Annotated in this window: 53 protein-coding genes (1 of these 53 only partly in view); 22 read left to right on the top strand and 31 right to left on the bottom strand. The window is 68.1% G+C overall.

The features are described 5' to 3' along the window. The 5 genes from recG to ubiA all read left to right on the top strand — a co-directional run. Positions 1-2,181, top strand: partial view of an ATP-dependent DNA helicase RecG gene (gene recG, locus ACEI37_RS24250; RefSeq protein WP_373378479.1) — the 3' portion only. The gene continues 3 nt to the left of window position 1, outside the view; only the last 2,181 of its 2,184 coding nucleotides appear in the window; its start codon lies off the left edge, out of view; the stop codon is at positions 2,179-2,181. Positions 2,182-2,382: 201 nt separating this feature from the next. Then, entirely contained in the window at positions 2,383-3,333 is a 951-nt protein-coding gene (locus ACEI37_RS24245; RefSeq protein WP_062801683.1) for a LysR substrate-binding domain-containing protein, read from the top strand. A 406-nt stretch (positions 3,334-3,739) separates the two neighbouring features. Then, the gene (locus ACEI37_RS24240) at positions 3,740-5,182 is read left to right on the top strand and encodes a catalase (protein WP_373378478.1); all 1,443 of its coding nucleotides are present in this window, start codon (positions 3,740-3,742) and stop codon (positions 5,180-5,182) included. A 157-nt stretch (positions 5,183-5,339) separates the two neighbouring features. Next, a complete protein-coding gene (locus ACEI37_RS24235) occupies positions 5,340-5,825 on the top strand; it encodes a Dps family protein (RefSeq protein WP_092306463.1) in 486 nt (161 codons plus the stop codon). A gap of 141 nt (positions 5,826-5,966) precedes the next feature. Continuing rightward, the gene (gene ubiA, locus ACEI37_RS24230; protein ID WP_373378477.1) at positions 5,967-6,824 is read left to right on the top strand and encodes a 4-hydroxybenzoate octaprenyltransferase; all 858 of its coding nucleotides are present in this window, start codon (positions 5,967-5,969) and stop codon (positions 6,822-6,824) included. An 89-nt stretch (positions 6,825-6,913) separates the two neighbouring features. On the opposite strand, the gene proC is transcribed toward ubiA, so the two are convergent. Next, a complete protein-coding gene (gene proC / locus ACEI37_RS24225; protein ID WP_373378476.1) occupies positions 6,914-7,750 on the bottom strand; it encodes a pyrroline-5-carboxylate reductase in 837 nt (278 codons plus the stop codon). Positions 7,751-7,793: 43 nt separating this feature from the next. Then, the gene (locus ACEI37_RS24220; RefSeq protein WP_373380309.1) at positions 7,794-8,483 is read right to left on the bottom strand and encodes a YggS family pyridoxal phosphate-dependent enzyme; all 690 of its coding nucleotides are present in this window, start codon (positions 8,481-8,483) and stop codon (positions 7,794-7,796) included. Positions 8,484-8,549: 66 nt separating this feature from the next. Here ACEI37_RS24220 and ACEI37_RS24215 point away from each other — a divergent pair, with 66 nt between their 5' ends. Genes ACEI37_RS24215 through ACEI37_RS24205 form a run of 3 tightly spaced genes read left to right on the top strand, consistent with a single transcriptional unit; the run spans position 8,550 to position 11,318 of the window. Then, on the top strand, positions 8,550-9,593 hold the full coding sequence (locus tag ACEI37_RS24215) for a type IV pilus twitching motility protein PilT (protein WP_025583874.1): 1,044 nt from the start codon (positions 8,550-8,552) through the stop codon (positions 9,591-9,593). Between the two features lie 36 nt (positions 9,594-9,629). Next, complete coding sequence (locus ACEI37_RS24210) at positions 9,630-10,769, top strand: PilT/PilU family type 4a pilus ATPase (RefSeq protein ID WP_373378475.1); 1,140 nt, start codon at positions 9,630-9,632, stop codon at positions 10,767-10,769. A gap of 54 nt (positions 10,770-10,823) precedes the next feature. Beyond that, positions 10,824-11,318: a glutathione peroxidase gene (locus tag ACEI37_RS24205; RefSeq protein ID WP_111519207.1), complete on the top strand. Its 495-nt coding sequence runs from the start codon at positions 10,824-10,826 to the stop codon at positions 11,316-11,318. Between the two features lie 3 nt (positions 11,319-11,321). Here the strand turns inward: ACEI37_RS24205 and ACEI37_RS24200 are convergent, their stop codons facing one another. From ACEI37_RS24200 to ACEI37_RS24150, 11 genes are all read right to left on the bottom strand, one after another. After that, the gene (locus ACEI37_RS24200) at positions 11,322-12,020 is read right to left on the bottom strand and encodes a helix-turn-helix transcriptional regulator (RefSeq protein WP_373378474.1); all 699 of its coding nucleotides are present in this window, start codon (positions 12,018-12,020) and stop codon (positions 11,322-11,324) included. Positions 12,021-12,042: 22 nt separating this feature from the next. Then, positions 12,043-12,414 carry a VOC family protein gene (locus tag ACEI37_RS24195; RefSeq protein ID WP_181461224.1) on the bottom strand — a complete coding sequence of 124 codons (372 nt, stop codon included), beginning with the start codon at positions 12,412-12,414 and terminating at the stop codon, positions 12,043-12,045. Between the two features lie 98 nt (positions 12,415-12,512). Beyond that, positions 12,513-13,238, bottom strand: a complete 726-nt coding sequence (locus ACEI37_RS24190; RefSeq protein WP_115681079.1) for an LrgB family protein — start codon at positions 13,236-13,238, stop codon at positions 12,513-12,515. After that, a complete protein-coding gene (locus ACEI37_RS24185) occupies positions 13,235-13,621 on the bottom strand; it encodes a CidA/LrgA family protein (protein WP_062801674.1) in 387 nt (128 codons plus the stop codon). The genes ACEI37_RS24190 and ACEI37_RS24185 overlap by 4 nt, the downstream gene beginning before the upstream one ends. Before the next feature lie 83 nt (positions 13,622-13,704). Next, positions 13,705-14,958, bottom strand: coding sequence for a glycolate oxidase subunit GlcF (glcF, locus tag ACEI37_RS24180; RefSeq protein ID WP_062801673.1), 1,254 nt, complete (start codon positions 14,956-14,958; stop codon positions 13,705-13,707). Between the two features lie 40 nt (positions 14,959-14,998). Continuing rightward, positions 14,999-16,102: a glycolate oxidase subunit GlcE gene (gene glcE, locus ACEI37_RS24175; RefSeq protein WP_373378473.1), complete on the bottom strand. Its 1,104-nt coding sequence runs from the start codon at positions 16,100-16,102 to the stop codon at positions 14,999-15,001. Between the two features lie 40 nt (positions 16,103-16,142). Continuing rightward, positions 16,143-17,066 (bottom strand): ion transporter, encoded by a 924-nt coding sequence (locus ACEI37_RS24170; protein ID WP_373378472.1) that lies wholly within the window; start codon positions 17,064-17,066, stop codon positions 16,143-16,145. 8 nt (positions 17,067-17,074) lie between these two features. Continuing rightward, positions 17,075-18,607: an FAD-linked oxidase C-terminal domain-containing protein gene (locus ACEI37_RS24165; RefSeq protein ID WP_373378471.1), complete on the bottom strand. Its 1,533-nt coding sequence runs from the start codon at positions 18,605-18,607 to the stop codon at positions 17,075-17,077. A gap of 278 nt (positions 18,608-18,885) precedes the next feature. Beyond that, positions 18,886-19,422 (bottom strand): N-acetyltransferase family protein, encoded by a 537-nt coding sequence (locus tag ACEI37_RS24160; protein ID WP_373378470.1) that lies wholly within the window; start codon positions 19,420-19,422, stop codon positions 18,886-18,888. A gap of 12 nt (positions 19,423-19,434) precedes the next feature. After that, positions 19,435-20,325, bottom strand: a complete 891-nt coding sequence (locus tag ACEI37_RS24155) for a LysR substrate-binding domain-containing protein (protein ID WP_171515853.1) — start codon at positions 20,323-20,325, stop codon at positions 19,435-19,437. A 24-nt stretch (positions 20,326-20,349) separates the two neighbouring features. Further along, positions 20,350-21,780 (bottom strand): FAD-binding oxidoreductase, encoded by a 1,431-nt coding sequence (locus ACEI37_RS24150; RefSeq protein ID WP_373378469.1) that lies wholly within the window; start codon positions 21,778-21,780, stop codon positions 20,350-20,352. Between the two features lie 308 nt (positions 21,781-22,088). Between ACEI37_RS24150 and ACEI37_RS24145 the strand changes: the two genes are divergently transcribed. The 4 genes from ACEI37_RS24145 to pabB all read left to right on the top strand — a co-directional run bounded on the left by ACEI37_RS24145 (position 22,089) and on the right by pabB (position 28,256). Beyond that, a complete protein-coding gene (locus tag ACEI37_RS24145) occupies positions 22,089-22,649 on the top strand; it encodes a cob(I)yrinic acid a,c-diamide adenosyltransferase (RefSeq protein WP_373378468.1) in 561 nt (186 codons plus the stop codon). 196 nt (positions 22,650-22,845) lie between these two features. Next, positions 22,846-24,792 carry a molecular chaperone DnaK gene (dnaK, locus tag ACEI37_RS24140; RefSeq protein ID WP_373378467.1) on the top strand — a complete coding sequence of 649 codons (1,947 nt, stop codon included), beginning with the start codon at positions 22,846-22,848 and terminating at the stop codon, positions 24,790-24,792. 171 nt (positions 24,793-24,963) lie between these two features. Beyond that, entirely contained in the window at positions 24,964-26,100 is a 1,137-nt protein-coding gene (dnaJ, locus tag ACEI37_RS24135; protein WP_111519215.1) for a molecular chaperone DnaJ, read from the top strand. A 434-nt stretch (positions 26,101-26,534) separates the two neighbouring features. Continuing rightward, a complete protein-coding gene (gene pabB, locus ACEI37_RS24130; RefSeq protein WP_373378466.1) occupies positions 26,535-28,256 on the top strand; it encodes an aminodeoxychorismate synthase component I in 1,722 nt (573 codons plus the stop codon). Between the two features lie 7 nt (positions 28,257-28,263). Here the strand turns inward: pabB and ACEI37_RS24125 are convergent, their stop codons facing one another. From ACEI37_RS24125 to ACEI37_RS24085, 9 genes are all read right to left on the bottom strand, one after another. Then, complete coding sequence (locus ACEI37_RS24125) at positions 28,264-28,962, bottom strand: ATP-binding cassette domain-containing protein (protein WP_373378465.1); 699 nt, start codon at positions 28,960-28,962, stop codon at positions 28,264-28,266. After that, positions 28,959-29,657, bottom strand: a complete 699-nt coding sequence (locus ACEI37_RS24120) for an ABC transporter permease (RefSeq protein ID WP_111519219.1) — start codon at positions 29,655-29,657, stop codon at positions 28,959-28,961. Before ACEI37_RS24120 ends, ACEI37_RS24125 begins: the two co-directional genes overlap by 4 nt. Before the next feature lie 4 nt (positions 29,658-29,661). Further along, positions 29,662-30,483 carry a 3-methyl-2-oxobutanoate hydroxymethyltransferase gene (gene panB / locus ACEI37_RS24115; RefSeq protein ID WP_062801660.1) on the bottom strand — a complete coding sequence of 274 codons (822 nt, stop codon included), beginning with the start codon at positions 30,481-30,483 and terminating at the stop codon, positions 29,662-29,664. Between the two features lie 102 nt (positions 30,484-30,585). After that, entirely contained in the window at positions 30,586-31,227 is a 642-nt protein-coding gene (locus tag ACEI37_RS24110) for a deoxynucleoside kinase (protein WP_116296039.1), read from the bottom strand. A gap of 56 nt (positions 31,228-31,283) precedes the next feature. Further along, entirely contained in the window at positions 31,284-31,832 is a 549-nt protein-coding gene (gene folK / locus ACEI37_RS24105) for a 2-amino-4-hydroxy-6-hydroxymethyldihydropteridine diphosphokinase (protein WP_373378464.1), read from the bottom strand. After that, entirely contained in the window at positions 31,833-33,374 is a 1,542-nt protein-coding gene (gene pcnB, locus ACEI37_RS24100) for a polynucleotide adenylyltransferase PcnB (RefSeq protein WP_373378463.1), read from the bottom strand. Between the two features lies 1 nt (position 33,375). After that, positions 33,376-34,050 carry an HAD family hydrolase gene (locus tag ACEI37_RS24095; protein ID WP_373378462.1) on the bottom strand — a complete coding sequence of 225 codons (675 nt, stop codon included), beginning with the start codon at positions 34,048-34,050 and terminating at the stop codon, positions 33,376-33,378. 73 nt (positions 34,051-34,123) lie between these two features. Beyond that, positions 34,124-34,831, bottom strand: coding sequence for a DnaA regulatory inactivator Hda (gene hda / locus ACEI37_RS24090; protein WP_012353781.1), 708 nt, complete (start codon positions 34,829-34,831; stop codon positions 34,124-34,126). Positions 34,832-34,889: 58 nt separating this feature from the next. Beyond that, positions 34,890-35,960 carry an AI-2E family transporter gene (locus ACEI37_RS24085; protein ID WP_116296037.1) on the bottom strand — a complete coding sequence of 357 codons (1,071 nt, stop codon included), beginning with the start codon at positions 35,958-35,960 and terminating at the stop codon, positions 34,890-34,892. A 191-nt stretch (positions 35,961-36,151) separates the two neighbouring features. Here ACEI37_RS24085 and purM point away from each other — a divergent pair, with 191 nt between their 5' ends. The 5 genes from purM (at position 36,152) to ACEI37_RS24060 (ending at position 42,499) form a co-directional block, all read left to right on the top strand. Beyond that, the gene (purM, locus tag ACEI37_RS24080; RefSeq protein WP_373378461.1) at positions 36,152-37,204 is read left to right on the top strand and encodes a phosphoribosylformylglycinamidine cyclo-ligase; all 1,053 of its coding nucleotides are present in this window, start codon (positions 36,152-36,154) and stop codon (positions 37,202-37,204) included. Positions 37,205-37,509: 305 nt separating this feature from the next. After that, a complete protein-coding gene (locus tag ACEI37_RS24075) occupies positions 37,510-38,838 on the top strand; it encodes an MFS transporter (RefSeq protein ID WP_373378460.1) in 1,329 nt (442 codons plus the stop codon). A gap of 38 nt (positions 38,839-38,876) precedes the next feature. Next, positions 38,877-40,313 (top strand): dihydropyrimidinase, encoded by a 1,437-nt coding sequence (gene hydA, locus ACEI37_RS24070; protein WP_373378459.1) that lies wholly within the window; start codon positions 38,877-38,879, stop codon positions 40,311-40,313. 42 nt (positions 40,314-40,355) lie between these two features. Further along, positions 40,356-41,747 carry an amidase gene (locus ACEI37_RS24065; RefSeq protein ID WP_373378458.1) on the top strand — a complete coding sequence of 464 codons (1,392 nt, stop codon included), beginning with the start codon at positions 40,356-40,358 and terminating at the stop codon, positions 41,745-41,747. An 8-nt stretch (positions 41,748-41,755) separates the two neighbouring features. Beyond that, positions 41,756-42,499, top strand: coding sequence for an aspartate/glutamate racemase family protein (locus ACEI37_RS24060; RefSeq protein ID WP_115661260.1), 744 nt, complete (start codon positions 41,756-41,758; stop codon positions 42,497-42,499). A gap of 37 nt (positions 42,500-42,536) precedes the next feature. Here the strand turns inward: ACEI37_RS24060 and ACEI37_RS24055 are convergent, their stop codons facing one another. From ACEI37_RS24055 to mutL, 4 genes are all read right to left on the bottom strand, one after another. Then, a complete protein-coding gene (locus ACEI37_RS24055) occupies positions 42,537-43,280 on the bottom strand; it encodes a GntR family transcriptional regulator (RefSeq protein ID WP_373378457.1) in 744 nt (247 codons plus the stop codon). A 95-nt stretch (positions 43,281-43,375) separates the two neighbouring features. Next, on the bottom strand, positions 43,376-43,888 hold the full coding sequence (locus tag ACEI37_RS24050; protein WP_373378456.1) for an N-acetyltransferase family protein: 513 nt from the start codon (positions 43,886-43,888) through the stop codon (positions 43,376-43,378). 79 nt (positions 43,889-43,967) lie between these two features. Continuing rightward, on the bottom strand, positions 43,968-44,936 hold the full coding sequence (gene miaA / locus ACEI37_RS24045) for a tRNA (adenosine(37)-N6)-dimethylallyltransferase MiaA (RefSeq protein ID WP_373378455.1): 969 nt from the start codon (positions 44,934-44,936) through the stop codon (positions 43,968-43,970). A gap of 31 nt (positions 44,937-44,967) precedes the next feature. Further along, a complete protein-coding gene (mutL, locus tag ACEI37_RS24040) occupies positions 44,968-46,947 on the bottom strand; it encodes a DNA mismatch repair endonuclease MutL (protein WP_373378454.1) in 1,980 nt (659 codons plus the stop codon). A 165-nt stretch (positions 46,948-47,112) separates the two neighbouring features. Here mutL and ACEI37_RS24035 point away from each other — a divergent pair, with 165 nt between their 5' ends. Then, positions 47,113-47,766: a VTT domain-containing protein gene (locus tag ACEI37_RS24035; protein ID WP_373378453.1), complete on the top strand. Its 654-nt coding sequence runs from the start codon at positions 47,113-47,115 to the stop codon at positions 47,764-47,766. A 20-nt stretch (positions 47,767-47,786) separates the two neighbouring features. On the opposite strand, the gene ACEI37_RS24030 is transcribed toward ACEI37_RS24035, so the two are convergent. Continuing rightward, entirely contained in the window at positions 47,787-48,635 is an 849-nt protein-coding gene (locus ACEI37_RS24030; protein WP_373378452.1) for a SirB1 family protein, read from the bottom strand. Positions 48,636-48,726: 91 nt separating this feature from the next. After that, positions 48,727-50,277, bottom strand: a complete 1,551-nt coding sequence (gene murJ, locus ACEI37_RS24025; protein ID WP_373378451.1) for a murein biosynthesis integral membrane protein MurJ — start codon at positions 50,275-50,277, stop codon at positions 48,727-48,729. A gap of 320 nt (positions 50,278-50,597) precedes the next feature. Here murJ and rpsT point away from each other — a divergent pair, with 320 nt between their 5' ends. Continuing rightward, entirely contained in the window at positions 50,598-50,864 is a 267-nt protein-coding gene (gene rpsT, locus ACEI37_RS24020) for a 30S ribosomal protein S20 (protein WP_006579059.1), read from the top strand. A gap of 111 nt (positions 50,865-50,975) precedes the next feature. On the opposite strand, the gene ACEI37_RS24015 is transcribed toward rpsT, so the two are convergent. Further along, on the bottom strand, positions 50,976-51,275 hold the full coding sequence (locus ACEI37_RS24015) for a DUF3579 domain-containing protein (RefSeq protein ID WP_012353767.1): 300 nt from the start codon (positions 51,273-51,275) through the stop codon (positions 50,976-50,978). Positions 51,276-51,717: 442 nt separating this feature from the next. Between ACEI37_RS24015 and argF the strand changes: the two genes are divergently transcribed. Together argF and ACEI37_RS24005 are read left to right on the top strand one after the other, a co-directional pair. Next, positions 51,718-52,641 carry an ornithine carbamoyltransferase gene (gene argF / locus ACEI37_RS24010; protein ID WP_373378450.1) on the top strand — a complete coding sequence of 308 codons (924 nt, stop codon included), beginning with the start codon at positions 51,718-51,720 and terminating at the stop codon, positions 52,639-52,641. A 79-nt stretch (positions 52,642-52,720) separates the two neighbouring features. Then, positions 52,721-53,032, top strand: coding sequence for a pyrimidine/purine nucleoside phosphorylase (locus ACEI37_RS24005; RefSeq protein WP_062801641.1), 312 nt, complete (start codon positions 52,721-52,723; stop codon positions 53,030-53,032). A 36-nt stretch (positions 53,033-53,068) separates the two neighbouring features. Here the strand turns inward: ACEI37_RS24005 and murB are convergent, their stop codons facing one another. Beyond that, on the bottom strand, positions 53,069-54,088 hold the full coding sequence (murB, locus tag ACEI37_RS24000; RefSeq protein ID WP_373378449.1) for a UDP-N-acetylmuramate dehydrogenase: 1,020 nt from the start codon (positions 54,086-54,088) through the stop codon (positions 53,069-53,071). Between the two features lie 123 nt (positions 54,089-54,211). Between murB and ACEI37_RS23995 the strand changes: the two genes are divergently transcribed. Next, complete coding sequence (locus tag ACEI37_RS23995) at positions 54,212-54,697, top strand: YajQ family cyclic di-GMP-binding protein (protein ID WP_012353763.1); 486 nt, start codon at positions 54,212-54,214, stop codon at positions 54,695-54,697. A gap of 47 nt (positions 54,698-54,744) precedes the next feature. On the opposite strand, the gene ACEI37_RS23990 is transcribed toward ACEI37_RS23995, so the two are convergent. Next, positions 54,745-55,197 (bottom strand): DUF192 domain-containing protein, encoded by a 453-nt coding sequence (locus tag ACEI37_RS23990; RefSeq protein ID WP_373378448.1) that lies wholly within the window; start codon positions 55,195-55,197, stop codon positions 54,745-54,747. Positions 55,198-55,328: the final 131 nt, after the last annotated feature.

Raw genomic sequence — 55,328 nt, 5'->3', positions numbered from 1 at the left:
CCAGGAACCGCCGCCGAACCGATCCAGGATCCTGCCGACGCCAATGACGCGGCGGCGCCCGCGCGCGGCAAGGCCGGCTCGGCCAAGGGCAAGGCCGCGGGCTCGGGCGCATCCACCGCTGCCGCCCGCCTGGCCAAGCTGGGCCTGCGCCGCCCGGTCGACCTGGTGCTGCACCTGCCGATGCGCTACGAGGACGAGACCACGGTGATGCCGATCGCCGAGGCCATCCACCGTGCCGGGCTGGGGCTGCCAGCGCAGGTGGAAGGCGAAGTCGTCTCCAACGAGGTCACGTTCCGGCCACGCCGCCAGCTGGTGGTGAAGCTTGCCGACGACAGCGGCGAACTGACCCTGCGCTTCCTGAACTTCTACGGCAGCCAGACCAAGCAGATGGCCGAAGGCGTGCGCCTGCGCGTGCGCGGCGAGGTGCGCGGCGGCTTCTTCGGCGCCGAGATGGTCCATCCGACGGTGCGGCCGGTGCTGGCCGGCGAGGCGCTGCCGGACCGCCTGACGCCGGTGTACCCGTCCACCGCCGGCATCCCGCAGGCCTATTTGCGCAAGGCCATCGGCGGCGCGCTGGCGCGCACGCCCCTGCCCGAGACGCTGCCGCAGCCGGTGCTGAAGGGGCCGCTGGCGCGCCTGCAGCTGCGTCCGCTGGCCGACTGCCTGCGGCTGCTGCACGCGCCGCCGCCGCAGGAAAGCGAGGCCGCGCTGGCCGACCGCTCGCACCCGGCCTGGCAGCGCGTCAAGTTCGACGAATTGCTGGCGCAGCAGATCTCGCTGCGGCGCGCGCACGCGGCGCGCCGCGACAAGACCGCGCCGACCATGCCGCGCCGCGACGGCGGGCTGCTGACGCGCTTCCTGGCGGCCTTGCCGTTCCGGCTGACCGGCGCGCAGCAGCGCGTGGTCGGCGAAATCGCCGCCGACATGAGCCTGCCGCACCCGATGCACCGGCTGCTGCAGGGCGACGTCGGCAGTGGCAAGACCATCGTCGCCGCGCTGGCCGCGTGCCAGGCTATCGATGCCGGTTTCCAGGCGGCGCTGATGGCGCCGACCGAGATCCTGGCCGAGCAGCATTTCCGCAAGCTGTCGGCGTGGCTGGAGCCGCTGGGCGTGCCGGTGGCGTGGCTGGCCGGCAGCCAGAAAGCGCGCGACAAGCGCGCCGCGGTGGCGCGTGTGGAATCGGGGGAGGCGCAGCTGGTGATCGGCACCCATGCGCTGATCCAGGACACCGTGCGTTTTGCAAAGTTGGGGCTGTCGGTGGTCGACGAGCAGCACCGCTTCGGCGTGGCGCAGCGCCTGGCGCTGCGCGGCAAGGCCGGCGCGGCCGAGGCGCCTGCTGCCATCAGCGCGGCCGAAACCGTGCCGCACCAGTTGATGATGTCGGCCACGCCGATCCCGCGCACGCTGGCCATGACCTACTACGCCGACCTCGACGTCTCGGTGATCGATGAACTGCCGCCGGGGCGCACGCCCATCGTCACGCGCCTGGTCAACGACGAGCGCCGCGACGAGGTAATCGGGCGCATCCACCACGCCGCGGCCGAAGGCCGCCAGGTCTACTGGGTGTGCCCGCTGATCGAGGAAAGCGAGGCGCTGCAGCTGCAGACCGCGGTCGAGACCTATGAGACCCTTGTGGCCGCGCTGCCCGACCTGCGCGTGGGCCTGGTGCACGGCCGCCTGCCGCCGGCGGAGAAAGCCGCGGTGATGGATGACTTCAGCGCCAACCGGCTGCAGGTGCTGGTGGCCACCACCGTGATCGAGGTGGGCGTCGATGTGCCCAATGCCTCGCTGATGGTGATCGAGCATGCCGAGCGCTTCGGCCTGGCGCAGCTGCACCAGTTGCGCGGCCGGGTCGGGCGCGGCAGCGCCGAGTCGGTCTGCCTGCTGATGTACCAGGCGCCGCTGTCGCCCACCGCCCGCGAGCGCCTGGCGACCATGCGCGAGACCACCGACGGCTTCGAGATCGCGCGGCGCGACCTGGAGATCCGCGGCCCGGGCGAATTCCTCGGCGCGCGCCAGTCCGGCGAAGCGATGTTGCGCTTTGCCGACCTGCAGACCGATGCCTGGCTGGTGGAGTACGCCCAGGCGGCGGCCGAGCTGATGCTGGAGCACTATCCGGAAGCGGTCGAAGCGCACCTGTTGCGCTGGCTGGGTGGACGCGAGCACTACCTGAAGGCGTGAGTTTCCCGCTTGTCGTTCCCGCGAAGGCGGGAACCTAGTGACTTTCAAAGACGCTGGATTCCCGCCTTCGCGGGAATGACAGGATTGAAGGGGAATCGCTGAGGTCTTACGGAAGTGGCCAATAAAGCGCGCGCGGACTGGCACTCTGACAGATCCGACAATCGAAGGTAAAATCTATCGCCAATCCGGATTTGATAAGTCATGACGCTCACCGAACTCAAGTACATCGTCGCCGTGGCGCGCGAGCGCCATTTCGGCCGGGCCGCCGAAGCCTGCTTCGTGTCGCAACCGACGCTGTCGGTCGCCATCAAGAAGCTGGAAGACGAACTCAACGTCCAGATCTTCGAGCGCGGCACCTCCGAGGTGTCGGTGACGTCGGTCGGCGAGCAGATCGTGGCGCAGGCCCAGCGTGTGCTGGAGCAGACCATGGCCATCCGCGAGATCGCCAAGCAGGGCAAGGATCCCCTGGCGGGGCCGCTGCGCGTGGGCGTGATCTACACCATCGGGCCGTACCTGCTGCCGTCACTGGTCAAGCAGATGATCGACACCGTCCCGCAGATGCCGCTGATGCTGCAGGAGAACTACACCCACAAGCTGATCGAGCTGCTCAAGCAGGGCGAGATCGATTGCGCGGTGATGGCCGAGCCGTTCCCCGATTCCGGCCTGACGGTGCGCCCGCTCTATGACGAACCCTTTGTCGTGGCCGTGCCGCGCGGCCACCAGCTGGCGCAGGCGCATGCGGTCGACCCGGAGGAACTGAAGCAGCAGACCATGCTGCTGCTGGGCAGTGGCCACTGCTTCCGCGACCACGTGCTGGGCGTGTGCCCGGAGCTGTCGCGCTTTTCGCAGGCGGCCGACGGCATCCAGAAGACCTTCGAGGGCTCGTCGCTCGAAACCATCCGCCATATGGTGGCCAGCGGAGTCGGCATCACCGTGCTGCCGCGCACCTCGGTGCCCGACCTGAAAGCCAAGGGCGACATGCTGTCGTACGTGCCGTTTGCCGACCCGGTGCCCGACCGGCGCGTGGTGCTGGCCTGGCGCAAGAGCTTCACCCGCCTGCCGGCGATGGAAGCGCTGGCCAACGCCGTTGCCGCGTGCGACCTGCCCGGCGTGCGCAAGCTCGACGCCAAGGAACTGGCCGAAGCCGCCTGAGCGTCGTTTCGAAGGACTGGCCATGCAACGGCCGCAGCGGAGACTCCGCTGCGGCCGTTGTCATTTCTGCTCCCCTGATCGGATATTTCGCCGCGCTGTCTTGGGGTGGTCACCTGCCGCTGGCATAAGTTTCACTAACCCCGGATAGATTTGACCTAATACATAGGTATAAATAATTAAATTCTCAACCTAATAGATAATTTGTAGACTGGCTCCTGTCGATGCGGATGGCGTCGACGCAAGACAGGAACCGATGATGAGCACCAGCGCCCAGTCACTGACAACGACACCGACTCAGCCCCGTTTTTCCCTCCGCATGGGGCGCTGCCTGCTCGATTGCCTTGCCTGCTATGCCGCCGCGCACTGACGCGGCATTCCCTTGCAGCCCACCCACAAAGAGGAAAAGATGAGCAAGAAGGACACTCTTACCACTGCCGCCGGCGCACCGGTTGCCGATAACCAGAACTCGCAGACCGCCGGCCCGCGCGGCCCGATGCTGCTGCAGGATGTCTGGTTCCTCGAAAAGCTGGCTCACTTCGACCGCGAAGTCATCCCCGAGCGCCGCGTCCACGCCAAGGGCTCCGGTGCTTACGGCACGCTGCGCATCACCCACGACATCACGAAGTACACCAAGGCCTCGGTGTTTGCCGAGATTGGCAAGGAAACGCCGCTGTTCATTCGCTTCTCCACCGTCGCCGGCGAACGCGGCGCGGCCGATGCCGAGCGCGATGTGCGCGGCTTCTCGATCAAGTTCTATACCGACGAAGGCAACTGGGACCTGGTCGGCAACAACACGCCGGTGTTCTTCGTGCGCGACCCGCTCAAGTTCCCCGACTTCATCCACACGCAGAAGCGCAACCCGCGCACCAACCTGCGCGACCCGATCGCGGTGTGGGACTTCTGGTCGCGCCATCCGGAATCGCTGCACCAGGTCACCATCCTGATGAGCGACCGCGGCCTGCCGCAGAACTACCGGCAGATGCATGGCTTCGGCTCGCACACGTATTCGTTCATCAACGCCAATAACGAGCGCTTCTACGTCAAGTTCCACTTCAAGTCGCAGCAGGGCGTGGAGAACTGGACCAATGAGGAAGCCGCCAAAGTGGTGGCCAACGACCGCGAGAGCGCCCAGCGCGACCTGTTCGACAATATCGAGCGCGGCAACTTCCCGCGCTGGGACCTGCGCGTGCAGGTCATGCCGGAGGCCGAGGCGGCCAAATATCACATCAACCCATTCGACCTGACCAAGGTTTGGCCGCACAAGGACTACCCGCTGATCGACGTGGGCGTGGTCGAGCTCAACCGCAACCCGGACAACTATTTTGCCGAGGTCGAGCAGGTGGCGATGAACCCGGCCAATATCGTGCCCGGCATCGGCTTCTCGCCCGACAAGATGCTGCAGGGGCGGCTGTTCTCGTATGGCGACACGCAGCGCTACCGGCTGGGCATCAACCACGCGCAGATCCCGGTCAATGCGCCGAAATGCCCGTTCCACAACAGCTTCCACCGTGACGGCGCGATGCGCGTGGACGGCAACCAGGGCGGCAAGCTCAACTACGAGCCCAACCGCGAAAGCGCCTACGCCGCCAGCGAGCGCGCGATCGAGCCGCCGCTGGCGCTCGACGGCGCCGCCGACCGCTGGGACCACCGCGTCGACACCGACTACTACAGCCAGCCCGGCGCGCTGTTCCGCCTGTTCGACGAAGGCCAGCGTCAGCGCCTGTTCGCCAATATCGCCGCGGCGATGCAGGGCGTGCCGGAGGCCATCGTGCGCGTGCAGCTGGAGCACTTCAGCAAGGCCGACCCGGCCTACGGCGAAGGCGTGAAGCGGGCGCTGAACCTTCAATAAGCGCCTGCCCGGCAACGGCCAACCGGCGCGGGGTTTGGCCGGGACCGTTGCCCGGTGCAATAATGCGGGGTACCGCGCCGCCCGGCCCCCGATTCGCCACGAATCGGCAAGCCCGGCGGCGCGCCTCGTGGCTATACCTGAACGGAGCGTATCTACCATGGCAAAGAAGAACGAGATGAGCGTGAATATCGGTATTTCCGACAAGGACCGCAAGAAGATCGCGGAAGGGCTGTCCAAGCTGCTGGCTGACACCTATACCCTTTATCTCAAGACCCACAACTTCCACTGGAACGTGACGGGTCCGATGTTCAATACGCTGCATCTGATGTTCGAGACCCAGTACAACGAGCTGGCGCTGGCCGTGGACTCGATCGCCGAGCGTATCCGCGCGCTGGGCTACCCGGCCCCGGGTACCTACAAGGAGTACGCGCGCCTGTCGTCGATCGCCGAGGAAGAGGGCGTGCCCGAGGCCACCGACATGATCCGCAAGCTGGTCGAAGGCCAGGAAGCCGTGGTACGCACCGCGCGCTCGATCTTCCCGGTGATCGATGCCGCCGGCGACGAGCCCTCGGCCGACCTGCTGACCCAGCGCATGCAGACGCATGAAAAGACCGCGTGGATGCTGCGCTCGATGCTGGCCTGAGGCTGGCCCGCTCTCCTGGCTGCCGCGCCCGCGGCGGCCGGCACTGCGCGTCGCAGCCGTCCGGGCTGCGGCGCGTTTTCATTGAATCGCCCGCCCCGGATCCACGCCGTGCAGACCCTCTCGCCGTTGCCCCCGACCCCCATGCTTGAACGCCTTGCCCTCTACGCGCGCCTGGTGCGCATCGACAAGCCCATCGGCACGCTGCTGCTGCTGTGGCCGACGCTGTGGGCCATGTGGATGGCGGCGGACGGGCCGCCGCGCTGGGGCCTGTTCTGGATCTTCGTCGCGGGTACCTTCCTGATGCGCTCGGCCGGGTGTGCCATCAATGACTGGGCCGACCGCGATTTCGACAAGCACGTCAAGCGCACCCGCGAGCGTCCGCTGACCGCCGGCAAGATCGCCGCGTGGGAAGCGCTGGCGGTGGCCGCCGTGCTGGCGCTGGTGGCCTTCATGCTGGTGTTGCCGCTGAACGCGCTGACCAAGTGGCTGGCGGTCGTGGCGGCGGTGGTGGCGGGCACGTACCCGTTCTTCAAGCGCTTCTTTGCGATTCCGCAGGCTTACCTGGGAATCGCGTTCGGCTTCGGCATCCCGATGGCGTTCGCCGCGATTCAGGACCAGGTGCCGCCGGTGGCGTGGCTGATGCTGCTGGCCAATGTGTTCTGGGCGGTGGCGTATGACACCGCCTATGCCATGGTCGATCGCGACGACGACCTGCTGATCGGCATGAAGACCTCGGCCATCACCTTCGGGCGCTTCGACGTGGCGGCGATCATGCTGTGCTACGCCGCGTTCTTTGCGCTGATGGCCTGGGCGGGCGCGCTGCTCGGCCTGGGCTGGCCGTACTGGGTGGGGCTGGTTGCCGCGATCGGCTGTGCCGGCTACCACTACACGCTGATCCGCGAGCGCGACCGGATGCGGTGCTTTGCGGCATTCCGGCACAACAACTGGCTGGGGGCTTGCGTGTTTGCGGGGACGGCGCTGGCGTATGCGGTGCGGTGATTGCTATCGGTGATTGCTACGCTGACTGAGGGTTTGCTCCCCTCTCCCATTAATGGGAGAGGGGAGCTTGCTGCTGGCGTTGCAGTACTTCAATCCTTCCCGAACTCCGCCCCCATCTCCTTGCCGCGCGCCGCGGCCGCGTGCATCGCGCGCACGAAGGCATCGGCGATGCCGGAGGCCTCCATCGAGGTCAGCGCCGCGTAGGTGGTGCCACCCTTCGACGTCACGCGCTCGCGCAGCGTCGCCACCGGTTCGGGCGACTGTCCCGCCAGCGTGGCCGCGCCGCGGAAGGTTTCCACCGCGAGTTCGCGGCCCTGCTCGGCGCTCAGCCCCAGCTCGGTGGCCGCGCGCTGCATGGCCTCGATGAAATAGAACACATAGGCCGGGCCGCTGCCGGAAATCGCGGTGACGGCGTCGATCTGGTCATCGCCATCGACCCACACGCACTTGCCGACGGCCTCGGCCACGGCGCTGGCAATCGCGCGGTCCTCGGCCGACAGCGCGGCCGGTGCGGCCAGTCCCGTCATGCCCATGCCCGACAGCGCCGGCGTATTCGGCATCGCGCGCACCACGCGGGTGCGTCCGCCCAGCCAGCGCTGCATGTCCTGCAGCCGGATGCCGGCGGCCACGCTGATCACCAGGTTGCCCGGGCCATCGGCCGGCAGGTGCGGCAGCAGCTGCGCCGCGGCGTCGCGGAACTGCTGCGGCTTGACCGCCAGCACCAGCACATCGCTGGCGCCGAAGGCGGCGTCCGGCGCCCCGGCCGCATGTACGCCAAGGTCGCGCGCCAGGCGCTGCTGCGCTTCCGGGAACGGGTCGACCACGCGGATCGCGCCGGCGGGCACGCCGCGCGCGATCAGGCCGCCGATCAGTGCGGAAGCCATGTTGCCGCCGCCAAGAAAACCGAAGGTGAGGGTGTCGAGCATGAAGGTCTCTGGGGTCTGAAAGATTCCGGTCGGGGCGCGGACGTCAGCCGCGCGCACCGAAGATGGCGGTGCCGATCCGCACCAGGGTGGCGCCCTCGGCGATGGCGGCCTCCATGTCGCCCGACATGCCCATCGACAGCGTGTCGAGCTGCAAGCCGTCGGCGCGCAGCGCCTGCAGCATGGCGCGCATGGCGGCGAACGGGCGGCGTTGCGCGGCGGGATCGTGGGCGGGTTCGGGAATCGCCATCAGCCCGCGCAGTTGCAGGCCGGGCAGGGCCGCGACCGCATGCGCCAGCGCGGGCACCTCGGCCGGGGCGACGCCGCTCTTGCTGGCTTCGCCGCTGATATTGACCTGGATGCAGACCTGCAGCGCCGGCATGCCGGCCGGACGCTGGGCCGACAGCCGCTCGGCGATTTTGAGCCGGTCGATGGTGTGGACCCAGTCGAAATGTTCCGCCACCGGCCGCGTCTTGTTGCTTTGCAACGGGCCGATGAAATGCCATTGCAGGTGATCGCGCAGGTCGGCCAGCGCGGCGATCTTGTCGATGCCTTCCTGGACGTAGTTCTCGCCGAATTCGCGCTGTCCGGCGGCGTATGCGGCCCTTATGCGGTCGGGGGAAACGGTCTTGGAAACGGCCAGCAGGGCGATGTCCGCGGGTTGCCTGCCGGCCTGTTGTGCTGCCGCCGCAATGCCCTGGCGCACGGCTTGCAAGTTGGCGGCAATCACAGACATAATCCGGCGAACATATATATAAGGTACGTCAAGTACCGATAACAAATCAGGGTGGGGTCATTATAGATGGACATCGCGCAGCTATTGGCTTTCGCCGTCAAGAACAAGGCGTCCGATCTTCATCTGTCCGCGGACATGCCGCCGATGGTGCGGATCCACGGCGACATGCGGCGCATCAACGTCGCCTCGATGACGCACAAGGATGTCCACGCCATGGTGTACGACATCATGAGCGACACCCAGCGCAAGGCCTACGAGGAACGCCTCGAAATCGATTTCTCGTTCGAGATCGCGGGCCTGTCGCGCTTCCGCGTCAATGCCTATAACACCCAGCGCGGCGCCGCCGCGGTGTTCCGTACCATTCCGTCCAAGGTGCTGACGCTGGAAGAGCTGCGCGCGCCGGCGGTGTTTGCCGACCTGTGCATGAAGCCGCGCGGGCTGGTGCTGGTGACGGGCCCGACCGGCTCGGGCAAGTCCACCACGCTGGCGGCGATGGTAGACCATCGCAATGAAAACGACATGGGCCACATCCTCACGGTGGAGGACCCGATCGAATTCGTGCACAGCTCCAAGAAGAGTCTTATCAACCAGCGCGAGCTGGGGCCGCATACGCATTCGTTTGCCAACGCGCTGCGCTCGGCGCTGCGCGAAGACCCGGACGTGATCCTGGTGGGCGAACTGCGCGACCTGGAGACCATCCGCCTGGCGCTGACCGCGGCCGAAACCGGCCACCTGGTCTTCGGTACGCTGCACACCAGCTCGGCGGCCAAGACCATCGACCGCGTGGTCGACGTGTTTCCGCCCGAAGAGAAGGACATGGTGCGCACCATGCTGTCGGAATCGCTCGAGGCGGTGATCTCGCAGACGCTGCTGAAGACCCGCGACGGCAACGGCCGCACCGCCGCGCACGAGATCATGATCGCCACGCCCGCGATCCGCCACCTGATCCGCGAGAACAAGATCGCGCAGATGTACTCGATGATGCAGACCAGCAGCGGGCTGGGCATGCAGACGCTGGACCAGTGCCTGTCGGACCTGATCAAGCGCAGCGTCATCAGCTACAACGACGCGCGCGCGATTGCCAAGAACCCGGACGCGTTCATGGGCTGAGGCCCGCCTGCGCCCTTCCTCCAGCAAGACACCGCCATGCTCGACCGCGAATCCGCCGCCAAGTACATCAACGACCTGCTCGAGCTGATGGTCAGCAACCGCGGCTCGGACCTGTTCATCACTTCGGACTTCCCGCCGGCGATCAAGGTCGACGGCAAGATCACGCCGGTGTCGCAGCAGCCGCTGAACCCGACCCAGGCGCTGGGGCTGGTGCGCTCGGTGATGAACGAGCGCCAGGTGCAGGACTTCGACACCAGCCGCGAATGCAACTTTGCCATCAGCGTGCCCAAGGCCGGGCGCTTCCGCGTCTCGGCCTTTATCCAGCAGGGCAAGGCCGGCATGGTGGTGCGTACCATCAATACGCGCATCCCGTCGGTGGCCGACCTGGACCTGCCGCAGACGCTGCATGACGTGGTCATGGCCAAGCGCGGGCTGGTGATCGTCACCGGTGCAACCGGCTCGGGCAAGTCGACCACGCTGGCGGCGATGCTGGACCACCGCAACGCGCACTCCTACGGCCACATCATCACCATCGAGGATCCGATCGAGTACGTGCACGCGCACCAGAACTGCATCGTCACGCAGCGTGAGGTCGGCATCGATACCGAGTCGTGGCACGTGGCGCTGAAGAACACGCTGCGCCAGGCCCCCGACGTGATCCTGATCGGCGAGATCCGCGATCGCGAGACCATGGAGTACGCGATGCAGTACGCCGAGACCGGCCACCTGTGCCTGGCCACGCTGCACGCCAACAACGCCAACCAGGCGATCGACCGCGTGGTCAACTTCTTCCCCGAGGAAAAGCGCCAGCAACTGCTGATCGACCTGTCGCTGAACCTGAAGGCGATGATCTCGCAGCGCCTGCTGCCGCGCGCCGGCCGCAAGGGCCGGGTGCCGGCGGTGGAGATCATGATCGGCACGCCGCTGGTGGCCGATCTGATCTTCAAGGGCGAGATCCACGAGCTCAAGGAAGTCATCAAGAAGTCGCGCGAGCAGGGCATGATCTCGTTCGACCAGGCGTTGTTCGACCTGTACGAGCAGGGCAAGATCACCTACGAGGACGCGCTGCGCAATGCCGACTCGCTCAACGACCTGCGCCTGATGATCAAGCTGCACAGCACCCATGCGAAGGACTCGGACCTGGGTGCCGGCACCGAGCATCTCAACGTCATCTGAGGGCTGCACATTGACCCGCATGGCGCTATGCTTGGCTATCTACAGGAGTCTGCCATGAGCAATGTCTACCAGTTCGAAGCCAACTCGCTCGCCGGCCAGCCGGTGCCGCTGTCGCAGTTCCAGGGCAAGGTGATGCTGGTGGTCAATACCGCCAGCGAATGCGGCTTTACCCCGCAGTACGAGGGCCTGCAGAAGCTCTATGACGAGTACCACGGGCGCGGCCTGGAGGTGCTGGGCTTTCCATGCAACCAGTTCGGCAAGCAGGAGCCGGGCGATGCGCAGCAGATCGGCCAGTTCTGCGAGACGCGCTTTGCGGTGCGCTTCCCCATGTTCGCCAAGATCGACGTCAACGGCCCCAACGCCCATCCGCTGTACCAGTGGCTGACCACCGAAAAGCGTGGCGTGCTCGGTACCCAGGGCATCAAGTGGAATTTCACCAAGTTCCTGCTGCGCCGCGACGGCACCGTGTTCAAGCGCTATGCGCCGACCACCAAGCCGGAAGAGCTGCGCGCCGATATCGAGCGGCTGCTGTCCGACCCCGCCGCCTGAGCCTCAGCTGCTGCTCGCTGGCACGGCGCGCACCGCGCGCAGGAAGCCGTTGAGCGAGCGTTCCGGGGTTTCGTGGAAATGGTCGTCGAGCATGCGGATGGCGCGGCAGCGGTCGAGCCGGAAGCTGCGGTAGTCCTCGCGCGTGGTGCACCACGTCGCCAGCAGCCAGGCATTGCCCCAGAAGAACAGCCCCAGCGGCATCACCACGCGTTCGGTGATGCGCTGCTGCACGTCGCAGTAGTCGAGCTGCAGCAGCTTGTGCGCGCCCAGCGCGCCATGCACCACGTCGAAGGCCTCGCGCACATGCGCCTGGTTGACGTACTCCGGCGCGAACACGCGGCTTTGCTGCGCCGCCAGGCGGCGCGGCGGCGGCAGCGCCGCCATCAGCTTCTCCAGCGCGGGATCGGCCGCGGCGGCGAGCGCGCCGCCGCCCCAGGCCTTCAGCAGCCGCAGGCCGGCGACCAGCGCTTCCACTTCCATGGCGGTGAACATCAGCGGCGGGACGTCGAAGTCGGCGCGCAGCCGGTAGCCGATGCCGGCCTCGCCTTCGACCGGCACGCCCGACAGCGACAGCGCCTGGATATCACGGTAGACGGTGCGTTCCGAGACCCCGAGCCGCTGCGCCAGCAGCGCCGCCGTGGTCAGGCGGCGGCCGCGCAGCACCTGCACGATCTGGAACAGGCGATCGGCGCGGCGGCTCATCGGTCAGCGGGATCCATGGCGGTCATCCGGCCACCGGCTCGTGCAGGCCGATGCGGTTGCCCTCGCTGTCGGTGATATGCGCGATGCGGCCGATCTCGCCCGGCAGGCGCAGCGGCCCGAACACGGTCTTGCCGCCGGCGCGCGCGGCGCGTGCCAGCAGCGCGTCGAGTTCCGGCGCGTGCAGGTATGGCACTGTGCCGTAGTAGTTGCTGGGCCGGTAGCCTTCGCCGGCGACCAGCGTGCCGCCGGGATCGGGATGCGGGAACACGGCCATGTCGACCTGGCTCATGGTTTCGCGGCGCAGCCGGACCTCGAAGACCTGCTCGTAGAAGCCGATGGCGCGGGGCATGTCGACGACGGGGATTTCCAGCCAGTTGATCAGACGTTGGCTCATGATGGGCTCCTGGGTTCCAGAGGTAGGGGAGTGAGGAGCTCGCATCATGCGCGGGGGCTGCTGACAGCGTGCTGTCAGGAGGATGGCAGTGGGGGAGTTCAGTGCGGCATCCACGCCGCCATCACCGGCACCAGGATCGCGGTCAGCACGCCGTTCAGGCCCATGCCGAGCGCGGCGAAGGCGCCGGCTTCCTGGTTGACCTGGAACGCGCGCGCGGTGCCGATGCCGTGCGCCGCCACGCCGGTGGCGAAGCCGCGCACGCTGTAGTCGCGGATGCGCAGCAGGTTCAGCAGCATGGTCGCGCTGACCGCGCCGATGATGCCGGTGCCCATCACCAGCACCGCTGTCAGCGACGGCAGCCCGCCGATCTTCTCGGCCACGCCCATGGCGATCGGGATCGTCACCGACTTGGGCGCGAGCGAGCGTACCGTTTCGGGGGAGGCGCCGAGCAGCCAGGCAATGCCCACCGCCGCCACCACCGCCACCACCGAGCCCGCCACCAGTCCCGCCAGCAGCGGGAACACATGGGTGCGCAGCTTGGGCAGCTGCAGGTACAGCGGCACCGCCAGCGCCACCGTCGCCGGTCCCAGCAGGAAGTGCACGAACTGCGCGCCATCGAAGTAGGTCTTGTAGGGCGTGCCGGTGACGGTCAGCACCGTGACCAGCAGCGCCACCGCGATCATCACCGGGTTGGCCAGCGGCGAGAAGCGCGATTTCTCGTAGATGCGGAAGGCGAATACATAGGCCAGCAGCGTCGCGGTCAGGCCCACCAGCGGGCTGGCGGCAAGGTAGACCCAGATCTCGTTCAGGCGCGGCGTCATCATGCCTGTTCCCCCTTGGCGTCGGCAGGCGGCGCGTCGGGCGTGCCGGAACGCTTGCGCATCAGCATGCGCGTGACCACGGCGGTGGTGGCGATGGCCAGCCACGTTGATACCACCAGCGCGACCAGGATCGGCATCCACTCGCCCTCGATGCGGTTGGCGTGGACCATGATGCCGACGCCGGCGGGCACGAACAGAAGCGACAGATGCTTGAGCAGCTCGGTGGTGGTGCCCTGGATCACGGGCAGCAGCCGGTCGTCGAAGACGAGCCAGCCGAACAGCAGGATCATGCCGAGCACGGGGCCGGGCACGGGCAGGGTCAGCGCGTAGCTGATCACCTCGCCGACGGACTGGAAAACCAACAGGATGGCAAAGGTCTGGAGCATGGGGGCGGTCGTGGTTGTGCATTGCCCCTCTCCCGCAAGCGGGAGAGGGGAGACAACCACAGGGCCTTGCTCCGGTCGGGAACTTATCCCAGCATCCGGTCGACCAGTTCGATCCAGTGCATGACCGGCGTATCGGTGCCGCCCTGCAGGTGCGAGATGCATCCGATATTGGCCGAGACGATGGCTTCGGGCTGCGTCGCCTGCAGTTTGGCGAGCTTGTCGTCGCGCAGGCGCTGGGACAGTTCCGGCTGCAGCACCGAGTAAGTGCCCGCCGAGCCGCAGCACAGGTGGCTGTCAGCGCAGAGTTTGACTTCCACGCCGAGGCCGGTCAAGAGCGCCTCGACTTTGCCGCGGATCTGCTGGCCGTGCTGCAGCGTGCACGGCGGGTGGTAGGCCACGCGCCGCCCGTCGCGCGGCACCGCGCCGGCGGCGGCGTGCAGGTCGTCGGCAAAGTCCGGCAGGACCTCGGACAGGTCGCGCGTCAGCGCCGAGATGCGGCGCGCGCGCTCGGCATAGGCGGGGTCGTTGCGCAGCAGGTGGCCGTAGTCCTTGACCATCGCGCCGCAGCCCGACGCGGTCATCACGATGGCTTCGGCGCCGGCTTCGACATGCGGCCACCAGGCGTCGATATTGCGGCGCATATTGTCGAGGCCGCCATCGTGGTCGCCGGTGTGGAAGCGGATCGCGCCGCAGCAGCCGGCTTCGCGCGCTACCACCAGTTGTACGCCGACACGATCGAACACGCGCGCGGTGGCGGCATTGATGTTGGGCGACATCGCCGGCTGCACGCAGCCGTCGAGCAACAGCATCTTGCGCGCATGCGTGTTGCGCGGCCACGCGCCAGGCGCGGCGCTGGCCGACAGCGGCGGCACCTTGGCGCGCAGCGTGCCCGGCAGCAACGGGCGCACCATCTGGCCCAGGCGCAGCGCCGTGCCGAACAGCGCCGGCCGCGTCAGCCCCTCGCGCAGCACCCAGCGTGCGATGCGCTGGCTGGCGGGACGCCGCACGCCTTCGGCCTCGAGCTTGTCGTCGACCAGTTGCCGGCCGATGTCGACCAGGCGTCCGTAGCGCACGCCGGAGGGGCAGGTCGATTCGCAGTTGCGGCAGGTCAGGCAGCGGTCCAGGTGCAGGCGCGTGCTTTCGGTGATGGCATGGCCTTCGAGCACCTGCTTCATCAGGTAGATGCGCCCGCGCGGGCCGTCCAGTTCATCGCCGAGCAGCTGGTAGGTGGGGCAGGTGGCGGTGCAGAAGCCGCAATGCACGCATTTGCCAACGATGGATTTGGCTTCCTCGCCTTCGGGCGTGTCGCGGAGAAAATCTGCCAGGGTCGTTTGCATGATGTGGGGTGTAGTGCCTGGAGTATCTTGGCCCGCGGGCTCAGAGCCCGGGGTACATGCGCTGCGGATTGAAGATGCCGGCGGGGTCGAAGGTCTCCTTCAGGCGGCGATGGATCGCGGCCAGCGGCGACGCCAGCGGCGTGAACACGCCCATCGACTTGTCGCCATGGCGAAACAGCGTGGCATGGCCGCCGGCGGCCTGCGCCACCGCGCGCACGCTTTCGGCGTCGGCCTTGGGCGAGCCCTCTTCGGGCAGCCACCAGCGCTGGCCGCCGCCCCATTCGACCAGCTGCTCGCCCGGCAGCGCCAGCGGCGCGGCCACGGTGGGCACCGCCAGCCGCCACAGCGCGCGGCCGGCGTGCGCGGGGGCGAAGAACGGGTGGGTCTGCTCGCGCAGCGATTGCCACAGCGCGGCCGCGGGTGCCGCGTCCACACGCTCGCCGCCGAGCCGGGCGCAGGCCGCGCGCACCGCGGCGCCCGCGCCGGACAGGCGCACGTGCAGCACGCCCGCATGCCACACCGAAGACGCCAGCGGCAGCGGCTGGCCGCCCCACTGGTTCAGTTGCCGGATGGCTTCGGCCTGCGCCATCTCGAAGCGCAGCGTGGCCTCGTCGAACGGCGCCGGCAGCACCTTGACCGAAACCTGCAGGATCAGCCCCAGCGTGCCGAGCGATCCCGTCAGCAGCCTCGACACGTCGTAGCCCGCCACGTTCTTCATCACCTGGCCGCCGAAGTCCATCACCTCGCCGCGGCCGTCCATCAGCTGCGCGCCCAGCACGAAGTCGCGCAGCGCGCCCACCGACTGCCGCCGCGGGCCCGACAACCCGGCGGCGACGGCACCGCCCAGCGTCGCCACGCTGGGCTGGCCGGGCAGCGCGAAGTGGGGCGGCTCGAATGCCAGGATCTGGCGCTTTTCCGCCAGCGCGGCTTCGATCTCGGCCAGCGGGGTGCCGCAGCGCGCGGTGATCACCAGTTCGGCCGGGTCGTAGTCGACGATGCCGGTGTAGGCGCGCGTGTCCAGCAGGTTGCCTTGCGGCGGCTGGCCGTAGAAGTCCTTGCTGCCGCCGCCGCGCAGCCGCAGCGCGGTGCGGGTCTCGGTGGCTTGCCTGACGGCGTCGCGGAAGGCGTCGAGGGTGGCTTGCATAGTCGTGCGAGTAGGGAGGAGTTTCTGGCGCCGCTCTGGGTCAGGTTGCACCGTCGCGGCCGCCCGGTACTTCAGGCCGGTCGTTCTGATAGGCCGGCAGCTGGCTGCCGCAGTGCTTGCAATACTGCGCGTCGGGTTCGTGCCCCTCGGTCAGGCAATGGGTGCAGGTGCGCGTGGTCAGCGGCCGCTTCATGATGCTGGCGGCCAGCTCGGCGCCGACGATGCCGGTGGGAAAGGCGATGATGCCGTAGCCCAGCAGGATCGTCAGCGAGGTGATGAACTGCCCCAGCGCCGTCTTCGGCACCATGTCGCCGAAGCCGGTGGTGGTCAGCGTCACCACCGCCCAGTACATGCTGACCGGGATGCTGTGGAAGCCGTGCTCCGGCCCCTCGACCACGTACATCACGGTGCCCAGGATCACGGTGATGATGAATACCGCGGCCAGGAACACGAAGATCTTGCGGCGGCTGTTGACCAGCGCGCGGTACAGGATCTCGGCTTCCTCGAAGTACACGGTCAGCTTCAGGATCCGGAACACGCGCAGCAGCCGCAGCAGGCGCACGTCGATCAGGAAATGCAGTTCCGGCACGAAGAACGCCAGCCAGGTCGGCATGATCGAGATGAAGTCGATGATGCCGTAGAAGCTCAGCGCATAGCGCCACGGCCGCCGCACCACCAGCAGGCGCATGGCGTACTCCGCCGTGAACAGCAGCGTGAACATCCATTCCAGCGCCGTGAATACCCCGCCCAGGCGCCGGTTCAGCGCGGGCAGGCTGTCGAGCATCACGATCATCACGCTGGCGACGATGGCGATCAGCAGCGCGACATCGAAGATGCGCCCTTCGCGCGTATCGGCCTCGAAGATGATGGTGTACCAGCGCTGGCGCCAGCCGGCCTCGGGCTGGCCCAGGCGCTGGCGCACCACGGCTTCCTGGTGCTGGCGCCGGCGGGGATTTTCTCGCATGGCTTGGCTCAGAAGCGCGGCAGTTCGGGATGCGGCAGCAAGCCCTTCTTCACGTGCATCTTGCCGTATTCGGCGCAGCGCGCCAGCGTGGGGATGGCCTTGTCAGGGTTCAGCAGCCGCGCGGGATCGAAGGCGGCCTTGACGCCGAAGAAGGCGTCGCGCTCCGCGGTCGAGAACTGCACGCACATGGAGTTGAGCTTTTCCACGCCGACGCCGTGCTCGCCGGTGACGGTGCCGCCCAGCTCGACGCAGGTTTCCAGGATGTCGGCGCCGAACAGCTCGGCGCGGTGCCATTCGTCCTGGTCGCCGCCGTCGAACAGCACCAGCGGGTGCATGTTGCCGTCGCCGGCATGGAACACGTTGATGCAGCGCAGGCCGTACTTCACCTCCATGGCCTCGATGCGCTTGAGCAGCGTGCCGATGTGCTTGCGCGGGATGGTGCCGTCCATGCAGTAATAGTCCGGCGAAATCCGGCCCGCCGCCGGGAAGGCGTTCTTGCGGCCGCTCCAGAAGCGCAGCCGTTCGGCCTCGTTCTGCGAGACCACGATGCGGGTGCAGCCCGATGCCGTCAGCACCGCGCTCATGCGCTCGATCTCCTCGGCCACTTCCTCGGGGGTGCCGTCGGACTCGCACAGCAGGATCGCGGCGGCATCGAGGTCATAGCCCGCATGCACGAACTGCTCGACCGCGGCGGTGGCGGGCTTGTCCATCATCTCCAGCCCGGCCGGGATGATGCCCGCGGCGATCACGTCGGCGACCGCGTTGCCGCCTTTCTCGACATCGTCGAAGCAGGCCATGATCACCTGCGCCAGCTGCGGCTTGGGGATCAGGCGCACGGTGACCTCGGTGACCACGGCCAGCATGCCCTCGGAGCCGATCAGCACGGCCAGCAGGTCCAGCCCGGGCGCGTCGGGCGCCTCGGAGCCGAACACCACTACCTCGCCCGACATCGTCACCGCGCGCACGCGCAGCACGTTGTGCACGGTCAGGCCGTACTTCAGGCAGTGCACGCCGCCGGAATTCTCGCTGACGTTGCCGCCGATGGTGCAGGCGATCTGCGACGACGGGTCGGGCGCATAGTACAGGTTGTGCGGCGCGGCGGCGTCCGAGATGGCCAGGTTGCGCACGCCGGGCTGGACCACCGCGGTGCGCGCATACGGGTCGACCGACAGGATGCGCTTGAACTTGGCCAGCGACAGCACCAGGCCCTCGGCGATCGGCATGGCGCCGCCCGACAGGCTGGTGCCGGCGCCGCGCGGCACCACCGGCACGCCCAGCTGGTGGCACAGCCTCAGGATGGCGCAGACCTGCTCCTCGGTGTCGGGCAGGGCCACCGCCATCGGCACCTGCCGGTACGCGGCCAGGCCGTCGCACTCATAGGGCACGGTGTCTTCCGGCTTCCACAGCACCGCGGCATCGGGCAGGATCTGCGCCAGGCCGGCCAGCAGCGCGTCCCGGCGGCCGTCGGCGGCCGCAGCGGCCGTGGCCGGACTTTCGGCGGCGCCGGGAGCGAGGGTTTGGGCTTCGTGCGGGGCATTCATGAACGACTCCTGTGGGGTCTCCTGGACGGCGGCCTGTGGTGATCGTTTGCGGGCCTGCCGGCCGCGGCGGTGCAGTGCCAGCCGCGGGGGACGGGTGACTATAGCGCAGGCCACCTGGCGCGGGCACCACGCCGGACGTGAATTCGGCATGCCGGGCCGATCAAAAATGCTCATCATGCCCGGCGGGCACGGGCGCCGGTTTCAGCGTAGCACCGGCGGCCGGCCAGCGGTAAGGCGGGACACGCGGGGCCGGCTCCAGAACTCCGGCCGCGCTGCCCTCAGTAGTCCGGCTGCGCCGGGGCGGTTGGCAGCCGCAGCACCATGTCGAGCTTGTCGTGGAAGTGCGGCGCGACGTACAACGCATCGGGCTCCAGCCCGAAGCGCTCGAAGCCGAGCGATTCGTACAAGCGCACCGCGCCCGCGCTGCCGGCATTGACGCACAGCGTGACCTGGCGCACGCCCGGCATGGCGGCGGCCTGCTGCAGCGCACGCAGCATCAGCGCACGGCCGAGCTTGCGCGCGCGCCAGGCCGGTGCCACGTACATGCCGAAGATCGAGGCCTTGTGCCAGTGCTTGCGCCGGGGCTCGCGCATCACGCCGACCATGCCGGCCAGCGCGCCGGCCGGACCGGCCTCGAAGGCGCCGAAGATGGCCTTGTCCGCGCTCGGCGCAAGGCGTTGCGCCACCGCCTCCGGCGCCAGGTCCTGTTCTTCCTCGAGGCTGGCGGCAAAGGCTTCCGGGGTTTCAGCCAGTCCCTGCAGCCGCAGCGCGTGGAAGGCCGCGGCATCGTCGGGAATCAGCAGGCGGATTTCCATTGGCGCAGTCTCCTACCAGTCCAGGCTCAGCAGCCAGTCGACGAAATAGCGCGCCTCGGGCTTGAGCGGCGCCTGTTCACGCTCGACGATGTAGTAGCCATGCGGCGATACCGATTCCACATCGAGCAGCCGCACCATCTGCCCCAGCGACAGCCAGTGCCGCGCCATCCGCTGGCGCACCAGCGCCACGCCCTGGTTGGAGGCGATCGCTTCCAGCATCAGCCCGATGTCGTTGAACTGCGGGCCGGTCTGGGGCTCGGGCCAGTCCAGCCCGGCGGTCTCGAACCACGGCTTCCACGGCTCCAGCGGGCTGCGCAGCAGCACCAGGCCGTGCAGGTGCTCGGGCCGGGTGATGGCGCGGCCGTTGACGCGCTCGTAGTATTCGCGCCCGCACGCCGGGAACACCGGTTCCACCAGCAGCCTGGTGGTCTTCAGGTCGGGGTAGCGGCCGGTGCCGTAGCGGATCTCGACATCGGTGTCCTCGGCCTTGACGTCGAGGAACGGGATCGCCAGGTGCAGCTCGAGGTCGATATGCGGATAGAGCGCGCCGAACTCCGGCAGGCGCGGCACCAGGTGCTGGCGCCCGAAGGTGGGCGGGATCGCCACGCGCAGCCGCGTGCGCAGCTTGTTGTACTCGGGCCGGGCCAGTTCGTTGAGCGACTTGAGCGCGTCCTGCACGTTGCGCAGGTAGCGCGTGCCGGCGGCGGTCAGCCGCAGCGCGGCGTTGGCGCGCACGAACAGGTCTTCGCCCCACAGTTCCTCGAGGTTCTTGATCCGGTGCGAGACCGCGCTGGGCGTCACCGACAGCTCCTCGGCCGCGCGCGCGAAGCTGCCCAGGCGCGCGGCGGCTTCGAACGCGATCAGCAGGTGCAGCGGCGGGACGCGGTTGAACATGGAGGCCATCCCTGCGTTTGCCTGTCGTGCGCCTTACTGCGTGCCGGCGCGCGCGGCGCTGAAGATCTTGCCGGGGTTGAGGATGTGGTTGGGATCGAGCGCGTCCTTGATTGCGCGCATCAGGTCCAGCGCGTCTTCGCCGTGCTCCGCGACCAGGAAGCGCTGCTTGTGCAGGCCGACGCCGTGCTCGCCGGTGCAGGTGCCGCCCATCGCCAGCGCGCGTTCGACGATGCGCTGGTTGATGGCTTCGGCCTCCGCCATTTCCTCTGGCTTGTCCGGGTCGACCAGGATTGCCACGTGGAAGTTGCCGTCGCCGACATGGCCGACGATGGGGCAGGGCAACGCCGAGGCATTCAGGTCCTTCTCGGTCTCGGTGACGCAGTCGGCCAGGCGCGAGATCGGCACGCACACGTCGGTGGTGACCGACTTGCAGCCCGGCTTGAGCTGCAGCATCGCAAAGTACGCGGTATGGCGCGCATTCCACAGCCGGCTGCGGTCTTCCGGGCGCGTGGCCCACTCGAAGCCCTGGCCGCCGAAGTCGGCGGTGATCTGCTGCACGGTCTCGGCCTGCTCGCGCACGCCGGCCTCGGTGCCGTGGAATTCGAAGAACAGGTGCGGTGTCTCGGGCAGGGTCAGGTTGTCGTGGCGGTTGATGGCGCGGATCGCCAGCGCATCGACGAATTCCACGCGCGCCACCGGCACGCCCAGCTGGATGGTCTGGATCACGGCCTGCACCGCGCTGCCCATGCTGGGGAAGGCGCACACCGCGGCCGAGATCGCCTCGGGCTGCGGGTAGAGCCGCACCGTGACCTCGGTGATGATGCCGAGCGTGCCTTCGCTGCCGATGAACAGGCGGGTCAGGTCATAACCGGCCGACGACTTGCGCGCCTGCGTGCCGGTGCGGATCACGCGGCCGTCGGCGGTCACCACCGTCAGCGCCAGCACGTTCTCGCGCATGGTGCCGTAGCGCACCGCGTTGGTCCCCGACGCGCGCGTGGCGCACATGCCGCCCAGCGACGCGTCGGCGCCCGGGTCGATCGGGAAGAACAGGCCGGTGTCCTTGATCTCCTGGTTCAGCTGCTTGCGCGTGACGCCGGGCTGCACGGTCACGGTCAGGTCCTCGGGCTGCACCGCCAGCACCCGGTTCATCTGCGACAGGTCCAGGCTGATGCCCCCGGCCACCGCCAGCAGGTGGCCTTCCAGCGACGAGCCCGCGCCGTACGGGATCAGCGGCACGCCGTGCTGGTTGCACAGGCGCGCGACCTCGGCCACTTCCTCGGTGCTGTGGGCAAACACCACCGCATCCGGCAGCGCCGGCGGAAACGGGGATTCGTCGCGGCCGTGGTGCTCGCGCACGCCGGCGGAAGTGGTGAAGCGCTCGCCGAAGCGTGCCGCGAGTGCGTCAGCGATGGCGGGCGGCAGCGGACGGCGGGCGAGGGAGGCGGACGGCGTGGGGTGGTTCATGCGGGGTCTCCGGCGGGTCGGTGCGGCCTCATGGACCGAGAGGCCGCCGGCGAGGCGGCCGGCGGGTGGCCGCCGAGGGTGCCGGCGGCAGGCTGGGGCGCGACCCGGATATCGAATGGACGAATAACTGCATTCTACGCCGCGCGGCGGCTGGTGCACCTTCCGGCGGCGTGCGCGCGGCCGATAGCCGCACAAGCGGATGGCCGCGCAAGCTGCAGCCGGCGGTTGCGCCGCGCATGGCTAAGTCACCGGCTCTGGCGCGATAATGCGCCATTTCCCAACGACCAACTGCTGACAAGGAGACCGGCATGGGCAACCGCCTGTCGAAGATCGCCACCCGCACCGGCGACGCCGGCACCACCGGCCTGGGCGACGGCAGCCGCACCGGCAAGGACAGCCTGCGCATCGCCGCGATCGGCGACGTCGATGAACTGAACTGCCACGTCGGCGTGCTGCTGACCGAAGACCTGCCCGCCGACGTGCGCGCCGCACTGCTGCATATCCAGCACGACCTGTTCGACCTGGGCGGCGAGCTTTCCATCCCGGGCTACACGCTGCTCAAGCCCGAGCAGGTGGCACAGCTCGATACCTGGCTGGCCGACTACAACGCCAACCTGCCGCGCCTGGCCGAGTTCATCCTGCCCGGCGGCAGCCGCGCCGCGGCGCAGGCCCACGTCTGCCGCACCGTGTGCCGGCGCGCCGAGCGCGCGCTGGTGGCGCTGGGCGCGGCCGAGGCGCTCAACGAGGCGCCGCGCCAGTACCTGAACCGGCTCTCGGACCTGATGTTCGTGCTGGCGCGAGTGCTGAACCGGGCGGGCGGCGGCTCGGACGTGCTCTGGCAGCGCGATCGTGACGCCGGAAAGAAGTAATTCAGGGGCCACATAACCCGGCCTGTCCGCACTGCAGGCTCAAGCTGGGGCAGCGGCTGCCGTTGAATGGGGGCAGAAACCGAGAAAATTACTCGGATTTGCCGGTTCTGCCCTTGAAAAGCCCCCGGGCGGCCACATTTCGGCCTCAGGTTGAATTGCAGCCGCGCGGATAGCGCTGGCTCAAGAGGAGAGAATAATGGGTAAGATCATCGGTATCGACCTCGGTACCACCAACAGCTGCGTCGCGATCCTGGAAGGCAACACGCCCAAGGTCATCGAGAATTCCGAGGGTGCCCGCACCACCCCGTCGATCATCGCCTACATGGAAGACGGCGAGATCCTGGTCGGCGCGCCGGCCAAGCGCCAGGCCGTGACCAACCCGCGCAACACCCTGTACGCGGTCAAGCGCCTGATCGGCCGCAAGTTCGAAGAGAAGGAAGTCCAGAAGGACATCGGCCTGATGCCGTACGCCATCGTCAAGGCCGACAACGGCGACGCCTGGGTGTCGGTGCGCGACCAGAAGCTGGCGCCGCCGCAGGTCTCGGCCGAAGTGCTGCGCAAGATGAAGAAGACCGCCGAGGACTACCTCGGCGAGCCGGTGACCGAAGCCGTGATCACCGTGCCGGCCTACTTCAACGACTCGCAGCGCCAGGCGACCAAGGACGCCGGCCGCATCGCCGGCCTGGACGTCAAGCGCATCATCAACGAGCCGACCGCGGCCGCGCTGGCCTTCGGCATGGACAAGAACGAGAAGGGCGACCGCAAGATCGCCGTCTATGACCTCGGCGGCGGCACCTTCGACATCTCGATCATCGAGATCGCGGATGTCGACGGCGAAAAGCAGTTCGAAGTGCTGTCGACCAACGGCGACACCTTCCTGGGCGGCGAAGACTTCGACCAGCGCATCATCGACTACATCATCGCCGAGTTCAAGAAGGACCAGGGCGTCGACCTGTCCAAGGACGTGCTCGCGCTGCAGCGCCTGAAGGAAGCCGCCGAAAAGGCCAAGATCGAGCTGTCGAGCTCGCAGCAGACCGAGATCAACCTGCCGTACATCACGGCCGATGCCTCGGGTCCGAAGCACCTGAACCTGAAGATGACCCGCGCCAAGCTGGAATCGCTGGTCGAGGAGCTGATCACCCGCACCATCGAGCCGTGCCGCACCGCGATCAAGGATGCGGGCGTCAAGGTCAGCGACATCGACGACGTGATCCTGGTCGGCGGCATGACCCGCATGCCCAAGGTGCAGGAGCAGGTCAAGGAGTTCTTCGGCAAGGAAGCGCGCAAGGACGTGAACCCGGACGAAGCCGTGGCCGTCGGTGCCGCGATCCAGGGCTCGGTGCTGTCGGGCGACCGCAAGGACGTGCTGCTGCTGGACGTGACGCCGCTGTCGCTGGGGATCGAGACCCTGGGCGGCGTGATGACCAAGATGATCACCAAGAACACCACCATCCCGACCAAGCATGCGCAGGTGTTCTCGACCGCCGACGACAACCAGCCGGCCGTGACCATCAAGGTGTACCAGGGTGAACGCGAGATGGCCACCGGCAACAAGCTGCTGGGCGAGTTCAACCTCGAGGGCATTCCGCCGGCACCGCGCGGCACGCCGCAGATCGAGGTCTCGTTCGACATCGACGCCAACGGCATCCTGCACGTGGGCGCCAAGGACAAGGCCAGCGGCAAGGAAAACCGGATCACCATCAAGGCCAACTCGGGCCTGTCGGAAGACGAGATCCAGCGCATGGTCAAGGATGCCGAGGCCAACGCCGAGGAAGACAAGAAGGCCCGCGAGCTGGCTGATGCCCGCAACCAGGCCGACGCGCTGATCCACTCGACCAGGAAGGCGCTGACCGAGTACGGCGACAAGCTGGACGCGGGCGAGAAGGAAAAGATCGAGGCCGCGATCAAGGAACTGGAAGACGCCGCACGCGGCGGCGACAAGACCGAGATCGACGCCAAGGTCAACGCGCTGTCCGAAGTCAGCCAGAAGCTGGGCGAGAAGGTCTACGCCGACATGCAGGCCAAGGCCGGCGAAGGCGCCACGGCCGGTGCCGCGGGTGCCGCCGGCGGCCAGCAGCAGGCCCAGCCGCAGGACGACAACGTTGTGGACGCCGAATTCAAGGAAGTCAACGACAAGAAGTAATCGGGAAACGCGGGCGGCGGTGCAGGCACTGGCCGGCGCCGCTCCCGTCCCGACGCCGGGCGACGGCCATCAGACCTGCGGGAAACCGCCGTCGGATGCCGCGCTCGGCTTTTTTGCTATTCGCCGGCCCGTGCCGCTTGCACCCGCCGGCCAATGAGGTAATGAGCCACCATGGCAAAACGTGACTATTACGAAGTGCTCGGGGTAGGCAAGAACGCGAGCGAAGACGAAGTCAAGAAGGCTTATCGCAAGCTCGCGATGAAATACCACCCGGACCGCAATCCGGACAGCAAGGAATCCGAGGAAAAATTCAAGGAGGCCAAGGAGGCCTACGAGATGCTTTCCGACCCGGAGAAGAAGGCCGCGTACGACCAGTACGGCCATGCCGGCGTGGACCCGAACATGGCGGGCGGCTTCGGCGGCGCGCAGGGCTACGGCGGCTTCGCCGAGGCCTTCGGCGATATCTTCGGCGATATCTTCGGCCAGGGCGGCGGCGGCCGCCGCGGCGGGGGCGGCCCGCAGGCCTACCGCGGCGCCGACCTGCGCTACAGCATGGAGATCTCGCTGGAGCAGGCCGCGCACGGCCACGAGGCGCAGATCCGCGTGCCGCACTGGGATGACTGCGACCACTGCCACGGCAACGGCGCCGAGCCGGGCTCGAGTGTGGAAACCTGCCCGACCTGCCACGGCGCCGGCCAGGTGCGCGTGTCGCAGGGCTTCTTCACCATGCAGCAGACCTGCCCGAAGTGCCACGGCAGCGGCAAGTTCATCCCCAAGCCCTGCACCAAGTGCCACGGCCAGGGCAAGCTGAAGTCGCAGAAGACGCTGGAAGTGAAGATCCCGGCCGGCATCGACGAAGGCATGCGCATCCGTTCGTCCGGCAACGGCGAGCCGGGCATCAACGGCGGCCCTCCGGGCGACCTGTATGTGGAAGTCCACATCAAGCCGCACGCCGTGTTCGAGCGCGACGGCGACGACCTGCACTGCCAGATGCCGATTTCGTTCGCCACCGCGGCGCTGGGTGGCGACCTGGAAGTGCCGACGCTGAGCGGCAAGGCCACCTTCCCGGTGCCCGAGGCCACCCAGTCCGGCAAGACCTTCCGGCTGCGCGGCAAGGGCATCAAGGGCGTGCGCTCCGGCTACCCGGGCGATCTCTACGTGCATGTGAACGTGGAGACGCCGGTCAAGCTGACCGAGGCGCAGAAGGAAATGCTGCGCCAGTTCGACCGCTCGGTGCACGAAGGCGGCTCGCGCCACAGCCCGCAGGAAACCTCGTGGCTGGACAAGGTGAAGAGCTTCTTCAGCTGATCCGGCTTGGCGGTATGGAACCGGCCACGTGCGAGCGTGGCCGGTTTTGTTTTTGGCGAATGACGCCGGCGCACCGCGGGTTTGCTTCCCCTCTCCCGCCTGCGGGAGAGGGGCCGGGGGAGAGGGCCGGCGCGTCCATCGCCACCATGCCTGCGCCGCGCGATAATGCATGCCTGCGCCCTGTCGGTGGCATGCCGGCAATCCTGTTTTCTCCTGACGATTTCCCGTGGTAGCAAGCATCCAGCGCCCCCCCTCTCCCCCCAGCCCCTCTCCCGCAAGCGGGAGAGGGGAGCGCGCAATCGGGCGGCGACGACGCCTTCGTCCTGCTCGACGACGCCACCGCACCCGCCGGGCAAGCTGCATCCCGCCTCTACACCGGCTTCGTCCAAGAAGACCTCCTGCACCCCGGCAGTGACATCGCCCAGATCGACGCCATGCTGGCCGAAGGCTGGCGTCAGGGCTGGCACGCCACCCTGTTCGCGCCCTACGAATTCGGCGGCGCGCTGGTCGATGCGCCGGTGCATACCGGCAGCGCCATGCCGTTCCACGACGGCGCGCTGCGCCTGCTGTGGTTCCGCGCGCTGCAACGGCTCGATGCCGCGGCGGTGGCGGCGTGGCTGCAGGCCCACGCGGATCCGCAGCCGGCGGGCCTGATGCATATCGCTTCCGATACCTCTCGCGCTGCCTTCGATGACGCCATCGCACGCATCCACCAGTGGATCGAAGCGGGCGACACCTATCAGGTCAACTACACCCAGCGCCTGCGCTGCGAGGCCTTCGGCGATCCGGTGGCGCTGTACGCGGCGCTGCGGGCGGCGCAGCCGGTGCCGTATGGCGTGCTGGCCAGGCTGCCGGATGACGCCATGGTGCTGTCGCTGTCGCCGGAGCTGTTCGTGCGCCACGACGGCCAGGGCCATCTGCTGACCCGGCCGATGAAGGGCACCGCGCCGCGCGCCGGCGATGCCGCGCGCGATGCGCAGGCCGCTGCCGCGCTGGCCGCCGATGCCAAGAACCGGGCCGAGAACGTGATGATCGTCGACCTGCTGCGCAACGACCTGGGCCGCATTGCGCGGGCGGGCAGCGTGGCGGTGCCGGAGCGCTTCGCGGTGCAGCCGTTCGGCGCGGTGCTGCAGATGACCTCGACCGTGACGGCGACGGCGCGGCCCGGAACCGGTTTCGGCGCGCTGATGGCGGCGCTGTTCCCGTGCGGCTCGATCACCGGCGCGCCCAAGCGGCGCACCATGGAAATCATCACCGAGCTCGAGCGCGCGCCGCGCGGGCTCTACACCGGCGCGATCGGCTGGATCGAGGCGCCGTCCGATGCGGCCATGGCCGGTCCGTTCGCGCTGTCGGTGGCGATCCGCACGCTGGTGCTGGCGCCGCCCGCGGCCAGCGCGCTGCGCGCCGGCGAGATGGGCGTGGGCGGCGGTATCGTGCATGACAGCGTGGCGGCGGAGGAATTCGCCGAATGCGGCTGGAAGGCCCGCTTCCTGACCCGGCACGATCCCGGCTTCACGCTGTTCGAGACCCTGCGCGTGCAAGACGGCGCGTGCCCGCACCTGGCGCGGCACCTGGCGCGCATCGGGGCGTCGGCGCGGGCGTTCGGCTTCGCCCTCGACGCCGACGCCGCGCGCGACGCGGTGGCCGCGCAGGCGGCACAACTCGGGGCCGGCACCTGGCGCCTGCGCCTGAGCGTGGACAAGTCAGGCACGCTGGCGTTTGCCAGCGGCGCGCTGGCGCCGTTGCCGGCGGGGCCGGTCGGTGTCGACCTCGCGCCGGACCCGCTACCGCTTGCCGACCCGCTGCGCCGCCACAAGACCAGCGCGCGCGCGGTCTTCGATGCCGGCTGGCAGGCGGCCGAGCGCGCCGGCGGCTTCGACCGGCTGTTCTTTAATACGCGCGGCGAACTGCTCGAGGGCGGGCGCAGCTCAGTGTTCGTGCGCATCGATGGGCGCTGGCTGACGCCGCCGCTGTCGGCCGACATCCTGCCGGGCGTGATGCGGGCGGTGGTGCTGGAGACAGGTGGCGCAGCGCTGGGCGCGCCGGGCGAGGCGGTCGAAGAGTCCGTGGTGACGCGCGCGATGCTGGCGCGCGCCGAGGCCATCGTAGTGGTCAATGCGTTGCGCGGCGCAATGCCGGCGCAGCTGCAGGGCTAGTCGATGGCTACGGGTGGTGGGTGTCGAGCACGCCGTCGCCCAGTTTCCAGCGCACCACGCCGGGCAGGTTGATCAGCTCGCGGTCGTGGCAGATCATCACCACGGTGCGGCCTTCGGCGGCGAGGTCGCCGACCAGCGCGATCACCTGCTCGCGCGCGTGGCCGTCGAGGCTGGAGGTGGGTTCGTCCAGCAGCAGCAACTCCGGCTCCAGCACCTTGGCGCGCGCCAGCGCCACGCGCTGGATCTCGCCGCCGGACAGGTATTCGGGCGCGGTGTCCTGCAGGTGTGACACGCCGGCCCAGCCCAGCGCCTCGCCTACGCGGCAGTCGATCTCATGGCGCGGCAGGCCGCGCGCGCGCAGGCCATAGGCGATGTTCTCGCGCACCGAGGTGCGGAACAGGTAGGGATGCTGGTGCAGGTAGGCAATGCGCCGGCGCAGCGCGGGCGGCAACGGCGTCAGCGCCGCGCTGTGGGCGTGGCCCTGCGCATCGGTCCAGTGCGCGACCGCGCCGGGCGCGGGCTCGAGCCCCGCCAGCATGCGCAGCAGCGTGGTCTTGCCGGCGCCGTTCATGCCGGTCATCACGATCGCGGTGGCGCGCGGGATCACCAGCGTGTCGATCGCAAACAGCTTGCGCAGGCCGATGCTGCGCGCCAGCCCGCGCACGGTCAGCAGCGGGCCGTGGTCGGCGGCAACGGTCGGTGTCATCGGCGAAAGCCTCCGGCACCCTGCAGCCAAGCCATGCCGATATTGACCAGCAGCGCCAGCGCCACCAGCACCAGGCCCAGCGCAATGCCCTGCGCGAATTCGCCCTTGCTGGTTTCCAGCGCAATCGCCGTGGTGATGGTGCGGGTCGAGCCCTCGATATTGCCGCCGATCATCAGCGCCGAGCCCACTTCGGCAATGACCCGGCCAAAGCCGGCGACCACCGCCGCCATCAGCCCGAAGCGCAGTTCGCGCAGCACCGTGACGAAGGTGCGCCAGCGGCCGGCGCCCAGCACCCAGGCGGTTTCGCGCAGGCGCACGTCGGCGCCTTGCAGCGTCGACAGCGCAAACGCCAGCACCACCGGGAAGCCGATCACGGCCTGCCCCAGCACCATGCCGGCCGGGGTGAACAGCAGGTGCAGGCTGCCCAGCGGACCCTGGCGCGTCAGCAGCAGGTAAAGGATCAGCCCGACCAGCACGGTCGGGAACGACAGGAAGGCCTGCGCCACCACCACCACCGCGCGCCGGCCCGGGAACTGCCGCGTGGCGATCAGCCAGGCCGCGGCGATGGCCGGCACGGTGGCGATGGCCAGCCCCAGCACCGCCACCACCAGCGAGGTCCAGACGATAAACCACAGGCCTGCGTCGCCGCTCGCCAGCAGGCGGAAGGCTTCGGCGGTGGCGCTGCCGATCTCCACCGCGTCAGGCGGAGAAGGTGTGCTCGACGGCGGGGAAGCTGCCGTCCTTGACGGCGGCCACGTAGGCGCGCACCGCGGCTTCGATCGAAGGCTGGCCGTCCATGAAGTTGCGCACGAACTTGGCCTTGCGGCCGGGGTAGATGTTGAGCATGTCCTGCAGCACCAGCACCTGGCCCGTGCAGTCGGCGCCGGCGCCGATGCCGATGGTGGGCACCGCCAGCGACTGCGTGATCTCGCCGGCCAGCGCGGCGGGCACTGCTTCCATCAGCACCACTTGGGCGCCGGCGGCTTGCAGCGCGAGCGCATCGCGCCTGAGCTGGGCCGCGCCGGCATCGGTCTTGCCCTGCACCTTGAAGCCGCCCAGCGCATGCACCGACTGCGGCGTCAGGCCGATATGCGCGCACACCGGGATGCTGCGCTCGACCAGGAATTTCACGATCGGCGCCAGCCAGTCGCCGCCTTCGAGCTTGACCATCTGCGCGCCCGCCTTCATCAGCGTGACGGCGCTGGCGAACGCGGCTTCCGGGGTCGGATAGGTGCCGAACGGCAGGTCGGTCAGCAGCAGCGCGGTCTGGTTGCCGCGCGCGGCGCATTCGGTGTGGTAGGCCATCTGTTCCAGCGTGACCGGCAGCGTGGTCTGCTGGCCCTGCATCACATTGCCCAGCGAGTCGCCCACCAGGATCATCTCGACGCCGCAGTAGTCGAGCAGCGCGGCGAAGCTGGAGTCGTACGCGGTCAGCATGGCGATTTTCTCGCCGGCGTCACGCATCGCCTGCAGTTTGGGAATCGTGATGGTCTTGCGGGAGGGATCGAGGAGGTAGCTCATGGCAGTGCCCGTGTAGGACGGCCTTGCCGGTGCCGGGAGGGCTGCCCGCACGGCAACGACAGCCGTCGTTATTGTGTTGTGTCTGGCAGGCGAGGGGGCCTGTCAGGGCGCGGCGAGATTGAGAAAGGCCTTGCGGCCGCGCATGTTTTCGATGCGCGACAGTAGTGTACGGAAATCGTCGTCATTGTCCACCGGATTGAAGTGGGCGGTGTCGACCACCAGCACCGGGGCGTCGTCGTAGCGGTGGAACAGTTCGCCATAGGCGCCGGCCAGGCGCTGCAGGTAGTGTTCGTCGATGCCGGCCTCGCCAGGCTCGCCGCGGCGCACGATGCGCTCGCGCAGCAGCGACGGCGTCGCCTGCAGCACGATCACCAGGTCGGCGCGCTGCGGCGGCAGCGCCAGCCGCGCGGCGATGGCGTCGTACAGCGCCAGTTCATCCTCGGACAGCGTCAGCGCGGCATGCAGGCGGTCTTTGGCGATCAGGAAGTTGCTGACCATGCGCTGGCCGGCGGCAACGCCCGCCTGCCATTGCTGCAGCTGCACCGCGCGCTGGGTCAGGCACCACAGCTGCAGCGCCAGCGCATGGCGCGCGGGGTCGCGGTAGAACGGCTCGAGGAACGGGCTGCGGCGGGCGTTGTCGGGCAGTTCCTGCGCCTGCAGCGTGCGCGCCAGGCGCTGGGCCAGCGAGGTCTTGCCCGATCCGACGGGGCCTTCGACGACAATGCGGCGCAGGTGATCGAGCATGGCGCTCCGGGCGTCAGTGAGGGGGATGGCAGCGCCGCGGGCGCCGCCGGGCGGGTTCAGCCGGGCGTGCCGCCATTGCCGCCATTGCCAGGTTCGCCGGCCGCGGCCTGCATGCGCAGGCACTTGCAGGTGGAGACTTTTTCGATGCGCTGCGCGCCCACGCCGGCCAGGTAGTCGGCCGCGCGGCCGCGGCCCGGGATCGCCAGCGCGGCGTCCAGCTCCAGCAGCGGCACCAGCGTGAAGGCGCGCTCGGTCAGGCGGGGGTGCGGCACGGTCAGGTGCTCGTGGTCGTGCTGTTCGTCGCCGAACAGCAGCAGGTCCAGGTCGAGAGTGCGCGGCGCGTTGCGGAACGGGCGCTCGCGGCCGAACTGGTCTTCGATGTGGTGGCAGATGCGCAGCAGCTGCGACGCGGTGAACGAGGTCTGCACCTTGACCACCGCGTTGTAGTAGTCGTCGCCGCCGGCATCGACCGGCGCGGTGCGATAGAGCGAGGAACGCGCCAGCACCGTGATGCCGACCTGCTGGGCCAGGCACACGATGGCGTCCTTGATGGCCTGGCGGGCATCGCCAAGATTTGCGCCGATGCCGATGAAGGCGAGAGTCATTTACGTTTCCTCCGGCTGGCCGGGGCCGGCATGTGCTGCCTCGCCCGCGTCCGAGTCGCTCCGGGAAGAAACTTTATCCGATTTCCGCGGACCGCGCCGGCGGCGCTTCTTGCGCGCCGGGCCTTCGCCTTCCGCACCCTGGGCCCCGCTCTGGCCGCCACCGTGGCCGCCACCCTGGCCGCGCGCGCCGCGCACGGCGTCGATCAGGTCTTCGCGCTCATGCGGCTCGGCGTTCTGGAAGTCGTTCCACCAGGCGCCCAGCTCTTCGGGCAGCTCGCCGGACTGGCAGCGCAGCACCAGGAAATCGTAGCCAGCGCGGAAGCGCGGCGATTCCAGCAGCCGGAACGGCATGCGGCCCACGCGCTTCTCGAAGCGCGGCTGCATGCCCCAGATATCGCGCATGTCGGTGACGAAGCGGCGCTGGATCGCGAGCTGGCCGGTCTGCTTTTCCAGCACCATGTCCATGGCCGTGTTGAGCGCGGCGATGGCGTGCTCGCCCTCGTCGCGCAGCTTGTTCCAGCGCTGCAGCACGTGGTGCCACAGCAGCGCGGCGAACAGGAAGCCGGGCGACACCGGCTTGCCGGCCTGCACGCGGCGGTCGGTGTTGTCCAGCGCCAGCTGCACGAAGCGCTGGCCCATGGGCTGCTCCAGCGCCACGTCCAGCAGCGGCAGCAGGCCCTTGTGCAGGCCCGCCTTGCGCAGTTCCTGCAGCGAGGCCCAGGCATGGCCGGACATCAGCAGCTTGAGCATCTCGTCGAACAGGCGCGCGCTCGGCACGTTGTGGATCAGCTCGGCCAGGCCGGCGATCGGCAGGCGCGTGGCTTCGTCGATGTCGAAGCCGGTCTTGGCGGCGAAGCGCACCACGCGCAGCATCCGCACCGGGTCTTCGCGATAGCGCGTGGCCGGGTCGCCGATCATGCGCAGCAGGCGCGCGCGGATGTCTTCCATGCCGTGATGGTAGTCATGCACGGTCTGCGCGGCCGGGTCGTAGTACATCGCGTTGATGGTGAAGTCGCGGCGTTCCGCGTCTTCGGCCTGCGAGCCCCACACGTTGTCGCGCAGCACGCGGCCCGAGGCATCGATCGCATGGGTCTTGCTGTCGAGCTCGGCGCGCTTCAGGCGCCGGCCTTCGGGCAGGGTCTCGCTGGCGATGGCGTCGACCAGCGCGCGGAAGGTCGAGACCTCGATGATCTCCTGCTCGCGCCCGCCGTAGAAGGTCACGTGCACGATCTGGAAGCGCCGGCCGATGATGCGCGAGCGCCGGAACAGCGACTGCACCTGCTCGGGCGTGGCGTTGGTGGCGACGTCGAAGTCCTTGGGCTTGATGCCGAGCAGCAGGTCGCGCACGGCGCCGCCGACGATATAGGCCTGGTAGCCGGCCTGCTGCAGCGTCGAGGTGACCTTGACGGCATTGCGCGACAGCAGCGTGGGGTCGATCTGGTGCTCGTCGACGTTGACGATGCGCGGCATATGGGCGCGGCCGGTACGGCGCTGCTTGGGGCCGGGTTTGCCCAGCAACCGGGTAATGAGCTTCTTGATCACGTCAGAACAGATCCATGATGCGCCAGCCGGCCGCGGCGGCGTGGTGGCGCAGGCGATCGTCCGGGTTGGTGGCGATCGGCTCGGAGACCTTTTCCAGCAGGGGCAGGTCGTTGGCCGAGTCGCTGTAGAAGGTGGTGGTCTCGAAGTTGTCCCAGCCCGCGCCCTGGGCCTTGAGCCAGGATTCGACGCGGGTGATCTTGCCTTCGCGGAAGCTGGGCACGCCGTCGACCTCGCCGGTGAACTGGCTTTCGGGCTTGCCGTCGACAGTGGCCGGCTCGGTCGCGATCAAATGCTTGATGCCGAAGGCCGCGGCGATCGGCGCGGTGACGAAGCTGTTGGTGGCGGTGACCACGGCGCACAGGTCGCCGGCCTCGAGGTGCTTGTAGACCAGCGCGCGCGCCTGCGGCGTGATCACCGGGTCGATCACCTCGTGCATGAAGCGCACCCGCATGGCATCGAGCCGGTCGCGCGGGTTGGCCGCCAGCGGCGCCAGCGCAAAGCGCAGGAACGCCTGGATATCGAGCGTGCCGGCCTTGTAGTGGCCGTAGAACTCATCGTTCTTCTGCCGGTAGATTACCTCGTCGACGACGCCCAGGCGGACCAGGAAGCGGCCCCATTCATGGTCGCTGTCGGTCGGGATCAGGGTGTGGTCGAGGTCAAAGAGTGCCAGATTCATGGGCGGCGATTTTACCTGAAGGCAGGATGGGGGTAGGGGAGCATCGGTGCCGGAGAGGGGCTGGGGCCGTCGCCTAATCCCGGAATTCGGCGAACATCTCGCGCAGCAGCGGCAGCGTGACCGGCCGCTTGCGCTCGAGCGAATAGGTGTCGAGCGCGTCCAGCAGCGCCATCAGGCTGGGCATGTCACGGTAATGCCGCGTCACCAGCCAGTGCGTGATCTCGGGCGACAGCTGCAGGCCGCGCTCGCGTGCCGCATGCAGCACGGCGGCCTTCTTGTCGTCGTCGGACAAGGGCGCGACCTGGTACACCAGGCCCCAGCCCAGGCGCGTGCGCAGGTCTTCGCGCACCGGCATCGCGCGCGGCGCCAGGCCGCCGGCGACCACCAGCGCGGTTCGCCCGTGCGCGCGCACCTCGTTGTAGAGCGAGAACACCGCGATCTGGCGCGCTTCGTCGAGCAGCTCGACATCATCGACGGTATATAGCTGGCACCACGGATCGAACAGGAAATCGGACAGCGGGTGGTGCGGGCTCAGGTAGCGGCAGCGGATGCCATGTTGCGGCCCGGCCTCGCACACCGCGTGCAGCAGATGGGTGCGGCCGCAGCCGACCTCGCCCCACAGGTAGATCAGGCGGTCGCTGGCATGCTCCTGCGCCAGCGCGGGTGGCAGCTCGCGCAGCCGCTGCACCGCCTCGCGGTTGGACGCCACCACGAAATTCTCGAAGGTCGAAGGCGGCGGGCTGCCCAGCTCGAGCGACAGTTGCTTGGGACGCGGGGACATGACGTATGGCTAACTTCGGCTAGATTCGTGGAGCGGATAGCGGACAGGGCAGCAGCCGTTATTTTCGATAGAGATCGCTGGCCAGGTAAACCCGCCGCAGTTGGCGCGCCCCCACCAGCAGCACGGCGCAGGTCGGCAGCGCCAGCAGCACGCCGAAGAAGCCGAACAGCTGGCCGAAGGCGAGCAGCGCGAAGATCACCACCAGCGGGTGCAGGCCGATGCGTTCGCCCACCAGCCTCGGGGTCAGGTAGAAGCTCTCGATGAACTGGCCGAAGCCGTAGACCACCGCCACCGCGGCCAGCCCGTACCAGTTGCCGAACTGCAGCAGCGCGGCCAGGATCGCCATCACCAGGCCGACGCCGAAGCCAATATACGGGATAAACACCGCCAGCCCGGTGAAGACCCCGACCGGCACGCCGATATCGAAGCCGGCAATGGTCAGCCCGATCGAATAGATTGCCGCCAGGATCACCATCACCAGGATCTGGCCGCGCAGGTACTGCGACAGCAGCGCGTCGGTCTCGTTGGTGAGCTCGCGCACCTTGGGCACCCAGCGGCGCGGCACCACGCCCTCGATGCGGCGCATCACCATGTGCCAGTCCATCATCAGGTAGAACATGACGATGGGCACGATGAAGACGATGCCCGCCACCGCGATCAGCGCCGAACCCGACATCTTGACGTAGTTCAGCAGCACCACCAGCAGGTCTTCGGGGCTGGCGGCGAAGCGGTCCGACATCATGTTGCGCAGGCCGGGGAAGTCGAAGCGCACACGCACGCCGAACTCGGCCAGCCGCGGCGACACCACCGAATTGAGCTTCTTCAGCAGGATCGGCAGCTGCTCGCGCACCTGCGGGATCTCGCGCTGGAGCACCGCGATCAGCAGCAGCACCAGCATCACGCAGACCACCGTCAGCAGCAGGATCATCAGCGTCACGCCGATCGCCCGCGGCACGCGGCGGCGCTGCAGCCAGTCGACGCCGGGGTTGAGGATATAGGCGAAGATGAATGCGAACAGGAACGGGGTCAGCACCGGGGCCAGCGCGATGATGGCGGCGAACAGCGCCACGGCCACGACGATCCACAGCAGGATGCGCTTGGCCTCTTGGTTCAACAGCGGGGCATTCATCAAGGGTTGCAGGAGGGCGGCAGCGCGGTTTGCGGCGCGATCTCGCCGGAAACTGGAAGCGGGGGGCCTCTATCCGTTAAAATTGCGATTCTACTGGACTCGCGCCCGCCTTCCGATGCCACGCGACGGAAGCGACGGTGGCCCGAGCGCCGAATTCCTCACTTTATTTCCTCCAGGACAAGCAGGTTCCCATGAGCGCATCTCCGACCGCCGGCCAGGCAGGCCTTTCCTACCGCGACGCCGGTGTTGACATCGATGCCGGCGACGCGCTGGTCGACCGCATCAAGCCGTTCGCCAAGCGCACCATGCGCGAGGGCGTGATGGCGGGCATCGGCGGGTTCGGTGCGCTGTTCGAGCTGTCGAAGAAATTCCAGGAGCCGGTGCTGGTGTCGGGCACCGATGGGGTGGGCACCAAGCTCAAGCTGGCGTTCCAGCTGAACCGCCATGACACAGTCGGCCAGGACCTGGTCGCCATGAGCGTCAACGACATCCTGGTGCAGGGCGCCGAGCCGCTGTTCTTCCTGGACTACTTCGCCTGCGGCAAGCTCGACGTCGACACCGCCGCCACCGTGATCCAGGGCATCGCCCGCGGCTGCGAACTGGCAGGCTGCGCGCTGATCGGCGGCGAAACCGCCGAAATGCCGAGCATGTACCCGGACGGCGAATACGACCTGGCCGGCTTCGCCGTCGGCGCGGTCGAAAAGAAGAAGATCATCGACGGCAGCACCATTACCCCGGGCGACGTGGTGCTGGGCCTGGCCTCGTCGGGCGCGCATTCCAACGGCTACTCGCTGGTGCGCAAGATCATCGAGGTGGCCAAGCCGGACCTGAACGCCGACTTCCATGGCCAGCGCCTGCAGGACGCGATCATGGCGCCGACCCGGATCTACGTGAAGCCGCTGCTGTCGCTGATCGAGACGCTTCCGGTCAAGGGCATGGCCCACATCACCGGCGGCGGTCTGACCGAGAACGTGCCGCGCGTGCTGGCGCAGGACGTCACCGCGGTGCTGCATCGCGATGCCTGGACGCTGCCGCCGCTGTTCCAGTGGCTGCAGGCGCAGGGCCGCGTCGCCGACGACGAGATGCACCGTGTCTTCAACTGCGGCATCGGCATGGTCGTGATCGTCGCCAAGGAAGACGCCGACCGTGCCATCCGCCACCTGCAGGCCGCCGGCGAAGCCGTGTGGCAGATCGGTGAGATCCGCGAGCGCGCCGAGGGCGAGGCCCAGACCATCGTGATCTAAACCAGGCAGTTCCTCCAAAAAAAGCGCATGCCCGCGGCATGCGCTTTTTTTTTCGCCCTGAGGGATGGCAAATCTTCTTCTCCGTCATTCCCGCCTGCGCGGGAATGACGCGGGTTTGATGCATTGCACCAAAACCCAGCATGCATATGCACCTACAAACAATATTTCGCTTGATTGTATGGCGGTTTTTGGCCTAATGTACTGAGCAAAGGCGGGGCACATGCATGCCTCGTCGGAGACAACCCGGCGCAAAGCCAGCAAACGGTGCGCACCGGACCGGCCAGGGACCATTGGAGGATCCACCCATGCAAGCAGTCAGCATCGACGCCGCGGACAACGGCGCGTCGGCCAAGAAACAGTCAGTCGCGCGCGTTGCCGGGGCCAGCCTGGCCGGCACCACGCTCGAGTTCTACGACCACTTCATCTACGGATCGGCCGCCGCGCTGGTCTTTCCCAAGCTGTTCTTCCCGCAGAGCGATCCGCTGACCGCGACCCTGCTGTCCTTTGCCAGCTACGGCGTGGCGTTCGTGGCGCGGCCGCTGGGCGCGGCGATCTTCGGCCACTTCGGCGACAAGATGGGCCGCAAGTCGATCCTGATCATCACGCTGCTGATGATGGGCCTGGCCACCTTCGGCATCGGCCTGCTGCCGACCTATGCCGCGGCCGGCGCGCTGGCGCCGCTGCTGCTGGTGCTGCTGCGCGTGGTGCAGGGCCTGGCGCTGGGCGGCGAGTGGGGCGGGGCGGCGATCATGGTCAACGAGCTCGATCCCGAAGGGAAACGGCGCGGCATCCTCGGCAGCCTGGTGCAGCTGGCGGCGCCGATCGGCCTGCTGCTGGCCAACGGCATCTTCGCGCTGGTGACGTGGCAGCTTTCCGAAGAAGCCTTCCTCAGCTGGGGCTGGCGCGTGCCGTTCCTGATGTCGGCGCTGCTGGTGGGTGTCGGGCTGTATATCCGTTCCAACGTGCGCGAATCCGGCATGTTCGAGAAGCTGGAGGAATCGCATGCCGAAGCGCGCGCCCCCATCATGGAAGTGCTGCGCAACTACAAGAAGCAGTTGCTGATCGCGTTCGGCGCGCGGCTGGGCGGCGACATCGCCTTCTATGTGTTCACGCTGTTCCTGCTGTATTTCGTGCCGACCAAGCTCGGCCTGCCCAAGAGCATCGCGCTCAATGCCGTGCTGCTGGGTGCGGTGGCGCAGATCCTGTTCATCCCGATCGCCGGCCTGCTGGCGGACCGCATCGGCCGGCGCCCGGTGCTGATGATCGGCGGCATCGGCGGCGCGGTGTGGGCGTTCGTGTTCTTCGCCATGGTCAAGACCGGCAGTCCGGCGCTGATCATGCTGGCCTCGTTCGTCGGCATGGTGCTGGTGTCGTTCATGTTCTCGCCGCTGGCGTCGTTCCTGCCCGAGCTGTTCGCGACCCGGGTGCGCGTGACCGGCGCCTCGCTGGGCTTCCAGTTCGCCGGCGTGTTCGGCGGTGCGCTGGCCCCGCTGATCGCGGTGGGCCTGCTCGACCGCTTCGGCAACACCATGCCGGTGGCGCTCTACCTGGCGGCGGTGTGTGCGCTGATCGCGGTGGCGGCGTACGCGGCGCGTGAAACCGCGCGCATGCACCTGTCCGACGCTGACCGCTGAAGCGGCCGCTCTCCTTGTCCTCACAACAAATCCGTACCGTGAAACAGTTCGACCTCATCATCCGCAATGGCACCGTGGTGACCGCCAGCGACACCATGCAATGCGATATCGGCATCGCTGGCGGCCGCATCGTGCAGCTTGGCCATGACCTGGGCGAGGCCGCGCAGGTCATCGACGCCAGCGGCAAGCTGGTGCTGCCGGGCGGCGTCGATGCGCACTGCCACCTGGACCAGCCGATGCCGGACGGCCTGCGCATGGCCGACGACTTCCGCACCGGCTCGGTATCGGCGGCGTGCGGCGGCACCACCACCGTGATCCCGTTCGCCGCGCAGGAGAAGGGCCATTCGCTGCGTGCCGCGGTGGCCGACTACCATCGCCGCGCCGGCGGAAAGTCGGTGGTCGACTACGCCTTCCACCTGATCGTGGCCGACCCGACCGAGGCGGTGCTGAACGACGAATTGCCGGGCCTCATCCGCGAAGGCTATTCGTCGTTCAAGGTCTACATGACCTACGACGACCTCAAGCTCAACGACCGCGAGATTCTCGAGGTGCTGTCGGTGGCGCGCCAGGAAGGCGCGCTGGTGATGGTGCACGCCGAGAACTCGGACTGCATCGCGTGGCTGACCGACAAGCTGGAGGCGGCCGGCAATACCGCGCCGAAGTTCCACGCGCTGGCGCGGCCGATGGCGATCGAGCGCGAGGCCACGCACCGCGCCATCACCTTCTCCGAGCTGGTCGACGTGCCGATCCTGATCGTCCATGTCTCGGGCAAGGAAGCGGTCGAGCAGATCCGCTGGGCCCGCAACCGCGGCATGAAGATCTTTGCCGAGACCTGCCCGCAGTACCTGTTCCTGACCGCCGAAGACCTCGACCAGCCCGGCTACCATGGCGCCAAGTGCGTGTGCAGCCCGCCGCCGCGCGACCGCAGCAACCAGCAGGTAATCTGGGACGGCCTGGCCGACGGCCTCTTCACCATCTTCTCGTCCGACCATGCACCGTTCCGCTACGAAGACGCGCAGGGCAAGAAGCCCGGCGGCCAGGAAGTCCCGTTCCAGTACATCCCCAACGGCATCCCCGGACTCGAGACGCGGCTGCCGCTGCTGTTCTCGGCAGGCGTGGGGGGCGGCCGCATCTCGGTCAACCAGTTCGTCGCGCTGACCTCGACCAACCCGGCCAAGCTATACGGCCTGCATCCGCGCAAGGGCACCATCGCCATCGGCGCCGATGCCGACCTGGCGATCTGGGATCCGCAGCGCGAAGTGACGATCCGCAACACTGATTTGCACCATGCCGTCGACTACACCCCGTACGAGGGCCTGCGCGTGACCGGCTGGCCGGTGACCACGCTGGTGCGCGGCAAGGTGGTGGCGCACGAGGGCGAAGTCATGGCCGAGGCCGGCCACGGCGAGTTCCTGCCGTGCGGCCTGCCCGAAATGGCCCGGCCGCGCTATCGCACCTCGGGCGGCAGCCTGTAAGCGCTGCCTTGCGCGATCGATACTTTGACCGACACTGTAGACATGGAACTGACCAACCGCCTGGATGCCACCACCATCGCGGCTCGCGTCGCCGCCGGGCGCCTCGACCCCGCCGAGGTGGCCGCGGCCTTCCAGGCCCGCATCGCGGCGCGCAACGACCAGCTCAACGCCGTCTTCGAACAACGGCAGGACCTCGTCGATGCCGACCTGACGCAACTGCGCGCGCGCCTGGCGCAGGGCGAGCGCCCGCTGCTGGCGGGCGTGCCGGTGATCGTCAAGGACGTGATCTGGAGCCAGGGCCGGCGCGTGACGCAGGGCTCTCAGCTGTACCGGGACTTCATCGCCCCCGCTGACGCGATCGCGGTCGAGCGGCTGCGCCGCGCCGGCGCGATCGTGCTCGGCATGGGCAACACCTCGGAGTTCGCCTGCAAGGGCCTGACCACCAACAAGGTCTACGGCCTGACGCGCCATCCGCTCGATGCCACGCTGACCGCGGGCGGCTCGTCGGGCGGCTGCGCGGTGGCGGTGGCGGCCGGCATGGCGCCGCTGGCGTTGGGCACCGACGGTGGCGGCTCCAGCCGGCGCCCGCCCGCACATGCGGGCGTGGTTGGCTTCAAGCCTTCGTACGGCGCGATTCCCGACTCGGTCGGCTTCGCCCATGCCTTCAACGGCATCCAGGTGATAGCGCCGATCACCCGCACCGTCGCCGATGCCGAGCTGATGTTCGAGGCGCTGGCCGGCTCCGATCCGCGCGATCCCGACACGCTGGGCTTCTCGCTGACCGCCGCGCGACCGCTGCATACGCTGAAGATCGCGGTCAGCCCGCGCCTGGGGCTGGACACGCCGGTCGACGACGATGTCGCGCAGGCCTTCGACCAGGCCGTGGCCCGCCTCCAGGCCGCGGGGCTCAGCATCGAACGCGCCGACCCGGCGTGGCCGCAGGGCGCCGACGAGGCCGCGCTGATGCCGCTGCAGTATGTCGGCCTGGCCAATCTCTATGGCGATGCGTGGCGGCGCGACCCGGAGGTGTTCGATGCCGACGTCGCGCGCCAGATCGAACGCGGCCTGGCATGGACCGGCGCCGAGGTGGCGCGCGCGCGCGAGGCCAGCCGCCAGATCGCGCTGGCCGTGGCCGGCTTCTTTACCCGTTATGACCTGCTGCTGTGCCCGACCACGCCGTGCGTGGCCTGGCGCAACGACCGCCTCGGGCCGGAGCGCATCGGCGGCGTCGCGGTCGAGCCGCGCGCCCACGCCGTGTTCACTCCCTTCTTCAACCATGCACTGGCGCCGGCGATCTCGGTGCCTTGCGGCAGCGGCCGCGACGGCCTGCCGGTGGGCCTGCAGATCGCCGGCCCGCGCGGTGCCGACCGCAGCGTGCTGGCCGCCGCCCGACTGGCCGAAAGCCTGCTGGCGTCCCTAGTCAACCCTGCCTGATCCCTGACATGCGAATCCTAGTTCTGAATCCCAACACCAGCGAAGGCATCACCGCGCGCCTGATGGCCGCGGCCACCGAAGCCGCCGCGCCCGGCACCGAGCTGGTGCCGCTGACCGCCAGCCGCGGCGTGCCGTATATCGCCACCCGCGCCGAGGCGCAGATCGGTGGCGCCATCGCGCTGGAAATGCTGGCCGAGCATCACGGCCAGTTCGACGCGGCGGTCATCGCTGCCTTCGGCGATCCCGGCCTCATGGGCGCGCGCGAGCTGTTCGACCTGCCGGTGGTGGGCATGGCCGAGGCCGCGATGCTGTCGGCGTGCATGCTGGGGCGGCGCTTTGCTATCGTCACCTTCGCGCGGGCGCTGGGGCCGTGGTACGAGGAATGCGTCGACATGCACGGCCTGCGCGGCCGGCTGGCCGGCATCCGCATGCTCGACGGCAGCTTTGCCTCGGTCTCGGACGTGCAGGAAGAGAAGGAGGCCGTGCTGGTGGAACTGGCCAACCGGGCGGTGGTGGAAGACGAGGCCGATGTGGTGATCCTGGCCGGCGCGCCGCTGGCCGGCCTGGCAGCGCGCGTGCGCGACCGCATTGCGGTGCCGGTGGTCGACCAGATGGCCGCCGCCGTCAAGCAGGCCGAGGCACTGGTCGCGCTGCAGCCGCGCAAGGCCACCGCGGGCACGTTCCGCCGCCCGGACGCCAAGCCCACGCTGGGTTTGCCGGCGGCGCTGGCGGCGCGCATAGAGCACCGCTAAGCCGCGCCGCGGCTTGCTTTCAAGGTAACGCCGCGGTTCAGACCGCGGCGAACACCGCTTCCAGGTCGACCTTTTCTTCGGCGGGCAACTCCAGGCGCAGCGTGCTTTCGACGTGGCCGAGGTGCTCGGCCATCAGCCGCGCGGCGCGTTCGCCGTCGCCGGCCTCCAGCGCGTCGACGATATCGTCGTGCTCGTGATGCGGGCACGACGGCACGCCCGGCGCGTCATACAGCGCGATGATCAGGCAGGTCAGCGAGCACAGCTCGCGCATGTACTTGCCCAGGTACTGGTTGCCCGTCATTTCCGCCAGCTTGCAGTGGAACTCGCCCGACAGCCGGATGATGGCGCGGCGGTCGTTGCTGTCGCGCGCCTGCGCTTCCTGGCGCGTGGTCTCGCGCAGCGCGCGCACGCCTTTCGCACTGATCGCACCGGCCAGGTCGCGCACCAGCGCAGGCTCCAGCAGGTGGCGCGAATGCAGCACCTGGCGCGCTTCGGCCACGCTCGGGCTGGAGACGAAGGTGCCGCGGTTGGGATGCACGGTCAGCACGCCCTCGTGCGCCAGCTTGGCGAAGGCCAGCCGCACCTTGGTGCGGCTGACGCCGAACACGCCGCCCAGCTTTTCCTCGACCAGCTTGGTGCCCGGCGGCAGGCGGTGCTCCCAGATCGCGGTCAGGATGCGGTCGGCGATTTCCTCGACCGATGCGCCGCGCGCGGCGTCCGCGTCGGTCTCGGGGAGTCCGTCGGCGGGCCTGGCGGGCGGTTCGGCTTTGGTGCGTGGCATGGCGGTCGGCGGTCCGGAAAAAAGACAGTTGGTGCCGCCATTGTATGGCGGTTCGACATCAAGTGTATAACACCGATTGTGGACCGGTTGCCGCCCTATTTCTCGCCGAGCCGGTCCAGTGCGGGGCCGGTCACGCGGCAGATGCGCCAGTCGGGCAGCACGTCGGCGCCCATGGCCCGGTAGAAGTCGATCGACGGCTGGTTCCAGTCCAGCACCGACCATTCGAAGCGGCCGCAGCCGCGCTCGACCGCGAGCGCGGCCAGATGCTTGAGCAGGCCCTTGCCCAGGCCGTGCCCGCGCCAGGCCGGATCGACGTAAAGGTCTTCCAGGTAGAGGCCCGGCTTGGCCAGGAAGGTCGAAAAGTTGTGGAAGAAGAGCGCAAAGCCGACCGCCTTGCGGCCTGCATCGCCATCGACATCGGTGTCGACTTCCACCAGTACGGCCTCGGCATGCGGCGTGGCGCCGAACAGCGCCGCTTCGATCTTCTGCGGCGTGGCTTCGACCAGATGGCTCAGCTTTTCGTATTCGGCCAGCGCCAGGATCAGGTTGAACAGGGTTTCGCTGTCGGCGGCGGTGGCGGGGCGCAGCGTAAAGGTGGGCTTGGACATGCGGGTCGGCCTTGCGAGGTCATGGATCGGCAATTATCGCCTGTCCGTCACTCGCCATGCCAGCCGGCATGTCGCCGGATCAGTGTCCGAAGTCCGCCAGCCTGCGCACCTGGTCGACATAATCGGGCGCCAGGCAGTCCACCACCAGCCGCTCGGGCGTGCTGCGCAGCCAGGTCAGCTGGCGCTTGCACAGCTGGCGCGTGGCCGCGATGCCGCGCTCGCGCATGGTGGCAAAGTCGGCTTCGCCGTCCAGGTATTCCCACACCTGGCGGTAGCCGACGCAGCGGATCGACGGCAGCCCCGCATGCAGGTCGCCGCGCGCGCGCAGCCGCTCGACCTCTTCGATAAAGCCGTGCGCCAGCATGGCGTCATAGCGTTGGGCGATGCGGGCATGCAACGCCAGCCGGTCCGACGGCTCCAGCGCGATCACGCGGTAGCGCTGGTCGGCCGCGCCGGCAAAGGTGCGGCCCTCGGCCTGGCGCGCCAGCAGCGCCGACATCGGCTGGCCGGACAGACGCTGGATTTCCAGCGCGCGCTGGATGCGTTGCGCGTCATTGGGGGCGAGCCGCGCCGCGGTGACCGGGTCGACCTCGGCCAGCATCGCATGCAGCGCCGGCCAGCCGCGTTCGGCGGCAAGCTGGTCGAGCTCGGCGCGCAGCGCGGCGTCGGCTTGCGGCAGGTCGTTGAGCCCCTGCGTCAGCGCCTTGTAATACAGCATGGTGCCGCCGACGATCAGCGGCACATGGCCACGCGCGCGGATCTGCGGGACCAGCCGTTCGGCATCGGCGACAAACTGCGCGGCCGAGTAGCTGTCGGCCGGGTCGATGATGTCGATCAGGTGGTGCGGCGCCACGGCCAGTTCGTCGCGCGTGGGCTTGGCGGTGCCGATATCCATCTGGCGGTACACCAGCGCCGAATCCAGGCTGATGATCTCGACCGGCGCGTCGGCCGCCAGGGCCAGCGCGGCGGCGGTCTTGCCCGACGCGGTGGGGCCGAGCAGGCAGACCACGGGCGGATGCGCGGCGGAATCGTTGGGGACGGCGGACATCGAAAACCTTGGATCGAAGATGCGAGCGCGCTTATTGCCCGCGCAGGAACAGCCGGTCGAGCTCGGTCACGGTCAGCTGCACCCAGGTGGGCCGGCCGTGGTTGCACTGGTCGGCGCGCTCGGTCTGCTCCATCTGGCGCAGCAGCGCGTTCATTTCCTCGACCGTGAGCTTGCGGTTGGCGCGCACCGCGCTGTGGCAGGCCAGCGTGGCGAGCAGTTCGTTGCGGCGCTCGGCCAGCACGCGCGAGCCGCCGTAGGCGTGAAGGTCGCGCAGCACGTCGCGCGCCAGCGCCTCGGCATCGGCCTGCTGCAGCAGCGCCGGCACCGCGCGCACCGCCAGCGTGGTCGGCGACACCGGGGCGATATCGAAGCCCAGCAGCGTCAGCGTCTCCTGGTGTTCTTCGGCCACGCCGATCTCGACCGGGCTGGCCGGCAGCGTCACCGGGATCAGCAGCGGCTGCACCGCCAGCTCGCGCGCGTCCAGTGCGTCCTTGATCTGCTCGTAGAGGATGCGCTCGTGCGCGGCGTGCATGTCGACCAGCACCAGCCCGCGCGCGTTCTGCGCCAGCACGTAGATGCCGTGCAGCTGGGCGATGGCATAGCCGAGCGGGTGTTCGTTGGCGGCGCCCGTCTCGTCAGGTGCCGGCGCCGTCGCCGGCCGGTCCAGCAGGCCGGGCGGATCGCCGGCGCGCGCTGCCTGGGCGTCGGCCAGCCATGCCGGCGGTTGCGCCGACGCGCCAGCCCATCCGCCGGAGGGCGTTGCGGGCGCGCCGTAGGGGCGTGCCGCCGGCGCGGAGGCTTCGCGGACCATGCCAAGGTAGGCCTGGCGCGGCTGGGCGATGCCAAGCTCGGTCTGCCGTGCCGCCGAATAGTTGATCCATTGGCCCGCGCCGCCGGCGCCAGGGCGCGCCACTGCCGCTGGCGTGGTGCCGACTGGCAGCGTGATCTCGCCGTCGGCATCGGTATGCAGGCTGTCGCCGTTGGCACCGGCCTGGCGTGCCAGGCAGCGCTGCACCGCGTGGTAGACAAACTGGTGCACGGCACGCGATTCGCGGAAGCGCACTTCGATCTTGGACGGGTGCACGTTGACGTCGACCATCTCCGGCGGCAGGTCCAGGCACAGCACGTACGACGGGAAGCGGTCGCCGTGCAGCACGTCCTGGTAGGCGCTGCGCACCGCATGGTTGAGCAGCTTGTCGCGCACGAAGCGGCCGTTGACAAAGAAGTACTGCTGGTCCGGCCGCCCGCGCGAGGCGGTGGGCAGCCCGGCAAAGCCGTACAGGCTCAGGGTGTCGGCGTGCTCGTCCAGCGCCAGCCGGGCGCGGGCGAAATCGTTGCCCAGCACCTGCGCCGTGCGCGTGGCGACGTCGCCGGCATTCCAGTGCTCCAGCGGCTTGCCGTTGTGGTGGACCGAGATGGTCACGTCCGGCCGTGCCAGCGCCACGCGCCGGACCATCTCCAGGCAGTGCCCCAGCTCGGTCTGTTCGGTCTTGAGGAACTTTCTGCGCGCCGGCGTGTTGAAGTAGAGGTGCTGCACGTCGACCGTGGTGCCGACGCCGCCGGACGCGGGCTGGACCGCACCGGAATCGGCGCTGACCTGGGTGGCGTGGGCATCGGCCGCGGTGCGGCTGGTCAGCGACATCTGCGACACCGACGCGATCGAGGCCAGCGCCTCGCCGCGGAAGCCGAGCGTCAGCACCGCTTCGAGTTCGTCGAGCGAGGCGATCTTGCTGGTGGCGTGCCGCATCAGCGCCACCGGCAGCTCGGCGGCGGGAATGCCGCAGCCGTTGTCGGTGATGACGATGCGCCGCACGCCGCCTTCCTCCAGGCGGATGCCGAGCTGCGTGGCGCCGGCGTCGAGCGCGTTTTCCAGCAGTTCCTTGACCACGGACGCCGGCCGTTCGACCACTTCGCCGGCGGCGATCTGGCTGATGAGCTGGTCCGGCAGCGGCCGGATCGGGCGCGGCTGCTGGGTGGTGCGCAAGGCAGTGCTGGAAGGGGAGGCGGGCATCCCGCGATTATACGTGGACGTTCCCCCACGCAGACGGGTTGCCGAGGAGGGGGAAAGGCGCGGCCGCTCTTGTATGATTCAGGCCATGGCGGCGTGGATCGGACACCGGCGCTGCATGGAAATAAACCGTCAAACCACCACACGGGGAACGACTTGGATCTCGCTTTGCAGCTCATCGACATGCTGGTGCATGTCGACAAATACCTCGGCACGGTCATCGACCAGTACGGCCACTGGGTCTATGCCATCCTGTTTCTGATCGTGTTTGCCGAAACCGGGCTGGTGGTGCTGCCGTTCCTGCCGGGCGACTCGCTGCTGTTTATCGCCGGCGCCTTCTGCGCGACCGGCGCCATGAACGAATGGGTACTGATCGGCCTGCTGCTGGTGGCGGCCATCTCCGGCAATACCGTCAACTACATGGTGGGCAACTGGATCGGGCCCAAGGTGTTCGATCACCAGTGGCGCTTCCTGGACCAGGATGCCTTGCGCCGCACCCATGACTTCTATGAGCGGCATGGCGGCAAGACCCTGGTGATGGCCCGCTTCGTGCCGATCGTGCGCACCTTCGCGCCGTTCGTCGCCGGGGTGTCGCAGATGACTTTCGCGCGCTTCCAGATGTTCAACGTCGTCGGTGCCGTGGCATGGGTGGTCGGCCTGGTGTTTGCCGGCTACTTTTTCGGCAACCTGCCGTTCATCCGCCAGTACCTGAACCTGATCGTGCTGGCCGGCATCGGCGCGGCGGTGGTGCCGCTGGTGCTGGGCGGGCTGTGGAAGCTGGTGCGCGGCAACCGCCGCCGGCCCACGCGCGTCGAGCGCTGAGCCACCTGAATTGAGCCGCCTCAGCTGAGGCTGCGGCTCATCATCCGCAGCGCGGGCATGCGCTCGCGGATCTGGCCGATGTCGGCGGCATCGGGGCGGGCCTGGACATAGGCTTCCAGGTCGGCCAGCGCGGGGCGGAAGCACTCCAGGTTGGCATAGGCCAGGCCCCGGTCGCGCACTTCCTCGATCGAACCCGGCAGCAGGATCACCAGCCGGTTCTGCACCGCCAGCAGCCGCTGCCAGCGCGACTCCTGCAGATAGATCGCCTTCAGGTTGCGCAGCATGCGCGCGATGATCTCGCGGTGGCTGGCCGCGCGCAGGAACAGGCCCAGCGGCACCTGGCTGGCATCGCTGATGCCCTCGCGCTCCAGGTACGGGTCCAGCATTTCCTGCAACTGTTCCTTCGACAGGGTCTCGCCGGTGAGCGGGTTCAGTATCACTTCGCCGGCGGGGATCGTCATCCGCAGCAGGAAATGGTTGGGGAACGACACGCCCTTGAGCGGCAGGCCGATCTGCTGACCCAGTTCCATATGCAGCACCGCGAGCGAGATCGGGATGCCGCGGCGCTGGCGCAGCACCACGTTCAGGTAGGAGTTGTCGGGGTCGTAGTAGTCGTTCGCGTTGGCGCCGAAGCCGAGATCGCGATAGAAGAAATGGTTCAGCAGCCGCAGCCGCTGGATCGCCGGGGTGCCTTCGGCAATCCGCCGCTTCAGCCGCAGCGCCAGCACGTCCAGCGCCGCCAGCTCGCCCTGCAGGTCCAGGTCGGGATAGGCGTCCTGCGCGATGGACAACGCGGTTTCGGTCAGCGGGATGCCGTTTTCGTCGGCCACGAGGCTGGCGAAATAATCCAGGACTTTGGTGGATGTCATGTCGGTTTCCCGGTGCAGCCGCCGGCACCGCGCGCAGCGTGGGTCACCAATGCCCGGCGGTCAGCCGGCAATGGCAGTTGCCGCTGACCCATCAGCCGGCCCGGCGCCTGAAGGCAGAGTAGCGCAGTCCCATGAGCCACAGTGTACCGAAGTAGACCACCGCTGCAAGTACCAGGCACGACGCCAGCAGCGCGATGCGCAGCAGCGGCGTCGCGCCCAGGCCGATCCAGTCGAAGTTGCGCGCGAACCAGAGCAGCATGCCGGACAGCAGCAGCACCGAAGCGGTCAGCTGCGCCAGGAACAGCCACCATCCCGGCGCCGGGCGGTACAGGCCGCGCCGGCGCAGGCCGAAGAACAGCAGCAGCGCGTTGAGCGTGGCGCCGGCGCTGATCGACAGCGCCAGCCCGGCATGGCCGATCCAGGGCACGAACGCCACGTTGCAGGCCTGCGTGATCACCAGCACCAGCAGCGCGATCTTGACCGGCGTGCGGATATCCTGCCGAGCGTAGAAGCCCGGCGCGAGGATCTTGATCGAAATCAGCCCCATCAGGCCCACGCCGTACGAGACCAGCGCCTGGCGCGTCATCTCGACCGCATGGGCGTCGAACTTGCCATAGTTGAACAGTACGGCGGTCAGCGGCGCGCCGAACACGAACAGCCCGACCGCGCACGGCACGGCCAGCAAGAAGGTCAGGCGCAGGCCCCAGTCGAGCAGGCTCGAATATTCGGCATGGTCGCCCGAGGCGTTGGCCCTGGACAGGCTTGGCAGCAGGATCGTCCCCAGCGCGACGCCCAGCAGCGCGGTGGGGAATTCCATCAGCCGGTCGGCATAGGTCAGGTACGAGACGCTGCCCGCCGCCAGCCGCGAAGCAATATTGGTATTGATGATCTGGCTGACCTGCGCCACCGACACCGCCAGCAGCGCCGGCCCCATCTGGCGCAGGATGCGGCGCACGCCCGGGTCCGACCACGCCGCGCGCAGGTTGAAGCGGATGCGCGGCATCACCCCCAGGCGCCGCAGCGCCGGTACCTGGATCGCCAGCTGCAGCACGCCGCCGATCAGCACGCCCCAGGCCTGCGCGTAGATCGGCTGCTCCATGTGGGGGCCGACGAACAGCGCCGCCACGATCAGGCACAGGTTGAGCAGCACCGGCGTAAAGGCCGGCACCGCGAACTTGCGCCAGGTGTTGAGGATGCCCGATGCCAGCGCCACCAGCGAGATCAGCCCGATGTACGGGAACATCACCCGCGTCATGAACACGGCCGCGGTATAGGTATCGGCCTGCCCGCGAAAGCCCGTGGCGACCACCGTCATCACCAGCGGCGCGCCGATCACGCCCAGCAGCGACACGGCCATCAGCACCCATGTCATCACGGTGGCGACTGCGTCGATCAGGGCCTTGGTCGGGGCATCGCCGCGCCTGGTGTGGTATTCGCCCAGGATCGGCACGAAGGCCTGCGAAAACGCGCCCTCGCCGAAGATGCGGCGCAGCAGGTTGGGGATGCGGAAGGCCACGTTGAACGCGTCGGTCATGTCCGACGCGCCGAAGGCGCGGGCGATCAGGATCTCGCGCACCAGGCCGGTGATGCGCGAGAGCATCGTCAGGCTGCTGATGGTGGCGAGCGCTTTGAGCAGGTTCAAGATGCGGACGGGTGCGGGAACGGTGGGCCGGTGCCGTCGGCACCGCGAGCTCCTTGAGACGCGGTCCGGGCAGTAAAGTTGCCGGCGCGCCACGTGGCCCGGCACAATGTGGCGCTTATTATACGGATCGCGCCCCGGTGCCCGGCCTGCGCCGGCAAAGTCCCCGCGGTCTTGTCACATGCTCAGGCATCTGTGTATAATTGCCGATTCACAAGGACAGTTGCGTTCCGGATTCGTGTGTCAGTGCATCCCGGGTCGCTCGATATGACTTAATTGTTGTGTCCCCCGCGGCACGCATCTGAATTCAGGATATTTTTTACATGGCAAATTCCGCACAAGCCCGCAAGCGCGCCCGCCAGGCCGTTGCCCAGAACGCTCACAACTCCAGCCTGCGTTCGCGTCTGCGCACCGCCGTCAAGGCCGTCCGCAAAGCCATCGACGCTGGCGACAAGGCCGCTGCCGCCGAGATCTTCAAGAACTCGCAAGCCGTGATCGACAGCATCGCCGACAAGAAGATCGTGCACAAGAACAAGGCTGCACGTCACAAGTCGCGCCTGTCGGCCGCCATCAAGGCCATGGCTGCCTGATAGCTGCCCGGGCCGCTCCAGCGGCCCAGCAGGGGCGGATGCCACGGCATGCCGCCCCATAAAAAAAGCTCGTCATCCGACGAGCTTTTTTGCTTTCCGGCGTCGCCAGGCTTATTCGAGCGAGCAGGCTTCGACCAGCTGCAGGTTGTTGTCGCGGGCGAAGTTCAGCACGAAGTCCAGCGCCTTGGGCTCGATGTCGCGCAGGCGCACGTCCACCACCACGCATTTGACGTTGCCGGCAAAGATCGGCCGCACATACGGCGAGTAGGTCAGGCGCGGGTCGCCGCTGTCGCCTTCGGGGCGAAACTGCGCCATCACGCCGCACAGTCGTTCAGCCCAGTCGCTCGGGCGGAAGGTCTTGCCTTCCTTGGTAATGCCTTGGATAAAGTATTCGCGAACGTTGGGGTTCATGAGGCTGGACACTGCGGGTGAGGCGGATGACTCGACGGTAAGCCCGCTGGACGGGGCGCCCGTTTGACGCGGCCGGGACGCGATTGGTTCGCGCTGGTTCCAGCCGGAAGGCGGGGCGTCGGTGTCCTGCAGGGGCACTTTTGATGCCGGCGGCGGGCACTGGCATGGGTATGCCGGGCCCCGCGTGAATCAGCCAGTATTATATCTTATATAAGAGTTGCGCATAAGGGCGAAATCCTGTCAGGAAGCTGTCAGCGCAACCGTGCGGCAGGCCGCGGCCGGGTTGATGCGGGCTCGCCAAAGCAGAAATAATCCCTTATGATCCTTGCAGATAAATTGCGTATGCGACGCGAAAGGCGGCTCCGCGACGCGCTTCGATCATGAACGGTTTGCAAGAACAGTTCGTGACGGCGTGTCCCCACCGAGCCGCCTTCTTTGTTTTATGAGCTCAACCCCGATCAAGCATTACCTCCAGTTCAGCGACTTCACTCCCGACGAGTACGAGTACCTGCTGGACCGCGCGCGGATCCTGAAGGCCAAGTTCAAGAACTACGAGACCTGGCACCCGCTGCACGACCGCACGCTGGCCATGATCTTCGAAAAGAATTCCACGCGTACGCGCCTGTCGTTCGAAGCCGGCATCCACCAGCTGGGCGGCCACGCGGTGTTCCTGAACACGCGCGACTCGCAGCTGGGCCGCGGCGAGCCGATCGAGGATGCGGCGCAGGTGATCTCGCGCATGGTCGACATCATCATGATCCGCACCTTCGGCCAGGACATCATCGATCGCTTCGCCGCGCATTCGCGCGTGCCGGTGATCAACGGCCTCACCAACGAATACCACCCGTGCCAGGTGCTGGCCGACGTCTTCACCTATATCGAGCAGCGCGGCAGCATCCGCGGCAAGACCGTGGCGTGGATCGGCGACGCCAATAACATGGCGTACACCTGGATCCAGGCCGCCGAGCGCCTCGGCTTCACCTTCCACTTCTCGGCGCCCCCTGGCTATCAGCTGGACCCTGCCATGGTGCCGGCTTCCGCGTCCGGGCTGGTCAAGGTCTTCGACAACCCCCTCGCGGCCTGCCAGGGCGCCAGCCTGGTCACCACCGACGTGTGGACCAGCATGGGCTTCGAGGCCGAGAACGACGCCCGCAAGCGCGCCTTCAAGGACTGGATGGTCACCACCGCGATGATGGACCGCGCCGAGCCCGACGCGCTCTTCATGCATTGCCTGCCGGCGCACCGCGGCGAGGAAGTCGAGGCCGCCGTGATCGATGGCCCCAAGAGCGTGGTCTGGGACGAGGCGGAAAACCGCCTGCACGTGCAGAAGGCGCTGATGGAATACCTGCTCTGCGGCCGCTACTGAGCGCGCCCGGGGTGAACAGGAGAGGGGCCGTTGCGGCCCCTCTTTTTACGTCTTTCGCAAGACACCCAAGGAGATGGAAGTGAGCCAGTTCGACAACGTATCGGTCGTCAAGAAAGCCAACCTGTATTTCGACGGCAAGTGCGTGAGCCACACCGTGCTGTTCCCGGACGGCACCCGCAAGACGCTGGGCGTGATTTTCCCGGCATCGCTGACCTTCAACACCGGCGCGCCCGAAATCATGGAAATCAACGCCGGCAGCTGCCGCGTGCGCCTGGCCGGCTCGGAAGACTGGCAGACCTACGGTGCTGGCCAGCAGTTCAGTGTGCCGGGCAACAGCAGCTTCGACATCGAGGTGCAGGAGACGCTGGACTACGTCTGCCACTTCGCGTGACAGTCGCGGCGGGCCAGCGTGGCTGGCCCGCCAGCTTTACAGCACCACGGGCTCGGGCTCGATGCGCACGCCGTAGCGTGCCTGGACGGTATCGGCGATGCGGTTGGCCAGCGCCAGCAGCATCGCGCCGGTGCCGCCGCCGTGGTGCACCAGCACCAGGGCCTGCTTGCCATAGACGCCCACGGGGCCGTCGCTCAAGCCCTTGAAGCCGCAGCGGTCGATCAGCCAGCCGGCCGCCAGCTTGTACGAGCCGTCGGGCTGCGCATAGCTGACCAGGTCCGGATGCGCCTGCAGCAAGGCATCGCGTTGCCTGGCGCTGACCAGCGGATTCTTGAAGAAGCTGCCGGCATTGCCCAGCTGCGCGGGGTCGGGCAGCTTGCGTGAGCGGATCGTGACCACGGCGTCGCGGATGGTGGCCGCGTCCGGCGCGGCCCGGCCGTCCAGTTCGCGCGCCAGTTCGCCGTACGACAGCACGGGTTGCCATCCCTTCGGCAGGCGCAGCGTGACCGCGGTAATGATGTAGCGCCCGGCGCCGGCACGCTTGAACAGGCTGTCGCGATAGCCGAACTCGCACGCTTGCAGGTCAAGCCAGACGAAAGTGCCGGTGTGCCGGTCATAGGCACGCACGCCGGCAAAACGCTCGCGCAGTTCCACTCCGTAGGCGCCGATGTTCTGGATCGGCGCCGCGCCGGCGGTGCCCGGGATCAGCGCCAGGTTTTCCAGCCCCGGCATGCCGTCGGCGATGGTGCGGTTGACCAGCGCGTTCCAGTTTTCGCCCGCGCCCACGGTGACCAGCCAGGCATCGCCGCTTGCGCTGGTGGCTTCGACCTGGTAGCCGGGGATCTCCATCAGCAGCACCAGCGCGTCGAGGTCGCCGGTCAGCACGACATTGCTGCCGCCACCCAGCACCACCAGAGGCAGGCCTGCGGCACGCGGGTCGGCCAGGGCCGCGCTCACGTCGGCCTCGCTGCGCACGTGCACCGCAAAGCGTGCGCGCGCATCGAATCCGAATGTATTGTGGCGACGCAGGGGATAGAATTCGTGGAAATCTGCCATGCAAGGGAAAGGTGACGCGGCCGCCGCTGGTGTGCGCGACCCGGAACTGCGAGGTAGGCTGGATTATACGGAAGGCGCCGTGCGCGGCCGGCTTCCGGGCATACGGATCACAAGGAGAATGCAATGCCGTCGTTTGACGTAGTGTGCGAAGCGAATATGGTCGAGGTGAAGAACGCCGTCGAGCAGGCCAACAAGGAAATCTCGACGCGCTTCGATTTCAAGGGCTCCGACGCCCGGGTCGAGCACAAGGAAAACGAACTGACCGCCTTTGCCGACGATGATTTCAAGCTGGACCAGGTCAAGGACGTGCTGATCAGCAAGATGGCCAAGCGCAATGTCGACGTGCGCTTCCTGGATTACGGCAAGACCGAGAAGATCAGCGGCGACAAGGTCAAGCAGGTGATCACCATCAAAAAGGGCGTGACCGGCGACCTTTCCAAGAAGATCGTGCGCATGATCAAGGACAGCAAGATCAAGGTGCAGGCCAGCATCCAGGGCGACACGGTGCGCGTGTCGGGCACCAAGCGCGACGACCTGCAGAACGTGATCGCCATGCTGCGCAAGGATGTGTCCGAGGCCCCGCTGGATTTCAACAACTTCCGCGACTGAGTGGCACCCGCGCCGGCTCCCGTGCCGGCGCCGCGCGCGGCCGCCACTTAGCGCGGCTGCGGCAATCCCCCGATCTTCGCGCCGGCCTTGATGCCCTTCTGCGCGAACCATCCCTGGTTCATTTCCAGCGCATAGCGGATGGCCGCCTTCGGGCAATGGTTGTTTTCGGTACGCGGCGCCATGTCTTCGATATTGACGATGGTGCCGTCGTCGGCCAGGAACGCAATCGACAGCGGCAGCTCGGTATTGCGCATCCAGAAGCAGTGGCCCGCCTTCTGCTCGAACACGAACAGCATGCCGGAATTCGGCGCCATCGATTTCCGGTACATCAGGCCTTGCTCGCGTGCCGCGGGCGTGGCGGCGACTTCGGCCTGGATCGCATACATGCCCGCGGTCAGCGGCGCCACCGGCAACGCGCCTTGGGCGTTGGCAACGCCGGCCGCCAGTGTGGCGATCACGAAGCAGCAGCGTGAGGTCAGGGTCTTCGACAACAGGGGCATGATGGTCAGTCCGGGAAGGCTCGGCGTCGGGCAGCCGCAAGCATAACGCAGGTTGCACGCGTGGCACGCCGCGCGCGGTGCAACCGGTACCAAACAAAAAAGGCAGGCGCCCTGGTGGCGGCCTGCCTTTC

The sequence above is a fragment of the Cupriavidus nantongensis genome, assembly GCF_041726985.1.
GTDB lineage: Bacteria > Pseudomonadota > Gammaproteobacteria > Burkholderiales > Burkholderiaceae > Cupriavidus > Cupriavidus nantongensis_A.
This window is presented reverse-complemented; position numbering and strand designations above follow the sequence as displayed.

What these genes read in the sequence shown, in the direction of transcription:
- ACEI37_RS24190 (WP_115681079.1), bottom strand. Translation starts at nt 13,238, where the DNA reads ATGATGACGCCGCGCCTGAACGAGATCTGGGTCTACCTTGCCGCCAGC.
- ACEI37_RS24160 (WP_373378470.1), bottom strand. Translation starts at nt 19,422, where the DNA reads ATGGAAATCCGCCTGCTGATTCCCGACGATGCCGCGGCCTTCCACGCG.
- ACEI37_RS24200 (WP_373378474.1), bottom strand. Translation starts at nt 12,020, where the DNA reads ATGAGCCGCCGCGCCGATCGCCTGTTCCAGATCGTGCAGGTGCTGCGC.
- mutL (WP_373378454.1), bottom strand. Translation starts at nt 46,947, where the DNA reads ATGCCCGCCTCCCCTTCCAGCACTGCCTTGCGCACCACCCAGCAGCCG.
- ACEI37_RS24075 (WP_373378460.1), top strand. Translation starts at nt 37,510, where the DNA reads ATGCAAGCAGTCAGCATCGACGCCGCGGACAACGGCGCGTCGGCCAAG.
- ACEI37_RS24110 (WP_116296039.1), bottom strand. Translation starts at nt 31,227, where the DNA reads ATGCTCGATCACCTGCGCCGCATTGTCGTCGAAGGCCCCGTCGGATCG.
- ACEI37_RS24085 (WP_116296037.1), bottom strand. Translation starts at nt 35,960, where the DNA reads ATGAATGCCCCGCTGTTGAACCAAGAGGCCAAGCGCATCCTGCTGTGG.
- ACEI37_RS24060 (WP_115661260.1), top strand. Translation starts at nt 41,756, where the DNA reads ATGCGAATCCTAGTTCTGAATCCCAACACCAGCGAAGGCATCACCGCG.
- ACEI37_RS24150 (WP_373378469.1), bottom strand. Translation starts at nt 21,780, where the DNA reads ATGAACCACCCCACGCCGTCCGCCTCCCTCGCCCGCCGTCCGCTGCCG.
- ACEI37_RS24195 (WP_181461224.1), bottom strand. Translation starts at nt 12,414, where the DNA reads ATGAGCCAACGTCTGATCAACTGGCTGGAAATCCCCGTCGTCGACATG.
- ACEI37_RS24205 (WP_111519207.1), top strand. Translation starts at nt 10,824, where the DNA reads ATGAGCAATGTCTACCAGTTCGAAGCCAACTCGCTCGCCGGCCAGCCG.
- ACEI37_RS24185 (WP_062801674.1), bottom strand. Translation starts at nt 13,621, where the DNA reads ATGCTCCAGACCTTTGCCATCCTGTTGGTTTTCCAGTCCGTCGGCGAG.
- hda (WP_012353781.1), bottom strand. Translation starts at nt 34,831, where the DNA reads ATGTCCCCGCGTCCCAAGCAACTGTCGCTCGAGCTGGGCAGCCCGCCG.
- murB (WP_373378449.1), bottom strand. Translation starts at nt 54,088, where the DNA reads ATGGCAGATTTCCACGAATTCTATCCCCTGCGTCGCCACAATACATTC.
- ACEI37_RS24015 (WP_012353767.1), bottom strand. Translation starts at nt 51,275, where the DNA reads ATGAACCCCAACGTTCGCGAATACTTTATCCAAGGCATTACCAAGGAA.
- ACEI37_RS24030 (WP_373378452.1), bottom strand. Translation starts at nt 48,635, where the DNA reads ATGACATCCACCAAAGTCCTGGATTATTTCGCCAGCCTCGTGGCCGAC.
- ACEI37_RS24145 (WP_373378468.1), top strand. Translation starts at nt 22,089, where the DNA reads ATGGGCAACCGCCTGTCGAAGATCGCCACCCGCACCGGCGACGCCGGC.
- folK (WP_373378464.1), bottom strand. Translation starts at nt 31,832, where the DNA reads ATGACTCTCGCCTTCATCGGCATCGGCGCAAATCTTGGCGATGCCCGC.
- ACEI37_RS24240 (WP_373378478.1), top strand. Translation starts at nt 3,740, where the DNA reads ATGAGCAAGAAGGACACTCTTACCACTGCCGCCGGCGCACCGGTTGCC.
- ACEI37_RS24050 (WP_373378456.1), bottom strand. Translation starts at nt 43,888, where the DNA reads ATGTCCAAGCCCACCTTTACGCTGCGCCCCGCCACCGCCGCCGACAGC.
- ACEI37_RS24065 (WP_373378458.1), top strand. Translation starts at nt 40,356, where the DNA reads ATGGAACTGACCAACCGCCTGGATGCCACCACCATCGCGGCTCGCGTC.
- dnaJ (WP_111519215.1), top strand. Translation starts at nt 24,964, where the DNA reads ATGGCAAAACGTGACTATTACGAAGTGCTCGGGGTAGGCAAGAACGCG.
- proC (WP_373378476.1), bottom strand. Translation starts at nt 7,750, where the DNA reads ATGCTCGACACCCTCACCTTCGGTTTTCTTGGCGGCGGCAACATGGCT.
- ACEI37_RS24170 (WP_373378472.1), bottom strand. Translation starts at nt 17,066, where the DNA reads ATGCGAGAAAATCCCCGCCGGCGCCAGCACCAGGAAGCCGTGGTGCGC.
- glcE (WP_373378473.1), bottom strand. Translation starts at nt 16,102, where the DNA reads ATGCAAGCCACCCTCGACGCCTTCCGCGACGCCGTCAGGCAAGCCACC.
- pabB (WP_373378466.1), top strand. Translation starts at nt 26,535, where the DNA reads ATGCTGGCCGAAGGCTGGCGTCAGGGCTGGCACGCCACCCTGTTCGCG.
- ACEI37_RS23995 (WP_012353763.1), top strand. Translation starts at nt 54,212, where the DNA reads ATGCCGTCGTTTGACGTAGTGTGCGAAGCGAATATGGTCGAGGTGAAG.
- argF (WP_373378450.1), top strand. Translation starts at nt 51,718, where the DNA reads ATGAGCTCAACCCCGATCAAGCATTACCTCCAGTTCAGCGACTTCACT.
- miaA (WP_373378455.1), bottom strand. Translation starts at nt 44,936, where the DNA reads ATGTCCGCCGTCCCCAACGATTCCGCCGCGCATCCGCCCGTGGTCTGC.
- panB (WP_062801660.1), bottom strand. Translation starts at nt 30,483, where the DNA reads ATGAGCTACCTCCTCGATCCCTCCCGCAAGACCATCACGATTCCCAAA.
- ACEI37_RS24125 (WP_373378465.1), bottom strand. Translation starts at nt 28,962, where the DNA reads ATGACACCGACCGTTGCCGCCGACCACGGCCCGCTGCTGACCGTGCGC.
- ACEI37_RS24245 (WP_062801683.1), top strand. Translation starts at nt 2,383, where the DNA reads ATGACGCTCACCGAACTCAAGTACATCGTCGCCGTGGCGCGCGAGCGC.
- rpsT (WP_006579059.1), top strand. Translation starts at nt 50,598, where the DNA reads ATGGCAAATTCCGCACAAGCCCGCAAGCGCGCCCGCCAGGCCGTTGCC.
- ACEI37_RS24235 (WP_092306463.1), top strand. Translation starts at nt 5,340, where the DNA reads ATGGCAAAGAAGAACGAGATGAGCGTGAATATCGGTATTTCCGACAAG.
- purM (WP_373378461.1), top strand. Translation starts at nt 36,152, where the DNA reads ATGAGCGCATCTCCGACCGCCGGCCAGGCAGGCCTTTCCTACCGCGAC.
- ACEI37_RS24220 (WP_373380309.1), bottom strand. Translation starts at nt 8,483, where the DNA reads ATGTCTGTGATTGCCGCCAACTTGCAAGCCGTGCGCCAGGGCATTGCG.
- ACEI37_RS23990 (WP_373378448.1), bottom strand. Translation starts at nt 55,197, where the DNA reads ATGCCCCTGTTGTCGAAGACCCTGACCTCACGCTGCTGCTTCGTGATC.
- glcF (WP_062801673.1), bottom strand. Translation starts at nt 14,958, where the DNA reads ATGCAAACGACCCTGGCAGATTTTCTCCGCGACACGCCCGAAGGCGAG.
- ACEI37_RS24095 (WP_373378462.1), bottom strand. Translation starts at nt 34,050, where the DNA reads ATGAATCTGGCACTCTTTGACCTCGACCACACCCTGATCCCGACCGAC.
- dnaK (WP_373378467.1), top strand. Translation starts at nt 22,846, where the DNA reads ATGGGTAAGATCATCGGTATCGACCTCGGTACCACCAACAGCTGCGTC.
- ACEI37_RS24155 (WP_171515853.1), bottom strand. Translation starts at nt 20,325, where the DNA reads ATGGCCTCCATGTTCAACCGCGTCCCGCCGCTGCACCTGCTGATCGCG.
- ACEI37_RS24055 (WP_373378457.1), bottom strand. Translation starts at nt 43,280, where the DNA reads ATGCCACGCACCAAAGCCGAACCGCCCGCCAGGCCCGCCGACGGACTC.
- ACEI37_RS24165 (WP_373378471.1), bottom strand. Translation starts at nt 18,607, where the DNA reads ATGAATGCCCCGCACGAAGCCCAAACCCTCGCTCCCGGCGCCGCCGAA.
- ACEI37_RS24210 (WP_373378475.1), top strand. Translation starts at nt 9,630, where the DNA reads ATGCTCGACCGCGAATCCGCCGCCAAGTACATCAACGACCTGCTCGAG.
- ACEI37_RS24215 (WP_025583874.1), top strand. Translation starts at nt 8,550, where the DNA reads ATGGACATCGCGCAGCTATTGGCTTTCGCCGTCAAGAACAAGGCGTCC.
- ubiA (WP_373378477.1), top strand. Translation starts at nt 5,967, where the DNA reads ATGCTTGAACGCCTTGCCCTCTACGCGCGCCTGGTGCGCATCGACAAG.